Annotated in this window: 54 protein-coding genes and 1 pseudogene (2 of these 55 cut by a window edge); 31 read left to right on the top strand and 24 right to left on the bottom strand. The window is 67.5% G+C overall.

Going from position 1 to position 55,488, the window contains the following annotated elements; genetic code table 11:
- From GO488_RS16585 to GO488_RS16575, 3 genes are all read left to right on the top strand, one after another.
- Positions 1–568 carry the 3' portion of a UxaA family hydrolase gene (locus GO488_RS16585; RefSeq protein WP_162318957.1) on the top strand. The gene continues 599 nt to the left of window position 1, outside the view, so the window shows 568 of its 1,167 coding nt (coding positions 600–1,167); the start codon falls outside the window, past its left edge; the stop codon is at positions 566–568.
- 1 nt (position 569) lies between these two features.
- A complete protein-coding gene (locus GO488_RS16580) occupies positions 570–1,574 on the top strand; it encodes an Ldh family oxidoreductase (RefSeq protein ID WP_162318956.1) in 1,005 nt (334 codons plus the stop codon).
- 77 nt (positions 1,575–1,651) lie between these two features.
- Positions 1,652–3,016 carry an ABC transporter substrate-binding protein gene (locus GO488_RS16575; RefSeq protein ID WP_162318955.1) on the top strand — a complete coding sequence of 455 codons (1,365 nt, stop codon included), beginning with the start codon at positions 1,652–1,654 and terminating at the stop codon, positions 3,014–3,016.
- 220 nt (positions 3,017–3,236) lie between these two features.
- Here GO488_RS16575 and GO488_RS16570 read toward each other — a convergent pair whose 3' ends face one another.
- Positions 3,237–4,142 (bottom strand): dihydrodipicolinate synthase family protein, encoded by a 906-nt coding sequence (locus GO488_RS16570; protein ID WP_277814718.1) that lies wholly within the window; start codon positions 4,140–4,142, stop codon positions 3,237–3,239.
- A gap of 149 nt (positions 4,143–4,291) precedes the next feature.
- Here GO488_RS16570 and GO488_RS16565 point away from each other — a divergent pair, with 149 nt between their 5' ends.
- Positions 4,292–5,776 carry an aldehyde dehydrogenase family protein gene (locus GO488_RS16565; protein WP_162318953.1) on the top strand — a complete coding sequence of 495 codons (1,485 nt, stop codon included), beginning with the start codon at positions 4,292–4,294 and terminating at the stop codon, positions 5,774–5,776.
- 48 nt (positions 5,777–5,824) lie between these two features.
- Here the strand turns inward: GO488_RS16565 and gfo6 are convergent, their stop codons facing one another.
- On the bottom strand, positions 5,825–6,910 hold the full coding sequence (gene gfo6, locus GO488_RS16560; protein WP_162318952.1) for a D-xylose 1-dehydrogenase Gfo6: 1,086 nt from the start codon (positions 6,908–6,910) through the stop codon (positions 5,825–5,827).
- Positions 6,911–6,990: 80 nt separating this feature from the next.
- On the opposite strand from gfo6, the gene GO488_RS16555 reads away from it, so the two are divergent.
- The 4 genes from GO488_RS16555 to GO488_RS16540 all read left to right on the top strand — a co-directional run bounded on the left by GO488_RS16555 (position 6,991) and on the right by GO488_RS16540 (position 11,777).
- Complete coding sequence (locus tag GO488_RS16555) at positions 6,991–7,161, top strand: hypothetical protein (RefSeq protein WP_162318951.1); 171 nt, start codon at positions 6,991–6,993, stop codon at positions 7,159–7,161.
- A 163-nt stretch (positions 7,162–7,324) separates the two neighbouring features.
- Entirely contained in the window at positions 7,325–8,854 is a 1,530-nt protein-coding gene (gene glpK, locus GO488_RS16550) for a glycerol kinase GlpK (RefSeq protein ID WP_162318950.1), read from the top strand.
- A 3-nt stretch (positions 8,855–8,857) separates the two neighbouring features.
- Positions 8,858–10,024, top strand: a complete 1,167-nt coding sequence (locus tag GO488_RS16545) for a Cdc6/Cdc18 family protein (protein ID WP_162318949.1) — start codon at positions 8,858–8,860, stop codon at positions 10,022–10,024.
- A gap of 829 nt (positions 10,025–10,853) precedes the next feature.
- Positions 10,854–11,777, top strand: a complete 924-nt coding sequence (locus GO488_RS16540; protein ID WP_241692958.1) for a mechanosensitive ion channel family protein — start codon at positions 10,854–10,856, stop codon at positions 11,775–11,777.
- 42 nt (positions 11,778–11,819) lie between these two features.
- On the opposite strand, the gene GO488_RS16535 is transcribed toward GO488_RS16540, so the two are convergent.
- Together GO488_RS16535 and GO488_RS16530 are read right to left on the bottom strand one after the other, a co-directional pair.
- The gene (locus tag GO488_RS16535) at positions 11,820–12,122 is read right to left on the bottom strand and encodes an amphi-Trp domain-containing protein (RefSeq protein WP_162318948.1); all 303 of its coding nucleotides are present in this window, start codon (positions 12,120–12,122) and stop codon (positions 11,820–11,822) included.
- A 92-nt stretch (positions 12,123–12,214) separates the two neighbouring features.
- Positions 12,215–13,273 (bottom strand): zinc-dependent alcohol dehydrogenase family protein, encoded by a 1,059-nt coding sequence (locus tag GO488_RS16530; RefSeq protein ID WP_162318947.1) that lies wholly within the window; start codon positions 13,271–13,273, stop codon positions 12,215–12,217.
- 133 nt (positions 13,274–13,406) lie between these two features.
- Here GO488_RS16530 and GO488_RS16525 point away from each other — a divergent pair, with 133 nt between their 5' ends.
- The gene (locus GO488_RS16525; RefSeq protein WP_162318946.1) at positions 13,407–13,796 is read left to right on the top strand and encodes a DoxX family protein; all 390 of its coding nucleotides are present in this window, start codon (positions 13,407–13,409) and stop codon (positions 13,794–13,796) included.
- Positions 13,797–13,892: 96 nt separating this feature from the next.
- Here GO488_RS16525 and GO488_RS16520 read toward each other — a convergent pair whose 3' ends face one another.
- Complete coding sequence (locus tag GO488_RS16520; protein ID WP_162318945.1) at positions 13,893–15,851, bottom strand: molybdopterin oxidoreductase family protein; 1,959 nt, start codon at positions 15,849–15,851, stop codon at positions 13,893–13,895.
- A 364-nt stretch (positions 15,852–16,215) separates the two neighbouring features.
- On the opposite strand from GO488_RS16520, the gene GO488_RS16515 reads away from it, so the two are divergent.
- Positions 16,216–17,562 carry a metallophosphoesterase gene (locus tag GO488_RS16515; protein ID WP_162318944.1) on the top strand — a complete coding sequence of 449 codons (1,347 nt, stop codon included), beginning with the start codon at positions 16,216–16,218 and terminating at the stop codon, positions 17,560–17,562.
- A gap of 199 nt (positions 17,563–17,761) precedes the next feature.
- Positions 17,762–22,072 carry a glucodextranase DOMON-like domain-containing protein gene (locus GO488_RS16510; RefSeq protein ID WP_162318943.1) on the top strand — a complete coding sequence of 1,437 codons (4,311 nt, stop codon included), beginning with the start codon at positions 17,762–17,764 and terminating at the stop codon, positions 22,070–22,072.
- Between the two features lie 256 nt (positions 22,073–22,328).
- On the opposite strand, the gene GO488_RS16505 is transcribed toward GO488_RS16510, so the two are convergent.
- From GO488_RS16505 to GO488_RS16485, 5 genes are read right to left on the bottom strand one after another with little or no spacing between them, the layout of a single operon-like run.
- Complete coding sequence (locus GO488_RS16505) at positions 22,329–22,772, bottom strand: PTS fructose transporter subunit IIB (protein WP_162318942.1); 444 nt, start codon at positions 22,770–22,772, stop codon at positions 22,329–22,331.
- Entirely contained in the window at positions 22,769–24,451 is a 1,683-nt protein-coding gene (gene ptsP, locus GO488_RS16500; protein WP_162318941.1) for a phosphoenolpyruvate--protein phosphotransferase, read from the bottom strand. Before ptsP ends, GO488_RS16505 begins: the two co-directional genes overlap by 4 nt.
- A 2-nt stretch (positions 24,452–24,453) precedes the next feature.
- Positions 24,454–24,732 carry an HPr family phosphocarrier protein gene (locus GO488_RS16495; protein ID WP_162318940.1) on the bottom strand — a complete coding sequence of 93 codons (279 nt, stop codon included), beginning with the start codon at positions 24,730–24,732 and terminating at the stop codon, positions 24,454–24,456.
- Complete coding sequence (locus tag GO488_RS16490; protein ID WP_162318939.1) at positions 24,729–25,205, bottom strand: PTS sugar transporter subunit IIA; 477 nt, start codon at positions 25,203–25,205, stop codon at positions 24,729–24,731. Before GO488_RS16490 ends, GO488_RS16495 begins: the two co-directional genes overlap by 4 nt.
- Before the next feature lie 38 nt (positions 25,206–25,243).
- Positions 25,244–26,380: a PTS fructose transporter subunit IIC gene (locus GO488_RS16485; RefSeq protein WP_162318938.1), complete on the bottom strand. Its 1,137-nt coding sequence runs from the start codon at positions 26,378–26,380 to the stop codon at positions 25,244–25,246.
- Between the two features lie 244 nt (positions 26,381–26,624).
- Here GO488_RS16485 and GO488_RS16480 point away from each other — a divergent pair, with 244 nt between their 5' ends.
- The gene (locus GO488_RS16480) at positions 26,625–28,589 is read left to right on the top strand and encodes an archaea-specific SMC-related protein (protein WP_162318937.1); all 1,965 of its coding nucleotides are present in this window, start codon (positions 26,625–26,627) and stop codon (positions 28,587–28,589) included.
- Positions 28,590–28,616: 27 nt separating this feature from the next.
- Here GO488_RS16480 and rdfA read toward each other — a convergent pair whose 3' ends face one another.
- Together rdfA and GO488_RS16470 are read right to left on the bottom strand one after the other, a co-directional pair.
- Positions 28,617–29,222: a rod-determining factor RdfA gene (gene rdfA / locus GO488_RS16475; RefSeq protein ID WP_162318936.1), complete on the bottom strand. Its 606-nt coding sequence runs from the start codon at positions 29,220–29,222 to the stop codon at positions 28,617–28,619.
- Between the two features lie 307 nt (positions 29,223–29,529).
- Positions 29,530–29,946: a gamma-glutamylcyclotransferase family protein gene (locus tag GO488_RS16470; RefSeq protein WP_162318935.1), complete on the bottom strand. Its 417-nt coding sequence runs from the start codon at positions 29,944–29,946 to the stop codon at positions 29,530–29,532.
- 121 nt (positions 29,947–30,067) lie between these two features.
- On the opposite strand from GO488_RS16470, the gene GO488_RS16465 reads away from it, so the two are divergent.
- The 3 genes from GO488_RS16465 to GO488_RS16455 all read left to right on the top strand — a co-directional run bounded on the left by GO488_RS16465 (position 30,068) and on the right by GO488_RS16455 (position 34,018).
- Positions 30,068–30,688, top strand: coding sequence for a DedA family protein (locus GO488_RS16465; protein ID WP_162318934.1), 621 nt, complete (start codon positions 30,068–30,070; stop codon positions 30,686–30,688).
- Between the two features lie 270 nt (positions 30,689–30,958).
- Positions 30,959–32,431: a sulfatase gene (locus GO488_RS16460; protein ID WP_162318933.1), complete on the top strand. Its 1,473-nt coding sequence runs from the start codon at positions 30,959–30,961 to the stop codon at positions 32,429–32,431.
- Between the two features lie 126 nt (positions 32,432–32,557).
- Complete coding sequence (locus GO488_RS16455) at positions 32,558–34,018, top strand: sulfatase family protein (protein WP_162318932.1); 1,461 nt, start codon at positions 32,558–32,560, stop codon at positions 34,016–34,018.
- A 26-nt stretch (positions 34,019–34,044) separates the two neighbouring features.
- Here GO488_RS16455 and otsB read toward each other — a convergent pair whose 3' ends face one another.
- Together otsB and GO488_RS16445 are read right to left on the bottom strand one after the other, a co-directional pair.
- Positions 34,045–34,929, bottom strand: a complete 885-nt coding sequence (gene otsB, locus GO488_RS16450; RefSeq protein ID WP_241692966.1) for a trehalose-phosphatase — start codon at positions 34,927–34,929, stop codon at positions 34,045–34,047.
- A 14-nt stretch (positions 34,930–34,943) separates the two neighbouring features.
- Positions 34,944–36,452 (bottom strand): alpha,alpha-trehalose-phosphate synthase (UDP-forming), encoded by a 1,509-nt coding sequence (locus tag GO488_RS16445; RefSeq protein WP_241692957.1) that lies wholly within the window; start codon positions 36,450–36,452, stop codon positions 34,944–34,946.
- 237 nt (positions 36,453–36,689) lie between these two features.
- On the opposite strand from GO488_RS16445, the gene GO488_RS16440 reads away from it, so the two are divergent.
- The gene (locus GO488_RS16440) at positions 36,690–37,949 is read left to right on the top strand and encodes a sulfite oxidase (RefSeq protein WP_162318930.1); all 1,260 of its coding nucleotides are present in this window, start codon (positions 36,690–36,692) and stop codon (positions 37,947–37,949) included.
- Between the two features lie 6 nt (positions 37,950–37,955).
- Here GO488_RS16440 and GO488_RS16435 read toward each other — a convergent pair whose 3' ends face one another.
- From GO488_RS16435 to GO488_RS16425, 3 genes are all read right to left on the bottom strand, one after another.
- Positions 37,956–38,147 (bottom strand): hypothetical protein, encoded by a 192-nt coding sequence (locus GO488_RS16435; protein WP_162318664.1) that lies wholly within the window; start codon positions 38,145–38,147, stop codon positions 37,956–37,958.
- Positions 38,148–38,170: 23 nt separating this feature from the next.
- A complete protein-coding gene (locus tag GO488_RS16430; protein ID WP_162318929.1) occupies positions 38,171–38,698 on the bottom strand; it encodes a DUF2243 domain-containing protein in 528 nt (175 codons plus the stop codon).
- 96 nt (positions 38,699–38,794) lie between these two features.
- Positions 38,795–40,291 (bottom strand): short-chain fatty acid transporter, encoded by a 1,497-nt coding sequence (locus GO488_RS16425; RefSeq protein ID WP_162318928.1) that lies wholly within the window; start codon positions 40,289–40,291, stop codon positions 38,795–38,797.
- Between the two features lie 398 nt (positions 40,292–40,689).
- Between GO488_RS16425 and GO488_RS16420 the strand changes: the two genes are divergently transcribed.
- Positions 40,690–41,556, top strand: coding sequence for a glycerophosphodiester phosphodiesterase (locus GO488_RS16420; RefSeq protein ID WP_162318927.1), 867 nt, complete (start codon positions 40,690–40,692; stop codon positions 41,554–41,556).
- Positions 41,557–41,794: 238 nt separating this feature from the next.
- Here GO488_RS16420 and GO488_RS19715 read toward each other — a convergent pair whose 3' ends face one another.
- Positions 41,795–41,965 carry a hypothetical protein gene (locus GO488_RS19715; protein WP_164509652.1) on the bottom strand — a complete coding sequence of 57 codons (171 nt, stop codon included), beginning with the start codon at positions 41,963–41,965 and terminating at the stop codon, positions 41,795–41,797.
- Between the two features lie 65 nt (positions 41,966–42,030).
- Positions 42,031–42,249 (bottom strand): DUF2249 domain-containing protein, encoded by a 219-nt coding sequence (locus GO488_RS16415; protein ID WP_162318926.1) that lies wholly within the window; start codon positions 42,247–42,249, stop codon positions 42,031–42,033.
- Positions 42,250–42,397: 148 nt separating this feature from the next.
- On the opposite strand from GO488_RS16415, the gene cysK reads away from it, so the two are divergent.
- Positions 42,398–43,303, top strand: a complete 906-nt coding sequence (gene cysK / locus GO488_RS16410; RefSeq protein ID WP_162318925.1) for a cysteine synthase A — start codon at positions 42,398–42,400, stop codon at positions 43,301–43,303.
- Positions 43,304–43,376: 73 nt separating this feature from the next.
- The gene (locus tag GO488_RS16405; protein WP_162318924.1) at positions 43,377–44,042 is read left to right on the top strand and encodes a helix-turn-helix domain-containing protein; all 666 of its coding nucleotides are present in this window, start codon (positions 43,377–43,379) and stop codon (positions 44,040–44,042) included.
- On the opposite strand, the gene GO488_RS16400 is transcribed toward GO488_RS16405, so the two are convergent.
- Entirely contained in the window at positions 44,017–44,667 is a 651-nt protein-coding gene (locus GO488_RS16400; RefSeq protein WP_162318923.1) for a helix-turn-helix domain-containing protein, read from the bottom strand. The two genes, GO488_RS16405 and GO488_RS16400, sit on opposite strands and share 26 nt — an antisense overlap.
- Positions 44,668–44,776: 109 nt before the next feature.
- Between GO488_RS16400 and GO488_RS16395 the strand changes: the two genes are divergently transcribed.
- From GO488_RS16395 to GO488_RS16385, 3 genes are all read left to right on the top strand, one after another.
- Entirely contained in the window at positions 44,777–45,190 is a 414-nt protein-coding gene (locus GO488_RS16395; RefSeq protein ID WP_162318922.1) for an SRPBCC family protein, read from the top strand.
- 50 nt (positions 45,191–45,240) lie between these two features.
- Entirely contained in the window at positions 45,241–45,546 is a 306-nt protein-coding gene (locus GO488_RS16390; protein ID WP_162318921.1) for a CGCGG family putative rSAM-modified RiPP protein, read from the top strand.
- Positions 45,547–45,659: 113 nt separating this feature from the next.
- A complete protein-coding gene (locus GO488_RS16385) occupies positions 45,660–47,036 on the top strand; it encodes a hypothetical protein (protein ID WP_162318920.1) in 1,377 nt (458 codons plus the stop codon).
- A 2-nt stretch (positions 47,037–47,038) separates the two neighbouring features.
- Here the strand turns inward: GO488_RS16385 and GO488_RS16380 are convergent, their stop codons facing one another.
- Positions 47,039–47,578, bottom strand: a complete 540-nt coding sequence (locus tag GO488_RS16380) for a DUF7998 family protein (protein ID WP_162318919.1) — start codon at positions 47,576–47,578, stop codon at positions 47,039–47,041.
- A gap of 87 nt (positions 47,579–47,665) precedes the next feature.
- On the opposite strand from GO488_RS16380, the gene GO488_RS16375 reads away from it, so the two are divergent.
- The 3 genes from GO488_RS16375 to GO488_RS16365 all read left to right on the top strand — a co-directional run bounded on the left by GO488_RS16375 (position 47,666) and on the right by GO488_RS16365 (position 48,641).
- Positions 47,666–48,037 (top strand): cupin domain-containing protein, encoded by a 372-nt coding sequence (locus GO488_RS16375; RefSeq protein ID WP_162318918.1) that lies wholly within the window; start codon positions 47,666–47,668, stop codon positions 48,035–48,037.
- A 68-nt stretch (positions 48,038–48,105) separates the two neighbouring features.
- The gene (locus tag GO488_RS16370; RefSeq protein WP_162318917.1) at positions 48,106–48,339 is read left to right on the top strand and encodes a DUF2249 domain-containing protein; all 234 of its coding nucleotides are present in this window, start codon (positions 48,106–48,108) and stop codon (positions 48,337–48,339) included.
- A 5-nt stretch (positions 48,340–48,344) separates the two neighbouring features.
- Positions 48,345–48,641, top strand: a complete 297-nt coding sequence (locus GO488_RS16365; RefSeq protein WP_162318916.1) for a cupin domain-containing protein — start codon at positions 48,345–48,347, stop codon at positions 48,639–48,641.
- A gap of 59 nt (positions 48,642–48,700) precedes the next feature.
- On the opposite strand, the gene GO488_RS16360 is transcribed toward GO488_RS16365, so the two are convergent.
- From GO488_RS16360 to GO488_RS16350, 3 genes are all read right to left on the bottom strand, one after another.
- Positions 48,701–48,907, bottom strand: a complete 207-nt coding sequence (locus tag GO488_RS16360; RefSeq protein WP_162318915.1) for a glutamyl-tRNA reductase — start codon at positions 48,905–48,907, stop codon at positions 48,701–48,703.
- Positions 48,904–49,170, bottom strand: coding sequence for a DUF2249 domain-containing protein (locus GO488_RS16355; RefSeq protein WP_162318914.1), 267 nt, complete (start codon positions 49,168–49,170; stop codon positions 48,904–48,906). The genes GO488_RS16360 and GO488_RS16355 overlap by 4 nt, the downstream gene beginning before the upstream one ends.
- A 63-nt stretch (positions 49,171–49,233) precedes the next feature.
- A complete protein-coding gene (locus tag GO488_RS16350) occupies positions 49,234–49,827 on the bottom strand; it encodes a halocyanin domain-containing protein (RefSeq protein ID WP_162318913.1) in 594 nt (197 codons plus the stop codon).
- 182 nt (positions 49,828–50,009) lie between these two features.
- On the opposite strand from GO488_RS16350, the pseudogene GO488_RS16345 reads away from it, so the two are divergent.
- The 6 genes and pseudogenes from GO488_RS16345 to GO488_RS16320 all read left to right on the top strand — a co-directional run.
- A pseudogene (locus GO488_RS16345) lies at positions 50,010–50,330 on the top strand (SPASM domain-containing protein); the annotation flags it as partial.
- A 117-nt stretch (positions 50,331–50,447) separates the two neighbouring features.
- Positions 50,448–50,960, top strand: a complete 513-nt coding sequence (locus GO488_RS16340; RefSeq protein WP_422111225.1) for a plastocyanin/azurin family copper-binding protein — start codon at positions 50,448–50,450, stop codon at positions 50,958–50,960.
- Entirely contained in the window at positions 50,961–52,946 is a 1,986-nt protein-coding gene (gene nosZ / locus GO488_RS16335) for a TAT-dependent nitrous-oxide reductase (protein ID WP_162318911.1), read from the top strand.
- Between the two features lie 73 nt (positions 52,947–53,019).
- Positions 53,020–53,766 carry a hypothetical protein gene (locus GO488_RS16330; RefSeq protein WP_162318910.1) on the top strand — a complete coding sequence of 249 codons (747 nt, stop codon included), beginning with the start codon at positions 53,020–53,022 and terminating at the stop codon, positions 53,764–53,766.
- Complete coding sequence (gene nosD / locus GO488_RS16325; RefSeq protein WP_162318909.1) at positions 53,763–55,151, top strand: nitrous oxide reductase family maturation protein NosD; 1,389 nt, start codon at positions 53,763–53,765, stop codon at positions 55,149–55,151. Before GO488_RS16330 ends, nosD begins: the two co-directional genes overlap by 4 nt.
- Positions 55,138–55,488, top strand: the 5' portion of a protein-coding gene (locus GO488_RS16320; protein WP_162318908.1) for an ABC transporter ATP-binding protein. It continues 582 nt past the right edge of the window; only the first 351 of its 933 coding nucleotides appear in the window; it begins with the start codon at positions 55,138–55,140; its stop codon lies off the right edge, out of view. The genes nosD and GO488_RS16320 overlap by 14 nt, the downstream gene beginning before the upstream one ends.

The raw sequence follows: 55,488 nt of genomic DNA, 5'->3' as shown, positions 1-55,488 counted from the left end.
CGCGGTCAACGACGAGGTCAAAGAAGAGATTCTCGAACGCGTCGGGCACTGGGACGAACGGCTTCAGGCTACGGGTTACGACGTGCGTGGCGCACAGCCCACGCCGGACAACATGGACGGCGGGCTGACCACCATCGAGGAGAAATCGCTGGGTGCGCTCGTCAAGTCCGGCGACGGCCCCATCCAAGATATCATCGACTACGGCGCGAAGATTCCCCGCGATTCGGGGATGTACATCATGGATACGCCCGGCCACGGTGCCGAATCCGTAACAGGGATCGGCGCGGGCGGCGCGCACTTCATGGTCATCTCGACGGGACAGGGCCACACGCTCTCGAACGCGGTGATGCCCACGATCAAGATTACCGGGAACCCGGGCAGCGCCGAGCGCGTCCCCGAGGAGACCGACGTCGACGTCAGCGAGGCGCTGGTCGGCGACGAGTCCTTCGAGTGGGCGACCGACCAGCTCTGGGACGAGATCGAGGAGGTCGTCAACGGCAAGGTCACGCTGAGCGAGGCCCTGGGCGAGAGCCAGTTCGCCATCCACCGCATCGGCCCCTCGACGTAAGATGGAACTCGATCGGTCACGTGCGGTGTCGGTCGCCGCCGAGGCGTTCCACGCACACGGTATCAGCGACGCCGACGCCGAGCAAACGGCCGAGGTGCTGGTGAGCGCGGACGCTCGCGGGAAACATTCCCACGGCCTCCTGCGACTGCCGCGGTTCGTCCACGGCATCGAACACGGCAACGTCGATCCCGCGGGCGAGATCGAAGTCGTCGCCGAGCGCGGCGGCGCGGCGACGCTCAGCGGCGGGTCCCGTCTGGGCCCGGTCGTGGCGTCGGCGGCAACGGGTGAGGTGATGGACCGCGCCGACGAGTTCGGCGTCGGTGCGGTGGGCGTCAACGACTCGAACCACCTCGGGATGCTGGGGTACTACACGGACCAACTCCAGCGCGAGGGCTACGTCGGCATCGCGATGACGAACACGGAGCCGGCGATGCCGCCCTACGGCGGCGTTGAACCCGTATTGGGAACGAACCCGATCGCCATCGGGCTGCCGACCGACCCCGTGTTCAACCTCGACATGTCGACCTCGGCCATCGCCCGCGGGACCGTCCTCGAGAAGCGTGAGGCGGGCGAATCGATTCCCGAGGGGGTCGCGTTGGACGCCGAAGGCGAACCGACGACGGACCCCGAAGCGGCCCTTGAGGGCACCATCTTGCCGTTCGGCGGGTCGAAAGGCTCGGGGTTGGCGATCGCCGTCGAAGTGCTGGCCGGCGGGCTGGTCGGCGCGGCGATGGGCGAGGACGTGACCGGCACGTACCACACGGAAAATCCCTGTACGAAGGGCGACCTCTTCCTCGCTATCGACCCCGAGGCGCTCGGGGCGTCCGACTTCGCAGAGCGCGCGAGCGCGTTCCTGCGAGAGCTAACTTCGGGGCCGGCGGCGGCCCACGTCGAGGAGATTCGACTACCGGGACAGCGTTCAGTTGAGCGAGATCGCAGCGCGACGACGGTCGAAATCGAAGACGGCCTCTGGGACGAGGTGCGGGCGCTCGCCGCCGACGACTGAGCGAAACGCCGCTTTCGTCAAACAGTCATTTGATATACAATAACAATTAATAGGAGGGGTACTGAACGTGTGTGTGTATGTCAGACGAGGTTTCGAGCGAACGCAGACGTAGATTTATCAAAACGATGGCCGGCGGGAGCGTCGCGCTCCTCGCCGGGTGTGGCGGCGACGGTGGCGACGGCGGTGACGGCGGCGATGGCGGAACGAGCGGTGGCGACGGCGGCGGAACGAGCAGCGGTGACGGTGGCGACGGCGGCAGCGGCGGCGGGTCCCTGACGTACGTCTACCCCGGTTACTTCAGTAACGACGCGAAGAGCCTGGTACCGATGTTCGAGGAGTCGGCGGGCAACATCACCGTCGAGTCCCAGCAGACGCCGTCGAACGCCTCGTCGACGCGGGAGTACTACGTCAACCAGTTCGTCTCCGGATCGTCGTCGTTCGACGTGGGGAACATGGACGTCATCTGGCCCGCCGAGTTCGCCCAGAACGGGTGGGCCGCCGAGATGAGCGACCCGCAGGGCCACACCGAGAACATGCTCCGGACGCCGCTCGACTCGGTGACGGTCGACGGGACGATGTACGGTATGCCGGTCCACACGGACGCGAACGCCCTGTACTACCGGTCGGACCTGCTGGAGGAGTACGGTTACAGCGAACCGCCGAAGACGTACATGGAGCTCGTCAACATGGCTCAGGACATCAAGAGCCAGTCCGACAAACAGCTCAACGGCTACATCTGGCAGGGCGGGGCGAACGAGGGACTCACCATCATGTGGCTCAACTGGCTCTGGGGCATGGGCGGAAGCGTCCGACAGGACGGCAACCTCGTCGTCAACACCGACAAGGGCGTCTCGGCGCTCCAGCACGCCGTCGACCTCATCCACGAGTACAACGTCACGCCCGAGTCGATCCCGGCCTCGTCGACGGACCAGAACCGGCAGACCTTCCAGCAGGGCAACACCATCTTCATGCGCAACTGGCCCTACGCCGTCTCGCTGATGAACGAGGACGGCTCGGCGGTCAAGGACAAGTTCGACGTGGCTCCGATGCCCAAACAGGAGGGCAACCCCAACGCGGAGAACTCCTGTCTCGGCGGATGGAACCTCTTCATCAACGCCAACGCCGAGAACCCCGACGCGGCCCAGAAGTTCGCGAGCTTCATGGCGTCGAAGGAAGCACAGGAGACGATGGCGCTCGAACACAGCCGGCTGCCGGTTCGCAAGGAACTGTACAGCGACGAGTACTACGAGCAGGCTCCCCAGTTGGAGACGTTCGCGACGATCGTCGACCAGACGAGCGCTCGGCCCGCGACGGCGAACTACTCGACGTTCTCCGAGATCGTCTACACGAACTGCAACGCGGCGCTCGTCAAGGAGAAATCGCCCCAGCAGGCCCTCGACGACGCCCAACAGGAGATAGACAGCGAAGTCAACAACGCCTGAGCTCGACGCCGGCGCCGCGACGACGATTTTCGGTCGGGTCGCACCACTCCCGTGCCGTTTTCTCCGCTCCCGATAGCGGCCGGCACATCTCCCTCAACCGGCGATCGCGATTCGACTACTGGGAAGCGCGTCAGTAAAACGAGGGTTCGTCAGTCACGTGAGAGGACCGGTACCGCCGATGAAGCGTCGCTACCGAGAAGCCGCTATCGTCGCGTAAGCGCTACTGCTCGACGGTCCGCTCTTCGCGCTCTGCGACCCGTCGATAACTCGCCGAGAGCGCCGTCCGCTCGTCGTCAGTCAGTTGCGGGAGCGGGGGAAGCGGTTCGCCGATATCTAACCCGTCCAGTCGGACGAGGTATTTCAGGGCCGCGGCCGTCGGGAGGTCGCTGGTCGCGTTCACGATCGGCATGACGACCTCCCGCATGAGGCGGCGAGCGGTCGTGAGGTCGCCCCGGTCGTGGGCGTCGTAGAGTTCGGCCGTCGGCTCGGGGAAGACGTTCGCGGGACCGGCGATGAGGCCGTCCGCGCCCACGTCCAGCGAGGCCGTCGCCAGTTCCGTCGCGCCCTGAAAGACCGCGAAGTCGTCGGGCGTGGCTTCGATGGCTCGGTGGTGATACGTGAGATTGCCGGAGGTGTCTTTCAAGCCGACGATGGTCTCGTGGTCCGCGAGCGACGCGACGAGGTCCACGCTCAGTTCGTTACCCGTCAGCTGGGGGATGTTGTACAGCAGGAGCGGAAGCGGGGAGTCGTCGGCGATAGAGCGGAAGAACCGTTCCAGTCCGGTCTGGGTCGTCCCGAGGTAGTACGGCGAGACGACGACGCCCGCGTCGGCGCCGGCCGCGTCCGCGGCCTCGATATTGTCCAGAATCTCGTCGACGCTCGTGTCGCAACAACCGGCGAGGACCGTCGCGTCACCGTCGGCCGCTTCGACGACCGTCTCGACGATCCGTCGGTTCTGTGCCGTCGTGAAGCTGGGAAACTCGCCGATGGAACTGCCCGGAAAGAGACCGTGCGCGCCGGCGTCGACCAATCTCCGCGTAAACTGGCCGAGAGCTTCGAAGTTCACTGCTCGCTGGTTTCCATGGGTAGGCGTAGCCATGGGAACGACTGTTCCCGAGAGGTGCATGGCTATGCGATGGAGGAGCACTCAGTTATAATTTGGGATGGCTCCACACACCCTCCGTCCCGGAACTCGTCTCGAAACCGAGCGGCGGGGTCCCGCGCACGCCCGTATCTGCGCAACACTTATGACTCCGATAACCGAGAGTCACCCATATGAGTCAGCAAGTAGCGACACGACTCGACAAGCAGATGCTCATCGGCGGCGAGTGGGTCGACGCCGACGAACGCACGGACGTCATTCACCCCTACGACGGCGAAGTCGTGGGTTCGATTCCCAAAGCCAGTGAACGGCAAGTCATCGAGGCTATCGACGCCGCCGAGGCGGCGTTCGAAGCCGCCGAGCTATCGGCCTACCAGCGCTACGAACTCCTCTCGGAGACCGCGCGCCAGCTCGAGGACCGCGCCGACGAGGTCGCTCGTATCCTCACCAGCGAGCAGGGTAAGCCGCTTTCCGAAGCGAAAGGCGAGGTCGATCGGGGAATTCAGACGCTTGACCTCTCCGCCGAGCAGGCAAAGCGCATGTTCGGCGAGTACGTCCCGATGGACGCCCAGAAGGGATTCGCCAAGGACCACTGTTTCACTCAGCGCGAACCGCTCGGGGTCGTCGCGGCCATCACGCCGTTCAACTTCCCGCTGAACCTGATGGCGCACAAGGTCGGACCCGCCATCGCCGCGGGCAACGCCGTCGTCGGCAAGCCGGCCTCGAACACGCCGCTGACCTCTATCGCGCTGTTCGAGTGTCTGAACGACGCCGCCGAGGAGATCGACGCGGACGTCCCCGACGGCCTGTTCAACCTCGTCACCGGGAGCGGCTCGACAGTCGGCGATACGATCCTCGAACACGACGCCGTCGAAGCCATCTCCTTCACCGGTTCGACCGGCGTCGGAAAGCACCTCGCGGACAACAGCGGCATGAAGGAGATGACGCTGGAACTGGGGGGGAACGACCCGACCATCGTTTGGGAGGACACGGACATCGAGCAGGCCGCAGAGCAGGTGGTCGGCGGCGCGTGTTCGAACGCCGGGCAGGTCTGTAACAGCGTCGAGCGCGTGCTGGTCCACGAGAACGTCGAGGACGAACTCGTCGACGCGCTGGTCGACGCCGCCGAGGATCTGACCGTGGGCGACCCCTTCGAGGACGACACGGATGTCGCGTCGATGGTCGACGACGACCAGTTCGAGACGGTCGTCGACATCTTCGAGGACACGGTCGACGCCGGCGCGACCGTCGAGTCCGGCGGGAATTACGGCGGCGACCTCGGTGACCGGGTCTTCGAACCGACCGTGCTCTCGGGCGTCACGCCGGAGATGCGCGCCGCGAAGGAGGAGACGTTCGGCCCCCTCGTCCCGGTCATCACCGTCTCGGACTTCGACGACGCCATCGAGGAGGCGAACAACACTGAATACGGGCTGGAGGCGGGCCTGTTCACGCAGGACATCGACCGGGCGAAGCGCGCGGCCGACGAGATCGAGGCCGGCGGGGTCAACATCAACACGGTCAGCGGCTTCCGGGCGGATCACATGCCCTACGGCGGGTTCAAGGACTCGGGCGTCGGCAAAGAGGGAATCAAGTACGCCGTCGAGCACTTCTCGCGCGCGAAACTCGTCGGCTTCCACGACGGCTTCACCGACGCCTGAACGGCGGCTGTCGGCCGGTGTCTGTCGTCTCTCCGCCTCTCCCGCTCTCTATTCGACGGTCACCCAGCGGTCCGACTCGGCGGCTTCGTAGATCGCCTCCATCGCGTGCATGTCGACGAGGCCGTGGTCGCCGTCGGGATAGAGGGGCGCGTCGCCGCGCAGTCGGTCGGCGAAGTAGTCGAACTCCTCTAACATCTGGTCGACTTTCTCCAGTTCGACGGTGGCCCGGCCGTCGCCGCGGGAGACGTGGAGCTTCCGGGGCTGGTCCTGGAAGAAGGCCGGTTCGACGCGGACCTGTCCCTCGGTGCCGGTGACGGTGATCCCGGAGGACTGGCGGGCGTTGTGACTGGCGTAACACTGGGCGTACACCTCGTGGGGGAACTCGGCGGAGAAGGCGACGGTCTCGTCCACGTCGTCGAAGGCGTCGTGCGTGCTGGAGACGTTGCCGGTCACGGCCACCGGATCGGCGTCGAGCAGGAAGCGGGCGGTGTTCAACGGGTAGAGGCCGATGTCGAACAGCGCGCCGCCGCCGGCGAGCCACTCGTCGAGCCGCCACTGGTCGGGGTCGGGATCGATACGCTCCAGCAAGCGCTGGGACATGTCGCCGGTGACGGACATCGGCTCGCCGACGTAGCCCGACGCGACGAGGTCGCGGGCGCGACGGACCGCCGGCTCGGTGTGCATCCGGTAGGCGACCATTAACTCGACGCCGCCCTCGGCGGCCACGTCGCGCAGTTCGGCCGCGCGGTCGCTGTCGCGCTCCATCGGCTTCTCACAGAGGACGTCCTTCCCGAGTTCGGCGGCCGTCTCCACGTACTCCAGGTGGAGGGCGTTCGGCGTCACGATATAGGCGGCGTCGTAGGCGTCGCTTTCGTCCCCGTCGTGGAACTCCTCGTAGGTGATACCGCGCTCCGCGCCCGCCGTCTCCGCGGCGAGGTCGCTTGCTTTCTCGCGGTCGCTGCTGACGAGCACGGACGGCCTACACCGCTCGCTCGCTTCGAGCGCCGGGAGGGCGCGCCCCTTCGTGAACCAGCCCAATCCGATGACGGCGAAGCGCACCGGCTCGACCGCCGACGGCTCGACGGTCTCCCAATCGCGTGCACAGCTCTCCTCGACGATCGCACTCAGGTCCATACGCGTGGTCACTGCCCCCGCCGACATAAATGGCACTCCTTACCGAAACTGGTATCCGGGAATCCGTTCTCGTGGCTAGCGTGTCAGACAACGAGCCAGACGTGTGTCCGTATCCGGGACACGACAGCGTCCGCTGTCCCGAGTGTCGGACCGACATCCCCGGCGTCGTTCCGGCGGGAACACCGGAGAACCCGGCGGCCCGCTGTCCGGCGTGTGACGAACGCATAACGACGGTCATCATCGGCGAGTGACCGGGGACGGGACGGCGCTCGCGAGCGGGTAGCCGCGGCTCCCGGGACCGCTCGGTCGTGCCATTCTCACGAAGGAATTTATATCGGTGAGGTTGGCTTACCGCGTCGGAGGCAATCTTTATTGCCTCTCCGAGTGCCAGTATTTCGCACGGAGGATTCCAGTATGTCAGACACGTACGTCGCTTCGATCGACCAGGGCACGACGGGCACGCGATTCATGGTATTCGACCACAGCGGACAGGTCGTCGCCAACGCCTACGAGAAACACGAGCAGATCTACCCCGAACCCGGCTGGGTCGAACACGACCCCCTCGAAATCTGGGAGAACACCCAAGAGGTCGTCCAGCAGGGCCTCGAAGACGGTGGTATCGAGGCGAGCCAACTCGAAGCGCTCGGCATCACCAACCAGCGCGAGACTACCGTCGTCTGGGATAAGGAGACCGGCAAGCCCGTCCACAACGCTCTCGTCTGGCAGGACCGCCGGACCACCGACCGCGTCGAGGAGCTACAGGACGAGGATAAAGTCGAATGGATTCGCGAGAAGACGGGCCTGGAAGCGGACGCGTACTTCTCGGCGACCAAAACAGAGTGGATTCTCGACAACGCCGAACCGCTGAAGATACAGAGCGCCCGCGGCGAGGACCTCCGCGACCGCGCCGAAGCGGGCGAACTTCTGATGGGCACGATAGACGCCTGGCTTATCTACAATCTCACCGGCAACCATATTACCGACGTCACCAACGCCTCCCGGACGATGCTCTACAACATTCGGGACTTAGAGTGGGACGAGGACCTTCTCGAGGAGTTCGGCGTCGACGATTCCATGCTCCCCGAAGTACGACCCTCCTCGGATGAGGAGTACTACGGCCACACCGACCCCGACGGCTTCCTCGGCGAGGAGATTCCCGTCGCCGGCGCGCTCGGCGACCAGCAGGCCGCGCTGTTCGGCCAGACCTGTTTCGACGAGGGCGACGCGAAGAACACCTACGGCACCGGCTCGTTCTTCTTGATGAACACCGGCAACGAGGCGGTCGAATCGGAACACGGGCTGTTGACGACCATCGGGTTCCAGATGTCCGGTGAGCCGGTCCAATATGCCCTCGAAGGTTCCATCTTCATCACGGGCGCGGCCATCGAGTGGCTCGAAGACGTCGATCTGATCAACAACGCCGCACAGACGGCCGAGCTCGCCCGGTCGGTCGACTCGACGGACGGCGTCTACATGGTTCCGGCGTTTACTGGTCTTGGGGCTCCACATTGGGACGGGCGCGCACGCGGGACGATCGTGGGGATGACTCGCGGGACCCGCAAGGAACACATCGTTCGCGCGACGCTGGAATCCATCGCCTATCAGACCCGCGACGTCGCCGAAGCGATGCAGGCTGACTCCGGTGTCGAGATGGGGCAACTCCGCGTGGACGGCGGGGCGGTCAAGAACAACTTCCTCTGTCAGCTCCAGTCCGATATCATCCAGACGGACATCGCCCGGCCCGAGGTCGACGAGACGACCGCGCTCGGATCGGCCTACGCCGCCGGGTTAGCCGTCGGCTACTGGGAGACGGTCGATGGCCTCCGCGATAACTGGCAGATCGACCGCGAGTTCAGCGCCGAAATGGACGCCGAGCAGGCGGACAAGCTGTACAGTCGATGGGACGACGCCGTCGAGCGCTCGCTCAACTGGGCCACCGAGTAAGGGATGAACCTCGAAGACCGGATTCGTCGCCGCCAGCGCCGAGACGACGGACCAGCCCTCCTTCGAGAGTACGAAACGCTCTCGCCGGCCGCGCACGTCGAGAACCCCGTCGGTCGGGGACCGACCGTAGAGCGCGTGCTGAACCACTTCGACCCGATATTCGACGGGCGAACGCCGTCGAACCTCTACCTTCACGGCCCGCCCGGATCGGGTAAATCGGCCGTCGCGACCGCGCTCTGGCGGAACCTCGATCGACTACCGACGGAGACGCGACCAGTCATTCACACGTCGACGCGCGTCCAGCGCCGGTCGTCGCCGACCTTCGTCTACCTCGACGGCCGGCGCATCGACAGCGAGTTCGCGTTCTATCGCGCGCTCCTCTCGGCCGTCGAATCGGACCCCGTTCCGTCGAGCGGCGTCCGGACGTCGACGCTACGAGACCGCCTGCGAGATCGGTGGCAGAGCGCCCACGCCAGCGTCGTCGTCGCCGTCGATCATCTCGACGACGGGGGCCCTCAGACGACCGTCCTCGATTGCTTCGAGTCGCTTCCCGAATGCGTCTGCTGGCTCGGCATCGGGCGAGCGACGCCCGAAGCGGCCGCCGTCCGCGACCGCGTCGGCGACGCGATTCGCCTCGACGCCTATCACCACCAGCAGCTGGTCGACGTTCTATCCGCGCGGGCGTCGGCCGCGATGTCCGAGCGAGCACTGGCCCACCAGCAGGCCCGGGCGATCGCCGAGTGGGCCGACGGCGACGCACACCACGCGCTCGCCGCGCTGTTCGTCGCCGCGGACCGCGCCGACAGCCGGGAGCGGACGCGGCTCGCCGACGAAGACGTCCGCTCCGCTACCGAGCGGTTGTCGACGGACGCCGTCTCGCTCGCTCGGGTGCTCGAACTACCCGACAATCGGCAGGTCGTCCTCCGGGAACTCATCGATGCGGACGCCACCGCTCGGTCGTCGGTCGCCGCGGCCGCCGAAGCAGTCGCCGCGTCGCATCCGGCCGCGCTCTCCGAGGGCTCGATCAAACGGTTCATCTACGAGATGGCCGAAACCGGGATCCTCGAACGCGTGGAGACGGTAGCCGGGACCGGTCACGGCCGCCGGCCGAGCAGCGTCGAGGCCCGGTTTCACGTGCCGGTCTTTCGGCGTCTGTTCGACCTGCGTTGAACGGGACACGGCGTCGTCCTCGAATTTCAGTTAGTTCCTCCCCTCGGCTACTCTCGCTATAGCGGGTATCTCGATAACAGAGGTAGATACTCCGGCGAAGCCATGTCACTATGGATATTAGCTATTTCACATAGCTGGTCAGCATAGTGAAATAACATAGTGAATGAGTATAGGTGGGCAGTATAGCTATCTTGAATAGCTGGGCTTCACGACTCGATAGTGTGGCTGATGCGTCTCGTCGACGCTGTCCGATACTCGGTCCAGCCACTCGATCGGGATCGCCCGCTCCCCCAGTCCGATTGGCTATCTGGACTGCTCGCGGTAGGGACAGGGGTCCGTCGCGTTATCCGTTCGACTACATTCCCCGCTAAGTCCCCTCCGAGCATCTCTACTCGATATAGTTATGCGGAATAGCTATCTGATATAGCTGTACGAATGGATGCTCGACTCCGAAGGGCTCCTATCACCGGCTTTCGCGGTCTGTTTGTCTCACTGGTCGCCCTGACGATTCTGGAAGACGATCTCACGTCGTCGACCGTTCCCTCGGCACGACGGGGTACTCTCTCCACGAACGGCGTTTGATTCGCAACGGGGGAGGGACACTCCTCTCTAATAGCATTGGAGAGTCACGGGTATCGTTCGGCGATGACGTGACCGAGTCGACGACGGCCAAGCCGCTTCGAATATATCGTATACCGCTATATCATACTCGATCGCGATCGCTCTAACTCGCTGCGAATCGGGCGAAGAGCTGAAACGCGAGCGCCCGTTGCTCCGCTACACCACTGATTAGCCATGTCGTTGAAGTGACGTCGCCCCGATATTCGGGATGCTCATGACGCTAAACCTCGCGGTATTGGCCACTGCGCTTCTCCAGTTACAACTCGATCAACTGCTTCCGGAGACACAGCAACTCGTCACGGAGTACGTCGTCCCAGCGGTGCTGTTCGTCGTCGCTTTCCTCGCCGTCTGGATACTCGGGAAGATCGCGCTCGTCCCGCTCATCAGGCGAGTCCTCGACGAACAGGGTCACGACCCGAGCGTGAAGAGCCTCGCCGAGAGCATGACCGGCGTCGTCAACGTGGTCCTCGCGTTCGCGGTGGCCTTCACCGTCGCCGGGTTCGGCAGCGTGATCGCCGCGTTCGGCGTCTTCGCCGGCGCGATCGCCCTCGCGGTCGGCTTCGCCGCACAGGACATCCTCGGCAACTTCGTCGCGGGCATCTTCATCCTAAAGGACAAACCGTTCGAAGTCGGCGACTGGATCGAGGTCAACGATATCACCGGTCGCGTCGAGGACATCGACCTGCGCGTCTCGCGCATCCGCACGTTCGACAACGAGCGCATCACGCTCCCGAACGGCGAACTCGCCGACAACGCGGTGAAGAACCCGGTCGCCTACGACAAGCTGCGCCAGAAGTTCGTCTTCGGTATCGGCTACGACGACGACATCGAGCACGCGAAGGAGGTCATCCTCGACGAGGCCGACCGGAATCCCGGTATCCTCGACGACCCCGCCACGTCCATCCGTGTCACCGAACTCGCGGACTCCTACGTCGGCCTCCAGACGCGGTTCTGGATCGACGACCCCAAGCGCTCCGACTTCGTGAAGACCCGCTCCGATTTCGTCCAGTCCGTCAAGGAACGCTGTGACGCTGAGGGCATCGACATGCCGTACCCGCACACCCAACTGCTCGGCGGCATCGAAGTCGAGGAGACGCACGCTGAGAACGGGGCCGCGCCCGCCGACGACTGACCCGGCGAGACCCCTCTATCGAAGTGTTCTATCGCCGCGCCGTCACTCGACGTCCGGCGCTTGCTCGTCGGTGCGGCCCGGCAGCGCCAACTCGATCTCGAGCTCGGGGTCGCCGACCCCCTCGAAGTCGAGTTCGAGTTCCACCGGTTCGCCGAAGGCGAAGGGCAGTTCCCACTCGTCGGTCGTAACGGTGAGCTCGTCCCCGTCGCGTAGCTGCTCGCCGAGGGCTATCAGGAACTCGCCCGCCTCGCTCGCGTCGAGCCGGTACTCCTGTTCGAACTCGCGTCCCGACCGGATGAGCGTTCGTTCGTTCGTTTCGTCGCTCGCGGAGTCTGGTTCGGACATCGTGGCTCTCACCGCTATTTAGGCAAACCTAAAGTATAAGCGATGCGGTGTCGCTCGGCTAAGAGGCATCGGCGTCGGTACCGGAGTTCGTCTCAGAACTCCACGACGGGAATCCCGCTGGTCCCGAAGTCCGTCATGGCGGCCAGTCTCTCGGGGACGGCGTCGAGCGAGACGGTCTCGGAGACCACCGCGGCGGGGTCGAGTTTCCCGTGTGCTATCATCCGGAAGATCTCGTCGTAGCGGGGACGGGGCATCCCGAAGGAGCCGACGAACTGGAGCTCCTTGGCGACCATCCTATCGGTGGGCAGCGAGATCTCCCCGGCGTCTTCGCTCGACGTCAGCCCGATCTGGAGGTGTTGCCCGCGCTTTCGCAGGCTCTCGACCGAGTTGCGGCACGTCTCGGAGATACCGAGGGCGTCCACCGAGACGTCCGCTCCGCCGCCGGTGACTGCTCTCACCGCCGCCGGCACGTCGTCCACCGCCTCGGCGTCGACGGTCTCGACGGCACCCAACTCGCTTGCGGTGTCCAGTTTCTCCGCGAAGAGGTCGACGGCGACGACGTTCGCGCCGAGGGCGTCGGCGATGTGCACCGCGGAGAGACCGACGCCGCCGCAGCCCTGGACCGCGACCCAGTCCCCGCCGGTGAGGTCCGCTCGGTGGGCGAGCGCGTGAAACGAGGTCATGAACCGACAGCCCAGTCCGGCCATCTCGACGGGCGAGATCCCCGACGGGAGGGGGACGACGTTGTAGTCGGCCCACGGGACGTGGAACCGCTCGGCGAACGCGCCGGGCGATTCCGGGGTCAGGCCGAACGGGATCCGCTCGTCACAGAGGTTCGAGTGACCGTCTCGGCAGGCCGGACACGTCCCGTCGCCGAGGTTGAACGGCACGGTGACGTGGTCGCCCTCCCGGACCTCCTCCACTTCGTCGCCGACCTCGACGACGACGCCGGCGGGTTCGTGCCCGAAGACGTGTCCGTCCTCGAATCCCCGGCCCTCCCAGGCCGGGTCGCCCTGCCAGGCGTGCCAGTCGCTCCGGCAGATGCCACACGCCTGCGTCTCGACCACGACGCCCGTCGGGTCGGCGGTCGGTTCGTCGACTTCGCGTATCTCGAGTGGATCGCCGTGCCCCGTGAACACTGCTGCGCGCATTACTTGTGATAACTGTTGACGCTAAACATAATACTGTGGGACCGCTCTCGTCCGACGAGCGCCGCCGACTGAGATATCGGCCATGGAAGGGGACGGCCACAGCGGTTTTCCGACTCCACCGCTTGGAGGCGATATGCTGAAACACGCAGTGTTCGTACTCGCACGGGCCGCCTTCGGTGCGAAGTTCGCACGCGACGGCTACAGTAACCTCTCGGACTTAGACGACATGGTCGCCTACGCCGACAGCGTCGGGGTGCCGCTCGCCGGGACGCTCGTCCCCCTCGCCAGTTCGCTGCTGTTCGTCGGCGGGATCGCGCTCGCGCTCGGTCTCGCGCCGCTGCTGGGGGCCGTCGCCATCGCGGCGTTCATGCTCGGCGTGACGCCTGGGATGCACGACTTCTGGAACGAGTCGGGCGACGAGCGAGACGCCGAACTCGACAACTTCCTCCGCAACGTCGCCTTCCTGGGCGGGGCCGTCGCCTTCTGGGCGTCGACCCGAGAGCGAGACCAGCACGCCGAGTAAACCGACCGAGACCGCGGCGACGGATCGACGGCCGATCCGCTTCCGACGGCGAAATCGACTTCTCCGAACACGTCTCTGCGAGCGGAGCGTCCGCTCTCACTGCGATGCCGGGCGGACGCGCACGGTCGCGCTCTCGTCCCGGACGAGCGGGTCCGCGACGTCCGCGTGGAGGTACGCCGTCCCCTCGCGGACGCTCCCGCCGACGGCGGCGGTCGCCTCGACCGCGGCGGCGTCGTTGCGGACGACGACGGTCTCGCCGTCCTCGATGCCCCGCGACGCGGCGTCGGCCTCGGCGAGGTGGACCCGCTCGTCGGACGGCCCGGCGGCGACGCCGCCGGCGCGACTGCCGACGAGGAGCGTGAGCTCGTCGGCGGGCGCGTCGGCGATACTCGTCTCCACGTCGGCGAAGGCGGCGCGCCCGCTCTCCGTCTCGAACGCCTCCTCGTAGAGGACCGCGGTCCCGCTCGAACCGTCGCCCGCCGTCGGCCACTGGACGCCGCCGTCGGCGACGGCGCTCCGCGTCATCCCCTCGTGGACCGGGCTGAGCCGCGTCCACTCCTCGAAGGCCGCGGCCGAGTCCTCGTACTCGAAGGCGTCGCCGACGAGACGGGTCCCGAGTTCGCGGAGGATCTCGAAGTCCGGGCGCGCGTCGCCCGGCGGCGCGACCGCCGGCGCGAGCGACTGAACGCGCCGGTCGAGGTTCGTCACGGTGCCGGCCTTCTCCACGCCCGCGGCGGCGGGAAGCACCACGTCGGCGTGGTCGGTCGTCTCGCTCTCGAAGAGGTCGACGACCACGAGCGCCGAGAGGTCGGTCAACCGGTTTCGGAGCCACGACGCGTCGCGCTTCTCGACGGCCGGATTCTCGCCGACGACCAGCGCCCCGTGGACCGACTCGCCGAACCGCTCGACGGCCGCTCGCTCCGTGAGACCGGGCGTCGCGGGCGGATCGATACCCCACTCGTCCGCCACGTGCGCTCTGTCTTCGGGGGAGTCGACGGGCCGGTGTCCCGGCAGTCGATCCGGTCGGCATCCCGCGTCGGTCGCCCCCTGCTCGTTGTTCAGCCCGCGGAGGACGTTCATCCCCGTCCCGGACCGGCCGAAATTCCCGGTCAGTAAGAGGAGGTTGAGCAGCGCGTCGGCGGTGTCGCTCCCGCCTTCGATACCGGTCCCGGCGAGGACGGCCACGCGGTCAGCCGCCGCGATCCGGTCGGCGACCGCTCCGAGGTCCTCGGGGGGGACGTCCGCCGTCGCCGCCGCGCGGTCGGCGTCGAAGTCGGCGAGCGAGTCGGCGTATTCCCCGTAACCGCTCGTCCGCTCGGCGACGAACGACTCGTCGACTCCGCCGCGCTCGGCCGCGAGCGCACAGAGCGCCGTGACGACGAGCGCGTCCGTTCCGGGACGGGGAGCGAGATGTGCCGACGCCGCTCTCGTCGTCTGGTTCTCCCGGGGGTCGACGTGGACGAGCGCCGTCCCGTCGTGGAGGGCGGGGCGGACGTACGAGTCGAACGCCACCGGCTGCTGGCGCGCGGGGTTGGCTCCCACGACCAGTAGCACGTCGGCGTCGGAGAGCCCGGACAGCGAGTTCGTCATCGCCGGGCGACCGAGGCGGGTTTCGAGCGCCGTCATCCCGGCGGCGTGACAGATTCGCGCGCGGTTGTCGACGTTGTTCGTGCCGAGCGTGCGGGCGAGTTTCTGCAGGAGGTAGTTCTCCTCGTTGGTGCAGTGGGGCGCGCCGAAGAAGCACAGCGCGTCGGCGTCGTGCCCGTCGGCGACGGAAGCGAGCGCGTCCGCGGCCCGATCCAGCGCCTCGGGCCACGAGGCCGCTCGCAGTTCGCCGTCGCGGCGGACGAGCGGGGTCGTCAGCCGATCGTCGCTCCCGAGCGCGTCGAACGCGCCGATACCGCGCTGGCAGAGGTGCCCGTCGCGGTTCACCGGGCCGGGGACGCCTCGCGCGCGGCCCTCTTCACCGTCGCTCGGTGCGAGCGTGCAGCCGACCGCACAGAGCGGACAGACCGTCGCGTCGTCGGCCGGCCGCTCGTCGTCGGTATCGCTCATCGTCGCGCCTCCGTCGCCGCCGCGCTCGACGCCTCGCTCGGCGACGCCGACCCGTTTTTCCCTCGAACGCGTCCGAACACGGTCACTCGACTGTCGTATGCCCGCTACGGACCAAAGACTTTCGACGGGACTCCGCGGGACTGTTCGGCTTCAGCCGCCAATTATTTACGTAAAAATGGTGGACGTTACGGCGCAGACGTTCCGTCTGCATCTCCGACTGTCGTTCCAGAGTGAAGGCTGGAGACGACCGTTCGCCGGGGCCGGACGCCCCGGCGATTCTCGCGCCGAACGGGAGATGCACGCCGGCGATGGGCCGGCGACCGGAGAACAACACCTTTGACGCTGCATCCGACAATCATACGTAATGGGCGGCACGGGCGAGGACCGGGTGTACTACGTCATCAGCGACCTCCACATCGGCGGTGACGAACAGCTGGGCGACGTCGAGTTCCTCGACGAACTCCTCGAATTCCTCGGCCGGTTGGCCGAGACCGACGAGGACGCCGAGCTGGTGATCAACGGCGACGCCTTCGGGCTCTGGGAGTTCACCCGCGTCGAGGGAACGGCGAAGTTCGACGTGCTCGAATCGACGTATCCCCAGTTGTTCGAGCAGTTGCGCGAGACCGGCGAGAACGTCGATATCACGCTCCTGCCGGGCAACCACGACCACGAACTCGCGGCCTACGACGAGTACGTCGAGCGCTTCGCCGAGTACAACGTCGACCTGCTGCAGTCCCAGTCGTTCACGCGACCGGTCGGCGGCCGGGTGATACACTTCGAACACGGCCACCAGCACGACCCGAACAACCGGATCGACGACTGGGGCGACCCCAACGTCGCGCCGCTGGGCTACTACTACAATACGCTCGTCACCAGCCGGGCGGGCCAGCTCTCCGACCGCGGTCGGTACAACTGGCTCAAGGACGTGCAGGCGGTCACGCCGACCGAACGGGTCCCGATCTGGCTGCTCTCGAAGTACTTCTACCGCGAGATGAACCCGCTCCTCCGGTACGCCCTGCTGCCGTTCCTGCTCCTGTTCAACGTCAGCGCCATCCTCGCGGTGGTCGCGGGCCTCAACCTCGTCGGCGTCTGGTCGACGCCCGTCGAGTGGACCACGTCGTTCCTCGGGCAGTTCGGCACCGCGGGGACCGCGATCTGGTTCTTGTTGGCGATCAACGTCACCGTGACCGGTCTCCTATTGCTCGTGGGCGTCCCGCTGTACCTCCTCCGCCGGGACATCAACAAGACGATCGACCGCTTCGGCATCCTCGAAACCGGGCTGACCGTCGACGCGGAGACGTCCTACGAGGACGCCGCCCGCGAGGTCCTCGGTCGCCGCGAGGAGACGGCCGTCTTCTGTTACGGCCACACCCACCGGCCGCGGATGCGGGCGCTCGACGAGGGACTGATGGTCAACAGCGGGACGTGGCTCAAACGTCTTCACCGCCGCGACGGCGTCATCGGCCTCCTCCCGCCGGTCTTCTACCCGTCGTATCAGCTCTGTGCGGTCCGCATCGCCGCGGACGACGGGAGCGTGGCCGTCGAGTACGAGCCGATACAGAAGTCGAGCCCGAGCCCGGAGGAACTCACGCTCACCGAGCGGTTCCTCACGCTGGGCCGGAAACCCGACCCCAATCTGCCCGACCGGGCGACGGTCGAGGGTGAGAACGAGAGCGAGGCGACCGTTTCGACGCCCGAACTGTCCGACTGAGCCGCCGCTGACCACCGTTCTGAGCGAGTTATGACCTCCTCGGCGTGGAATTTTCGAGCAACTTGTCGGATACTTTTCTAGTGTAATCTGTGATAGACTTTTTGTCCATAGAATTTGTTGGGGGATACGAACGGTACAGTCGCGGCTCGGGTCGCCGCTGGCGCTCCGAGAACGCATCGACTGGCGTTCGCAGACAGCCATGAAACGACGCGAATATCTCGGCGGTATCGGCGGACTCGGTGCACTGTCGCTCGGTGGAAAACTTGACGAGGGCATCCGGTCTCTCGCCTCCTCGTCGGCCACGGACGGACACCATCCGGGGCCGCCCCGGTTCATTCACGCGGGGGAGAAACTGGTCGACCCGCTCGCGGTGAGTTACCGGGGCGACGGCTCGCCGGACGGCCGGAACACGCTCGCACCGCGAATCCCGGATCCCGAGCGCGATCCGGTGAACTACGGCGACGACGCGTTCGCGTGGCGCGTGGTCGAGACGCCGGCGGACAGCGGCGTCGCGGGATTCTACGAGGACCCCGAGGAGTACGACTACGGCGACGGCGTCGTCGAGTTCGACCCGGACGTGCCGGGCACCTACGGCCTCGAACTCGACGCGCCCGACGGGACGCACCGGCTCACCGTTCGGGTCTTTCCCGAACCGTCCGACGACGCCGCTGGTCCACCTCGACTCCGCGCCGAGGGGCGCTACGACCCGAAGACGAAGTCCTTCGTCGTCGAGACCGATCCCGACGCCGCGCCCGACAGCGAGGCGACGGCCGAGGACGTGGACGTGGAGTTCCTTCCCGACGACCGCGCGTCCCTCACAGCCGACGCCGTCACCGTCGACGGGACCACCGCCCGGATCCCGGCGGACGCCGTCGACGGTACGGCACGGATCCACGCCGTCCCGGTCGCCGACCGCCACGGCGTCTCCGTCACCGTCGAGCTCGACGCCGACGACCGGAGCGCCCGGTCGCTGAACGCCGTCCCCGACTGGCTCCCGAACTCGGTCGGTTACGAGATCTTCACGCGGTCGTTCGGCACCGGTCCCGGCGAGGTGGACTTCGGCTATCTCTCCGACCGGGTCGACTATCTCGACGAGTTGGGCCTCGACTGGGTGTGGCTCACGCCGGTCTTAGAGGCGACGAGCCACCAGAACCCGGACTCGCCGGGCGGTCCGCACGGCTACGACACGACCGACTTCTTCGACACCGCTGACGCCCTCGGCAGCGTCGCGGAGTACGAGGCGTTCGTCGATGCCTGCCACGACCGCGACATCAAGGTCGTCTTCGACCTCGTGTTCAACCACACCGCGGCCGAACACCGCTTCTACCGGCAGGCCAGTTCCGCCGGGACGGACTCGAAGTACTACGAGTGGTACGAGCGGACCGCCGACGGCGAGCCCTACTCCTTCTTCGGCTGGTCGGACCTCATCAACGTCGCCTACGAGACACCCGCGCTGCGCGAGCACATGCTCTCGGTCGTCGACTTCTGGGCCGAGAAGGTCGACGGCTTCCGCTGTGACGTCGCCTACGGCGTCCCCCACGACTTCTGGGCGGAGGTCCGGACCCGCGTCAAGGAGGCCAACCCCGACGCGATGCTGCTGGACGAGGTGATCCCCTACGAGGCGGAGTTCGGCGGCGACGAGTTCGACATGCACTTCGACGACTGGCTGGTAAACACCCTCCGGAGCATCGGGCAGGGCGGCACGCCCGCCGACGCGCTCCGGTCGACGGTCACACACCGGCAAAACGAGGGGTTCCCGGACCGGGACCTGTTCCTCCAGTACGTCGAGAACCACGACATGCGACGGTATCTCGACGTGGCCGACCGGTCCGCACAGCGGGCCGCTGCCGCGGCGACGTTCACGCTCCCGGGCGTCCCGATGGTCTACTACGGGCAGGAGCGGGCGCTGACGAACTACTCGGAGCCCCGCATCGACGAGAAGGGCCACTTCCGCGCGTTCATGAACTGGGACGAGTACGATCAGGAGCATCTCGAGTTCTACCGGTCGCTCGTCGACGCTCGTCACGACCTGCCGGCACTGCGGGAGTCCGCGGAACTCACGGGCGTCTACTACGAGACCGACTCCGAGGACGTGGTCGCGTACGGCCGCGACGCGGGCGAGGAGCGGGCGGTCGTCGTTCTCAACTTCGGGTCGGAACCGGCAGAGGTGACGCTCCGCGGGGCCGTCGACGGAACGGACCTGATCGAGAACCGGCCGCCGCGTGCCAGCGAACGGGGCGAGGAACGCGGGAGGGGCGTCGCGAAGGCCGGAGAGCGGAGCAACGCGGACGTGCAGTGTCGCCCCGACAACTCGGGTGACGACGCCGAACCGACCACGGTCACCGTCGACAGCGTCGGCGTCTTCGCCGCCGACTCGCTCTCCGGGCTCGGAGAAGAGGTCGCCAGTCTCGACGACCCGGCGGGCGACGATCACGGGCCGGGGAGTTACACGTATCCGACCGACGACGTCTTCGCCGACGGCGCGTTCGACCTCACGGGCCTGTCGCTCCACGAGACGCCGGACGCCTACCAGCTCCGCGTCACCGTTGACGCGCCCATCGAGAACGCATGGGACTTAGACCACGGCTTCTCGCTCCAGCACCTCCAGTTCTACCTCCGCGACCCCGACGCGACCGGCGGTGCGACGGCGGCCCGCGAGGGGGTCAACGCGACGCTGAGCCAGCCGTACCACCGCCGAGTCGTCGCCGACGGAGAGCGGGGAGCCAGAGTCGAAGGGCCGGACGGCGAAGCGCTCGCCGACGGCGACGTGTTCGTCAGCCCCTCGACCCGCTCGATTCGCGTGGACGTGCCCAAGTCCGCTATCGACGGCTCGCTCACCTCGTGGCAGGTCGCGCCGCTGCTGCTCGGCTACGACCCCGAAGGGGCGGGCGGCGTCCGCCAGGTGAACGAGTCGAACGCCGCGCGCTACTTCGGCGGCGGTACCGGCGACGCCTCGCGGATGGGAACCGACCCGAACGTGATAGACGCCGTCGTGCCGTCCGGGACGAGTCAGGCCGAGGCGCTCGGCTACACCGGATCAGAGACGGCGACGATTCCGTACGCGACGTTCGCGGAGGGGCTGTACGGGACGCTCCTCGAACGCTGGGACGACCCGACCGGGGACGGTCACGGGCCGGGGAGCTACACCGCGCCGACCGCGGACCCGTTCTACGACGGCGCGTTCGACCTCGCGTCCTTCGGCGTCTACGAGGACGGCGACCGCTACACGTTCACGATGGAGATAGCCGGCGGCGTCGAGAACCCGTGGGGGCTCGCCAACGGCTACTCGCTCCAGTTCCCGCAGGTGTACGTCCGCGACCCGAGCGCCGATTCGGGCGACACGGCGGCCCGGGAGGGGGTCAACGCGACGTTCGACTCGCCGTATCAGTACCGCCTCGTCGCGCCGCCGGAGACGAAGGAGACGGGCGGTCTCCCGATTCGGACCGCCGTGGAAACGTCCGACGGTTCCGTCGTCACCGACGACGTGGTCGTCTACACCGTCGAGGCGCAGGACACCATCGCCGCGAGCGTCCCGAAGAGCGCCTTCGATGGGCGGCTCGGCGAGATGGAACTCGTCCCGCTACTGCTTGGCTACGACGGCTACGGGCTCGGCGGCGTCCGCCGCGTGAACGCCACGCGGGACCAGTACCGCTTCGGCGGCGGGAGCGGCGACGACTCGACGCTCGGCAGCGACCCGCAGGTCATCGACCTCGTCACGCCGCGGGGCACGAGCCAGGGCGACGCGCTGTCGTACTCGGCGTCCTCGCGGGCGTCCATCCCATACCTCTCGATGGACGGCCTCAACGGCACGCTCTTGAAGCGGTGGGAGGACCCGGCGGGCGACGACCACGGGCCGGGGAGCTACACGTATCCGACGAACGCTACCTTCGACGACGGCACCTTCGACCTGACCGGCGTCGAACTGTACGAGGACGACGGCCGCTATCAGTTCGTCTACTACCTCGATACGTCGGTCGTCAACCCGTGGAGCGGTCCCAACGGCTTCTCGTTCCAGACGATGCAGATCTACCTCCGCGACCCGAGTGCGGACGGCACCGTTCCGTCGACGACGACCGCCAGAGAGGGCGTCTGGGCCGAGTTCGAGGCCCCGTACCACTACCGCGTGTGGGCGGAGGGCTGGCGCGCCCGGATCGAGGACGCGAACGGCGAGTCGGTCGCCAGCGAGGCGGTCAGCGCCGCGGCCTACGCCGACCGCGACGCCATCGCCGTCTCGTTCCCGAAGGAGACTATCGGCGACGTGACCGAGATGGAGACGATGCCGCTGCTCCTGGGACAGTCGGGGTCGGACCCGGGCCGTATTCGGCCGGTCGCGGCCTCGGCGTCGAAGTGGCGCTTCGGCGGCGGCCGCGACGACCGGATGGACCCGAATATCATCGACATGGTCGCTCCCGAGGGGACGACGCAGGCGAATGCGCTGTCGTACAGCGCAAACGAGCGGGCCGTGCTTCCGTTCCTCTCGGCACCGGCGGGAGGCGAGGACTCGGAGTAGACGAGGCGGTAACGGCGTCGTCGCCTCGCTCGTTCGTCACGCGCGACGGCGGGGCGACGCAAAACAGCGGTCCAGCGGTCGCTTAAGCACCGCTTAAACGCCCGAAAATACCGCGAAAACAGCTCTGTGCATCTGATTTCGCTCCCGTTCGTCGTCGCGATCCTCCGCACCGATCGCGACGGTGCGGCGGCTCGAATTACCGTCTGCGTCTCGATTTCTCCGCTTCTCCGCGCTGTGTAACTCGCCGATGACGACGCTAGCTGAAGAGGCGCTTCAGTCGCGCGCCGAGGCTCTTCGAGCGGTCGCCGCCGCGGCGCTCTCGCTCCTCGCCGCTCCCGCCGTCGCCGGAGTCGTCGGTCGACTCGGTCGTGTCGGTCGCTACCGTCTCGGCGTCGCCGTCGGCGGCCTCGATCGCCTGGTTCAGCAGGCTCTCCACGTCGTTGACCGCGTCCTTGACGGTGCCTTTAACGAGAGGCATCCCCTCAAAGCGGGCCGTGTCGACGGCGGTGTCGGCGGCGACGATGGCGGCGTCGGCGGCCTCGATGTCCTCGGCGGAGAGTTCGTTCTCCGCGCCCATCGCGCCCTGGACCTCGACGCTGATGTCGTGGCCCATCTCGGTCGCGGTCTGCTCTAGGTTCTCCGCGGCCATCTGGCTGTGTGCGATACCGGTCGGACAGGACGTGACTGCGACGAATTTCATTGTTGTGAGTTGGTGACTGCGCTGCGCGTTGCGGCGTTGCGAGCGTCTTCGGCGCGCTCGCTCGCGGTGCTGTACGACGTCTCGCTGACGGCGGCCTTCACGTCGGGGACGGTGACGGCGCTCATGCTGAGTTCGTCCAGCCCGAGGCCGACCAGGAGTTCGGTCAGGTCGGGGTCGCCGGCCATCTCGCCACACATCCCGACCCACGCGTCCCGCGCGTGGGCCGCTTCGACGGTCCGGTGGATGGCTCGCACCACGCCCGGATACGTCGGGTCGTGGAGGTCGCCGACGCGCTCGTTCTCGCGGTCGGCGGCCATCACGTACTGCGTGAGGTCGTTGGTCCCGATGGAGAGGAAGTCCACGCGGGCGGCCAGTTCCTCGGCGACGAAGACGGCGCTGGGCGTCTCGACCATCACGCCGACCTCGGGTCGCTCGTACTCGACGCCGGCGTCGTCTAGGTCGGCCGCCGCGTCGTCGAGCGCGTCGAGCGCGCCCTCCAGCTCCTCGATGGAGGCCACGAGCGGGAACATGACCGCGAGGTCGCCCTCGCCGTCGGCCGCGGCCCGCAAGAGCGCGCGGAGCTGGGTGACGAATAGGTCCGCGTCCGGACCGAGCGAGCGGCGGACGCCGCGCTCGCCGAGGAACGGGTTCTCCTCCTCGGGCAAGTCGAGGTAGGGGATGCGCTTGTCGCCGCCGATGTCGAGCGTGCGGACGACGACGCGCCCCTCGGGGAACGTATCGAGCGCCTCGCGGACGGCCTCGTACTGCTCGTCCTCCGAAGGGGGCGACTCCCGGTCGAGGAAGAGGAACTCGGTCCGGTAGAGGCCGACGCCGTCCGCGCCGCGGTCGGCGGCCGGCCCCAGCTCCGCCGGTCGCCCGACGTTCGCCGCGACCTCGATCTCGCGGCCGTCGGTCGTCTCGACACGCTCTTCGACGACGTCGGCACCGGAATCGGTCGCGGCGGCCGACCGCTCGTCCTCGTCGGGGTCGATCAAGAGCGTTCCGGCGTCGCCGTTGACGACGACGTCGGCTCCGGTCTCGATAGCGTCGAGTTCATCGCCGACGCCGACGACGGCCGGCAGCGCCAGCGACCGGGCGAAGATGGCCGCGTGGGACGTTCGGCCCCCGGTCACGGTGGCGAACCCGGCGACGGTATCGGGGTCCAACTGCGCCGTGTCGCTGGGCGTCAGTCGCTCGGCGAGGACGACGCTGCCCTCGGGCAGGTCCGCGAGATCGACGCGGTCGCCGTCGGTCAGCAGGCGGAGCAGGCGGTCCCGGACGTCTCGGAGGTCGTCCGCCCGCTCGGCCATCCGGCCGTTCATCCCCTCGAACTGCTCGATGTGCGAGCCGAAGGCCGCGTCGACGGCGTTCGGCGCGGGTGCGCCCGCCGCGATCTCCGTGTCGACGGCGTCCTCGATGGCGGGGTCTTCGAGGAACTGGACGTGCGCGTCGAAGACGGCGGCCTCCTCCTCGCCGACTCGCTCCGCGGTCGCCTCGCGTTCGGTCTCCAGTTCGGCGCGGGCCGTCTCGACTGCGTCGGCGAAGCGGTCGCGCTCGACCGCCTCGTCTACCGTCACGTCGTCGGCGTCGGGGAGTTCGATGTCTTGCCCGTACCAGACGACCGTGCCGACGCCGGAGCGGGGCGTCGCGCCGGTCCCCTGCAGTTCGCGTTCCGCCATCGTCAGGTCGCCGCTTCCTCCTCGGGCGTGGTCAGTATCCGTTCGAGTTCGTCCAGCGCGGCCTCGGCGTCCTCGCCGTCGGCGACGAGGTGGACCTCGTCACCGTGTTCGATACCGAGGCTCGTGACGGCGATCATGCTGTTGGCCTGAACGGGGTCCTCGCCCGGGCGGCCGATGGATATCTCGGCCTCGTGGTCGTTGACGGCCTCGACGAACTCCGACGCGGGACGGGCGTGCAGTCCCGCCTCCGGGACGAGCGTGACGGTGCGTTCGAGGCTCATGCGATGGCCTCCCGGAGCGTCTCCTGTACGGCTCGCTCGTCGTCGGCCTCGTGGAGCCGCTCGCGGACCTCGTCGTGCATCAGGGCGCGCGAGAGCGAACTGAGGATGTTCAGGTGCTCCTCGCCGCCCGATTCGGGGACGAGGATCATGAATATCAGCGTCGCGGGCTCGTCGTCCATCGACCCGAAGTCGATGCCCTCCTCGGAGCGGACGAACGCCAGCGACGGGCGGGAGACGGCGTCGGTCTTCGCGTGCGGGATGCCGATGCCCATGCCCACTCCGGTGGTCGTCTCCGCTTCGCGGGCCAACAGCGCGTCGAGGGCCGCCTCTCGGTCGTCGACGCGGCCGGCGTCGACCAGCAGGTCGAGTAAGTGTTCGATGCAGGCGTCCTTCTCGGCGGGCGGTTCGGACAGCGAGATGTGGCTCGCCGGGATCAACTCGTCGATGTCGGTCTGACTGATAGCGTCTGACATTGGTGTGTAGCGGTGTCGATGTGGGGTCGTTCAGCGGTTCAGTTGTTGGTCGGCTGCGTGCTCTGCGAGCTCGTCTCGGCGTTGATGCGCTCCTCGAAGTCGGGCTTGATGAGCGTGGCGACGGCCGCCGTGACCAGCGTCCCGACCAGGAGCGAGGCGAGGAACAGCAGCGGCTTGTTCGACAGCAGGACGACGAAGACGCCGCCGTGGGGGGCGGGCATCGTCACGCCCAGCGCCATCGACATCGCGCCGGCGATGGCGCTCCCGGAGACGACCGAGGGGATGACCCGGAGCGGGTCGGCCGCGCCGTAGGGGATCGCGCCCTCGGTGATGAAGGCGAGCCCGAGCGGGATGCCGCTCTTGGCGTTCTCGTACATCTCCGCCTCGTACTTGTGGGGCGCGATGAAGTTCGAGAGCGCCATTCCGATCGGCGGGACCATCCCACCGATCATGACGGCGGCCATCGGCGCATAGATGCCCTCGGTGATGAGGCCGGTCGCGAAGACGTAGGCGACCTTGTTGATGGGGCCGCCCATGTCCGCGGCCATCATCCCCCCGAGGATCAGGCCGACGACGATGGCCTGCCCGCCCTGCATCGTCTCGAGGAACGTCGTCAGGCTCTGGTTGGCGATGGCGACCGGGACGCCCAGCACGAACAGCAGGAGCGGCGCGGCGACGGCCATCGTCGCCACCGGGATGATGAGCACCGGCATCATCGGTTGGATGACGCCCGGCACGTCGCGGCTCTTGAACCAGCGGGCGACGTAGCCGGCCACGAGACCGGCGACGATCGCGCCGAGGTAGCCGGCTCCCGAGCTCCCGCCCGAGAGGCCGACGACGAGGGCCGCCTGCTCGATGACGGCCCCCTGCTGGAGCAGGTACGCCAGCAGGAAGCCCGGTGCCAGCCCGGGGCGGTCTGCTATCGCGTAGGCGATATACCCGCCGAGGATGGGCACCATGATGGTCAGTCCGGCCGTGCCGATCTGGGCCAGGAACCAGCCGGCGGAGCCGGTGTTCTCGAATACTGTCTGCGTATCTCCCACCGCGTACGCGAGAGCGAGGAAGATCCCCCCGATGGTGACGAAGGGTATCATGAACGATACGCCGGTCATCAGATCCTCCTTGACGGAGGTCAGATACGCGCGGAGCGTGTCCGCGGTGTCGTTACTTGACATTGTGAGCTACACTCCCAGCTTCGTGGACTGTCTCAGATAAAGGTACACGTTTGTGTGTGTATGATTTCGAATTTGCTCGGAACTCTGGACACCGATGATTGTTTTCGACTGAACTGAGGCGCGGTCCCGAAAAGACAAACAGACATATGGCTGTTATTCTGTTTTCTACGAGACGACGAATTTCTCTCCGGCCGGCCCGATGCGCGTCCCAGCACTTATGCGAGTCACCGACGGACGGACTGCTATGGATCCGGCCACGGCCGCCGGCGACCGGGCCACGTTCACCGTCGAGGACGTCGGCGGCATCGACTCGACGACGGTCGAGCTGGCTCCGGGCGTGACGGTGCTCGCCGGTCGCAACGCGACCAACCGAACGTCGTTCCTGCAGGCGATCATGGCCGCCCACGGGAGCGACTGGACGAGCGTGAAGGGCGACGCCGACCGCGGTCGCGTCGAACTCGAACTGGGCGAGGAGACGTACGCGAGAACCCTCTCCAGAACCGAGGACGGTATCGTCGGGTCGGGATCGGGAATCCTCGCCGACCCGACGCTGGCGAACCTATTCGCGTTCCTGCTCGAAGACAACGAGGCCCGTCGCGCCGTCGTACGCGGCGACGACCTCCGGGACATCATCATGCGCCCGGTCGACGTGGCGACGCTCCGCCGGGAGATACGCGACGCCGAACAGCGCAAGGAGGCCATCGACGACGACCTCGACCGCATCGAGTCGCTCAAGCGCGAGCTGCCGGAACTCGAAGGGCGACGGAGCGAACTGCAGACCGAGATCGAGGACGTCCGAAGCGACCTCCGGTCCGTCGAAGAGCGGATCGAGGAACGGGACTTAGACGTCGACGTCACGCGGCAGAGCCGAGACGAACTCGAAGCGACGCTGGACGAGTTGCAGGCGACGCGGGCCGAACGCCGGCGCGTCCGGGAGGACGTCCAGTCCGAACAGGAGAGCATCGCGGCCCTGCGGGAGGAGCGCGGACGGCTCGCGGCCGAACGCGCCGGCCTCGCCGACGCCCCCGAGGATCGGCTGACCGACCTCGAATCGGAGATCACTCGCCGCCGCGAACGCAAGCGCGAACTCTCGCAGTACACGACGCGGCTGCAGAACGTCATCGGGTTCAACGAGGAGCTGCTCGCGGGCGAACACACACAGATCACCGACGCCATCAAGCGGAAGCCCGAGAGCGTCGGCGACATCACCGACCAGCTGTACCAGGGGTCGAAGACCACCTGCTGGACCTGCGGGTCGCAGGTGAAACGCGAGCGCATCGAGTCGACGCTCTCGAGCATGCGAGAGCACCGACAGGAGACGCTCTCGGACGTGGACGCTATCGAGGACGAACTGGACGACCTCACCGACAGGCGCGACGACATCCAGGAGACGCTCGAACGGCAGCGGGAACTCGACGAGACCATCGACGACGTGGACGAGGAGATCGAGCGCCGCCAGTCCGCGGTGGCGGACCTCCGCGAACGCCGCGACAACCTCTCCTCGCGCATCGCCGAGCTCGAAGACGAGGTCGCCGAACTGCGCTCCGACGAGTTCGACGAGGTACTGGAACTCCACGCCGAGGCGAACGAACTGGAGTTCGAACTGGACGCCCTCGAATCGGAGTACGACGACGTGAACGAGGAGATCGAGGAGATGGAAGCGGAGATCAGACGCGACGACGCGCTGCTCGCCCGCCGCGAGGACGTCGTCGAGGAGCTCATCGACCTGCGGACCCGCGTCGACACGCTGGAGGCCGAGGCGACCGAGCAGTTCAACGAGCGGATGGCGGATCTGCTGGCGCTGCTCGATTACGACAACGTCGAGCGCATCTGGCTCGAACGGGTGGACACGCCGGGCGGCACCGTCGAGACCGTCGAAGCCGACGACGTCGTCGAGGGCTCGACCTTCGAGCTACACGTCGTCCGGAGCTCGGAGGGCGGGACGGTGTACGAGGACAGGGTCGCCCACCTCAGCGAGAGCGAACGTGAGGTGACGGGGCTGGTGTTCGCGCTGGCCGGCTACCTCGTCCACGACGTCCACGAGACGGTGCCGTTCATGCTGTTGGACTCGCTCGAAGCCATCGACGCCGAACGCATCGCGTCGCTCGTCGAGTACTTCGCGGCGTACCCGACGTATCTCGTGGTCGCGCTGCTGCCGGAGGACGCGCGGGCGCTCTCCGAGGAGTATCCCCGGGTCACGGACATCTAAAACCGAGCCGTATCGAGATCGCGTTCGCTACTCGCAGTCACAGCCGCCCTCGGCGAGCAACTCGCCGATCCCGAACTGGCCGCCGCAGTCCCGACAGAGGACGTCGACGCCGACGAACACGCGATAGTCGCCGATCGAGAGCGTTCCCGCGTTTCGCAGGCGGTCTATCGTGTCTCGAACGACGGTCTCGACCCGGGCCTGGAGCCGGTCGATACTGTCGCGCTCGCGTTCGACCCGCTCGCCCTCGTTCGGCTGTTCGTACGTCACACCCCGGACTTCCGTGAGGTAGTGACGGACGGCCTGATATGTGACGAAGTCCTCCGCTAACCCGTCGACGTCGATGCCGTTGCGCTCGAGCCGGTTCCGCGCCTCGACTCGCTGGCCCGCGCTCACGTCGTCGTCGGTCAGGAGCCGGTAGAAGTTCTCCGGCTCGCCGTCGACGACGCTCATCTCGCTCTCTCTCAGCGCCCCCATCAACAGCGCCTGGTTGAATCGGTCGGCCAACTCGCGGAGGCTCCGGCGCTCACGGCCCTCGCCGAGCCACGCGGCTTCGAGGTCGGCCCCGATACTGCCGAGGTCGTAGGCCTCGACGAGCCGTTCGACTTTCGACTGTCTGCGTCCGTCGCCGCCCATTGCCTGCTCGTCGGTGTCGCGGAGTAAATCAATTGTGCCAGCCGGCGGGTCACGATTCCAATTCATCGGCCGGTGCGACCGACCGCGAATCGGGCTGAACTCTCCTCTCGATGGCTCTCCTCTGCAGGCGCACGCGCTTATTATAGCTGATACTATTCCAAAGAATTTTGTACGTTTAAAAACGAGGTTCTATCGCGGACACCTTGAATTCTCATGCGTGTCCGCCCATCGTTTCGGGGCAGCCCACCCCGACCGCGCTGGGTTTCTCGCCCGGCGCGTCTTGCCGTCCGTGAGAGACCGGTCGTGATCACTCTCGCCTGACGACGACGCGCTCGTCTCGGCAGTAGCGCCGGACTCGTTCCTCGAAGGTGCCGTCGCCCGGCCACTCGACGGGCGCGTCGAGCGGGGCGGGGTCTCCCAGATAACACTCGACGGTGTCGCTCGCCCCGTCCGCTTCGTCCGTCTCATCCGTCTCGCCCGTCTCGACCGGGAGCGTACAGCGGACGTACAGGTTCGAGTCGACGCCCTCGTACCGGTCGAGCGCGTCTCGCTCGGCGGTGCGTAACAGTCGACCGCTAACCGACCCGCCCGGAGCGAGCGTCGGATACCGACCTTCGACGCGGTGCAGACCGGTAACGGTGGCCGGGCCGAGATACTCGAACTCGTCGAGCACCGCAGCGGCCGTCTGCGCCTGCACGAGCGTCCCGTAGACGAACACGTCCATGCTCTCACTAACGGGGCGGGAGTTTGAATACGCCGCGGCTCCCCCCGCTTCTGCGTACTCCCCCGGCGGTCTCGCGACTCGCGGGCAGAAGCGTGTTACGGCACCGTCGCCAACCGCTCGTATGGTCGACGCGACTGCCGTAGCATTAGATCTCCTCCGGCTCTACGGCCCGCTGGCGCTGTGTCTGTTCACCTTCTTAGAGACGTCGATGCTCTTCCCGTTTCTCCCGAGCGAAGTCGTCGTTCCGGCGGCCGCCGCGCTGCTGGTGACCGGCCCGACGTCGCTACTCGTCTTCGTGCTTGCGGCCACCGTCGGCGGGACGGTCGGCGCGTTCCTCCCGTTCTACGTCTGTTACAGCCCCCGAGTCGGCGCGCGCGACTGGCTGCGCGGGCCGATCAGCGTCTCGGACGAGCGGATCGACCGGGGAAAGGCGTGGTTCCGAAGGTGGGGGGAGTCGTCGGTGCTCTGGGGTCGGTTTCTCCCCGTCCTCCGGTCCGTCATCTCCATCCCGGCGGGGTTCGCCGAGATGAGCCCGGCGCGCTTCGGCGTCTTCACGACGATCGGCACGGCCGGGTTCTACGCCGCCACGGGGGCGCTCGTCTACTACGGCCGCCGGGAATCGGTCTTCGAAGCGGCGTTCGCCGCGGCCGCCGATCGACCGGCGCTGACGGCGCTCGTAGCGCTCGCGCTTTTCGGATTCGGCGTCGCCGCCGGTCGACGCTCCGCGCGCTCGAACGGATAATCTCTGTGCGGGTGCGGCGGAATAATTCGCGCATTTACCCACAAAAACTGCGGCTTGCGAGGCGAATACTTGGGAGCGTTCCGGGAGCGGGACTTCGGCCTCTCGAACGGGGATTCGGCGCCGTTCCGTGGCTATTCCCTTTATTACACCGAATACTGGGACGGACAGACCGCGCATAGGCAGGCAGTAGCACGATAGAACTATCGGTCGTTTGTCCGACGTGTTCACCGAAGCAATCTCCGGCTTGGGACGCCGTCGGGAGGGATCTCGATGAGTGCCCACTCGAACGACGGGCGGGTAGAGTCCCGTCCGAACGTGGTCGTGTTCGTCATGGACACGACGCGAGCGCTAGATACGGTCCCGGCGGACGCCGACGTGTCGCCGACCAGAGCGGCACTCGCCGACGAGGGGACCGAATACGGACAGGCGTTCTCCGCGGCACCCTGGACGCTCCCGTCTCACGGGTCGCTGTTCACGGGAACCTATCCGTCGAAACACCGCGCGAACGGGGACCGGACGCGACTCGACCGGGAGCTGCCGACCGTCGCGGAGCTGTTCGGCGACGCGGGCTACGAGACGGTCGGCGTCTCGAACAACGTCTGGATCACCGAGGAGTTCGGCTTCTCCCGGGGCTTCGAGACGTTCCACGCCCGCGAGGGGTCGTGGCGGGACCGCGAGACGCTCGGCGACCTGCTCCGAAACCCATCCGGGTCCGACGGTCCCGGATTCTCCTTCACGGAGGCGCTCTCGGGCTGCCTCTCCCGCGACTCGGAGGCGGAGCGCGACAAGGGCGCGGAGCGGTCGATCGAGTGGGTGCGAGAGTGGCTGCAGACGCGTAACCGGACTCGGCCGTTCTTCCTGTTCGTCAACTGTATCGAACCGCACCTTGAGTACCGACCGCCGGAGGCGTACGCCGAGCGGTTCCTCCCCGAGGGCTGGTCCTACGAGGAGGCGATGGCGATCCCACAGGGCCCCCGGGAGTTCGACGTCGGCGAGTTCGACCTCTCGACGGAGGAACTGGCCGTCCTGCGGCGACTGTACCGCGCGGAGATCGCGTACATGGACGACCAGCTCGGAACGGTCGTCGACGCGCTCGAAGCGACGGGCGAGCGGGACGAGACGGTGATGGCGGTCACGAGCGACCACGGCGAGAACATCGGGGAACACGGGTTCCTCGGCCACCAGTACTCGCTGTACGATACGGTGCTTCACGTCCCGCTCGTCCTCAGCGGCGGCCGGTTCGACGACGACGCCGTCACGGGCGAGCGGATGGTGCAGACGCTGGACCTCGCGCCGACGCTGCTTGACGCGGCCGGTATCGAGGCGCCGGACGCGCGCGAGGAGTTCCAGGGCCGGTCGTTCCACCCGTCGGCCGACACCGACCCGCGGTCGAAGGCGTTCGCCGAGTACGCGGCACCTCGACCGCCGATAGAGAAGCTCGAAGAGCGATTCGACGAGATCCCCGAGCGCATCTACGACCTCCAGCGGTCGATCAAGGCGGTCCGGACGGAGACCCACAAGTACGTCCGCTGTTCGGACGGCGACGAGGAGCTCTACGAGGTCGCCGCCGACCCCGGCGAGACGACCGATATCTCGGGCGAGGCGACCGAGCGCGCGAGCGACCTCGAAGCGTCACTGGACTCGTGGCTCGCGTCCTTCGAACAGACGGAGCGAACTGAGACGGAGACCGTCTCCGTCGAGCAGTCGACCGAGCAGCGACTCGCCGACCTCGGATATCTGTAACCGCGGTCGACGCTTTCGGCGCAACATCTCCGGTGAGGTCTCTCGGCACGATACGTCACCCCAGTGACCTGTACGGGCAACTCAACAAGCTTGATGAAGCGCCCGCGGAGTTCATTTATCCGAGCGATGCCACGACACGACACTCCGGACGACGTCCTCCTCCTCCTGACAGATCAGGAGCGGTACGACGTCGCGACACCGACCGGCCCCCCGGTCGATACCGCGGCGCTCGACCGACTCTCCGCCGACGGCGTGCGCTTCACCCACGCGTACACGCCCATCAGCATCTGCAGCAGCGCGCGGGCGTCGCTGCTGACGGGGCGCTATCCGCACAACCACGGGCTACTCAACAACGTCCACGAACAGGACGCCATTCAGACGGACCTCTCGACATCGATCCCGACGTTCGGGACGCTGCTCCGGGACGCGGGCTACAATAATTCCTACTTGGGAAAGTGGCACGTCGGGAGAGACGCCACGCCCGCGGACTTCGGATTCGACTACATGGGAGCGAGCGACGCTCACGACGGGCACCTGGAGAAGGGTCTTCGCTCGCACCGGGAAGAACTCGGCGTCGATCCGGACGATATCGAACTCGAAGACGCCCTCTACAACCGACACGGCGACGGCGAAGAGGCCCTCATTTCCGCCCGAACCTCGATTCCGGTCGAGGCGACCCGTTCGTACTACATCGCCGAGCGAACCATCGACCGACTGGAGGGGGCCGCCGAGGAGGACGACCCCTTCTTCCACCGGTCGGACTTCGTCGGACCGCACCACCCCTACGTCGTCCCGGAACCGTACGCGTCGAAGTACGACCCCGACGACATCGAGCGCTGGCCGTCCTATCAGGAGACGTTCGCGGGCAAGCCACAGGTACAGGAGAACTACCTCGAATACCGCGGCGTCGACCACCTGACGTGGGACGAGTGGGCCGAGGCCGTCTCCATGTACTTCGGGTTCGTCGACCTCATCGACGACCAGATCGGCCGGATCCTCGACGCGGTCGACGAATACGGACTCCGCGACGACCTCCTCGTCGTCCACGCCTCTGACCACGGCGACTTCACGGGAAACCACCGCCAGTTCAACAAGGGGCCGCTCATGTACGAGGACACGTATCGGATTCCGCTCGTGATGCGCGGGCCGGGCGTCGAGGCGGGCCGGGAGTGCGACGCCCTCGTCTCGCTGATGGACCTCATGCCGACGTTCCTGGACTCGGCCGGCGTGGCAGAACCCGACGGCGTCGACGCCCGGAGCCTGTGGCCGCTCCTCGACGACCCCGAGAACGGCCGGCGGGAAGCCATCTTCGCCGAGTACCACGGCGACGAGATGGGACTTTACTCCCAGCGGATGGTGCGGACCCGGCGCTACAAGTACGTGTTCAACGCCCCCGATGTCGACGAGCTGTACGACCTCGAGCGGGACCCGCACGAACTGCAGAACCTCGTCGACCACCCCGAGTACGAGTCCGAGCGGGACCGACTGCGAGGGCTACTGGACGAGTGGATGACCGAGACCGACGACCCGATTCAGAAGTGGACGAGCAGACACCTCGAAAGCGACGCGGCGGATCGGTCTCCGTAGCTCGCGCAGCTGTCCGACGTTCCGGATTACTCGTTCCGGACGACGAACTCGTCTTCCGTGTCCCGAAGGTCGTCCGCGCGCAACTGCTGCCTCGACGGGCTGTCATGCCGCTCACTCGTCCACCGCTCGTCGGCGTACTCGGACAGCCAGTCGAGCAGCCGCGGCACCGCCGCCTGTTCGCGTAGCTCGAAGTCCGCCGCCGTCCCCGTCTCGGCGACGGTACCGACCTTCGCGGCGACGCCGTCGGGTTGCACCGCCCGGAAGCCGTCCTCGTCGGTCGTGTCGTCGCCGATATACAGCGGTCGGTACCCGTCGGATGCGGCCTCGGCCAGCAGCTCCATCGCCGCGCCCTTGTCCCACTCGACGGCCGGGCGCAGCTCTCGCACGCACTTTCCGGGGACGACTCGAACGTCGTTCTCCGCCTCGGCCACGAACGTCTCGGTCGCCGAAGCGACCCGCGCCGCGTGGTCGCTCCCCCTGACGTGGACGGTCGCGGTCAGGCTCTTGTTCTCGACGGTACACTCCGGAAAGTCGGTCAGTCGGTCCCGGAGCCGCTCGCTCAGGTGCCGGATCTGCGCCCGCTGGCGCGCCGCCGCCGGGTGGACGAACGTGGTCTCGCCCGCCCTGATCTCCAGCCCGTGGTTCCCGGCGTAGACGAGCCCATCGATGTCGACCCGGTCGACGAGGTCGGAGAGCTCGCGGCCGCTGACCGCGGCGACGGTCACGCGGGGGTGCTTCGCCAGGTCGACGAGCGACTCGCGCGCGCTGTCGGTTATCGCCGCGTCGTCGGGGTCGGGGACGATCGGGGCGAGCGTGCCGTCGAAGTCCACGCCCAGCAGGAGGCCGTCGCTCCCGTCGAGCGCTCGGGCGATCTGCTCTCGGTTCGAGAGCGCCGACGGCGGCGTGGTCATCTCGGGCACGGGAGTTATCGCCCGTGCCGCGACGCGTCGACGACGGCGATCTCGTCGAGCATCGTCTCGGTCCACGATTCGAGGTCGTTGCGCTGGATCTCGCGGCGAAGTGAGGTCATCCGGCGTTCTCGCTCCTTATCTGACATCGCGAGCGCCTCGCGGATAGCGCTTGCGAACTCGTCGGTGTTCTGAGGCGTCACCGAGAGCACGTCGTCGCCGACCCGGTCGTGGATACCGGCCTGCTCGCTCAGGACGAGCGCGCCCGGATCCTCGGCCTGCGCGGCGACGTACTCCTGGGCGACGAGGTTCATCCCGTCGCGGATCGGACTGACGAGCGCGGCGTCGGCCGCCCGGTAGAGCGCGTACAGCGTCTCGTTGGAGACGTAGCCCGTCTCGTAGACTACCGGTCGCCAGTCGTCGGTCCCGAACCGGTCGTTGATGCGCTCGACCGCCTCGGCGACCTCCGCCTGCACCGCTTCGTAGGCGGGGATCTCCGAGCGGCTCTCCGAGCCGATCTGCACGTAGGTGAACGACTCCCGAAGGTCCGGCTGCTCTTCGAAGAGCCGTTCGAGCGCTTGCAGGCGCTCGGGAATCCCCTTCGTGTAGTCCAGTCTGTCGACGCCGAGCGCCAGCATCCCGTCGGCGTCGATGCCGTGCTCGTCGGCGAACTCCCGGAAGCGAGCGTGCGACGCCGCTCCGGTGGACTGCTCCTGAATTCGGTCCGCTTCCACCCCGAGCGGGAACGACCGGACGGTGAGCCGCCCGTCCGGTTGGTGGACGACGCCGGCGTCTAAGTCCACCGTCGCCATGGGGATCAGCTCGTCGACGCAGCGCAGGAAGTTCTCGCAGTACCGGTCGACGTGGAAGCCCAGCAGGTCGTTGCCGAGCAGGCCGCGCAGTATCTCCTCGCCGTGGGGGCACGCGCGGAAGGTGTCCGGACCGGGCCACGGGATGTGCCAGAAGTGGGCGATCGCCGGGTCGTGCTCCGTCCGTTCCCGAATCATGCTCGGGGCGAGTCCGAAGTGGTAGTCCTGCAGCCAGACGACCGACTCCTCGTCCACCCGCTCGGCGACGGTGTCCGCGAAGCGCCGGTTCACCTCGCGGTAGGCCTCCCAGTGCCGGCGCTCGCTCTCCACCTTGGTCAGCGCCGCGTGACAGATGGGCCAGAGGACCCGATTGCTGAACCCGAGGTAGTAGTTCTCCTGCTCTTCCTCGGAGAGCCAGACGCGTTCGAGCGTGTACTGGTCCTCGTCGGCGTCCGGTGGGACCTGCACGCGGTTCTCGTCGTCGACGACCTCGCGGTCGGCGTCGCCGTCGCCCCAGGCGATCCACGTCCCGCCGAGCCGCCGCATCGCGCCGTCTAGCCCGCTCGTTAGACCGCCGTTCGGTCGGTCGACGGTGATGTCGTCTCCCTCCCAGTCGTGGCGGTAGGGCTCCCTGTTCGAGACGACGAGGTACTGGCTGTCCGTCGATTCGGACAGCGCCGTCCCCCGTAACTGTTGGTCGGTAGTTCTCGAATTCACCAGTGTAGGACCTCTCGTTCTCGTCTATACTGTCACCTCCCAACGGGTTACTACCTCTCCTTGTACCTGCGAGGGATATTTATAGGACTTGAGAGGTCGAGTCGAAACCCAGACACAGCTCGGTGGTTACAGCGAGCGGCAGGGTTCAGTACGCCGTATTCGGGCGCCGAGGATGGCGCGGTTTCACACGCAAGCACAGACTAGGTAGTTCCAGTTACGGAATCTGGAATCCCCAATATGCCCTCGAAAAACAGCGACGAGAACGGCGCGTCTCGGAACTCGACGGGTTCGTTCGTGGACCGCTATCCCGGCCTCGAACGCCTCTCCGCCGATCCCGACAACGCACAGACCGCGTCGCGTGCCCACCTCGAAGACTACCTGACGCCGCGCGAGCAACACTACATCAGGAACCACCATCGCACGCCGGACATCGACGAGAGCGAGTGGACCGTCTCGCTGACCGGTCTCGTCGAATCGACCGCCGACCTCTCGATGGACGAACTGAAGCACGGCTATCCGACCGACTCCGTGATGCACATGATGGAGTGCTCGGGCAACGGTCGCGCGTATTTCTCGCCCGACGCCGAAGGCGATCAGTGGACGGTCGGTGCCGTCGGCAACGCCATCTGGACGGGGACGCCGGTTCGGGCGATTCTGGAGGACCGCGGAGCCGACACCGACGACGGACTCTGGCTCACCGCCGTCGGCGGCGAAGCCAAGGAGGACGAGGACGTGTTCGCGCGCTCGGTCCCCATGGAGAAAGCTCTGGAGGACTGCCTGCTGGCCTACGAGATGAACGGAAAGCCGATGAGCGCGGAGCACGGCTTCCCGGTCAGGTTGCTCGTTCCCGGCTGGTTCGGCAACAACAGCGTGAAGTGGGTCGAACGGCTGCACGTGATGGACGAGATGGTCAACGGCGAGGCGTGGGAGTCGAGAGACGGGCGAGACTACACAAAGTACCAGCAGTCCTCCTATCGGCTCCTCCCGGCACAGGACGACGAACCGAAGCGCCACGCCGATGTCGAGACCTTCGATACGCAGGACCAGATGCGAGGCGAGGAGGGGATTCGGAACGCCTACTTCTTCGACCAGCTCGTCAAATCGCTGCTCACCTCGCCGGAGGACGGCGCGGAACTCGCTCCCGCGTCCGACGGCCGCGTCGAACTCACCGGCGTCGCGTGGTCCGGCGACGATTCGGTCGCGGGCGTGGAAGTCTCGACCGACGGCGGCGAGACGTGGGACGAGGCGTCGTTCGTCGGCCCGGAACTCGGGCGGTACACCGTCCGGAAGTTCCGGTACGTCTGGGAGTGCGAGGCGGGCGAGCACACGCTGCTCTCCAGGGCGACCGACGAACGGGGGCGGACGCAGCCGGCGACGGTCTCCGACCCCGACGCGGGCCGTCGCGGCATCGAGGACGGAGAGTACCCCTGGAACCAGAAGGGGTACGGTAATAACGCCTACGAGCCGCTGGGCGTCACTGTTACTGTCCGGGACTGACTGCTATCACTTCGGCTCCCCGAGGCGGACGAGGAGCTTGTCGCCGAGGACGACGCCGACCGCGATGACGGCCCAGAGGCCGAGGACGGCGGCGAACAGCACCAGCCAGCCGGGGGCCGGTGCCGCCGCCGGCCCGGCGTGAAGCGGGCCCAGAGAGAGCACCGAAAGGGGACCCGCGGCGAGTGTCGGCGCGTTCATGCGCCACTGGCCTCCGAAACCGCTCACGCGGCCCCCGTCGAACCACCGTCTCGACCGCCCGTCCCGGTCCTGTAGACGTAGTACCCGGCGGCGATGAGGAGGAGGCTGACCGCCGCCCAGTGGGGGTTGTATCGGCCGGCTTGCGAGAGCGGCTGATGCAGGCCCAGCAGGACGTGGTCGACGACCACGTCGAAGAGGTCGAAGACGCCCAGTCCGACGACGGCCGCGCCCGCTATCGGTCGCAGGGCCAGCGGCTGTGCGGTCCGTCGTTCGGACTGCCAGAGCAACCCGCCGCCGACGCACATGATCGAGAGCATCGTCAGCGAGAACAGCCCGTCCGCGAGGATGTTCGTCCGGAGCCCGGAGAGCGTGTCCTGCGGGTAGACGGCCGAGACGAGGTGATGCCACTGGAGGACGTGGTGTAGGACGAGCACGTCGATCAGCCCGCTGAAGCCGACGCCGAACACGCCAGCCGCGAGGAGCGCCCGCCGCGTCACCCCGTCGCCCAGCGTCGGGGAACCGCCGGCGGACTCGGTCGTTTCGTCGCTCATTGTCGGACCGACGACGGCCTCGGATAAATTCGCTGGACCGGGAAATACAAGCGAACCGCGGCTATCGACGCGCCGCCGGAAGACGGCGTGCCGCGGTTAGAACGGCACGATACTCGTCCAGAAGCCGCCGGCGTACGGGATGACGATGACGGCGATGAGGACGAACGGGAGCATCAGCAACAGCATCATGATCGCGTAGCCGAAGATGTCCCGGGCGCGCATGTCGGTGATCGCCAGCAGCGGGAGCGCCCAGAACGGCTGGACGAGGTCCGCGAGCGACGCGCCGAACGTGTAGGCGACCAGCGTCTGCCCCAGCGGAACGCCGAGGTCCTGTGCCGCGGGGACGACGATGGGTCCGATGACGGTCCACTCGCCGCCGCCCGACGGGACGAACGTGTTGACGAGCGCCGAGATGATGACCACTGCGGCCGGGTACGTCTCCGGCCCCGCGAAGCTCACGATCGATTCCGCGATAGTCTCCGCGAGACCGGAGTTTTGCGTCATCCCGATGATCCCCGCGTAGAAGGGGAACTGGAGGATGATGTCGCCGGTCGAGTCGATGGCCTCGGCGAACCGCTCCTCGTAGGCCTGCGGGCTCGTGAACAGGGCGAACCCGATGAACAGGAACGCGAAGTTCACCGTGTTGAGGTTCAGCGCGTTCAGCCCTCTCGTCGCGAACGTGTATATGGCGAAGACGACGCCGGTCACCGCGATGACGCCGCCGATAAGGCGGCTGTTGTTCATCTTGTCGGACGGCGTCGGGGAGTCCGGTGCGTCGTCGCCGACGCGGTCCTTCTCGGGACCCTCCTCTCCCGACCCGTCGGTCGCGGTCGTCTCGCCGGCCCGGACGTTCGCCTCGGTCAGCTCGCTCTCCGGCAGGAACTCGGTGATTCCCTCCGACTGGGAGTCGGGCGGCGAGAGGAAGTAGAGCACGACCATCGAGTAGGCGATGCTGATGACCAGCAGCGACACCATGTACGGGTGGAATATCGTCTCGGTGACGGGGACGAGCTGGTCGATGATCCCCTGCTCGATGAAGATGTTACCCGGGGTGTTCATCAGGAGGACGGACGCCCCCGAGAGACCCATGTTCCAGGTCAGCGCGAGTCCCATATACCCGGCCACGCAGAGCAGCGGGTAGTGGATGTTCAGTCCCCGTTCGTTCGCCTGACGGCCCATCTCGCGCGCCAGCAGCGCGCCGACGATGAGGCCGAGACCCCAGTGGAACCACGCCGTCACCATCGCTATCAGCGACACCAGCAGAAGCCCCTGTCTCGCGGTCGAGGGAATCGAGAGCAGTCGCTTGATCTGGTTCTGGATGAACGGGTGATAGGCCAGCACGAAGCCGGTCACCAGGATCAATACTGCTTGCATAGTAAACGACAGCAACACCCAGAAGCCGTCGAACCAGTACTGAACCATCTGCACCGGACCGGCTCCCTCGACCAGGATACCGATGATGAAGACGATGTACGTGAGGAGGATGGCGAAGATGAACGGGCTCGGCATCCACCGTTCGACGCGTTCGGAGAGACGGGCACCCGTGCGTTGTAACAGCGTCCCTTCGATCTGCGATTGTTCGTCCGAACTCATGGATTTTCTAGCGGGCTATCGCGACTGCCGGACGAGCGCCGAAGCGCTCGCTGAATCGGATATACGATGGGTCGATGTGGCTTCTCCTTTCACTTGGGGAACTTGCTTGCATGCTTTGCTATTGCATGCATATCGTTCTGTATTCAGATGCCTGAAGTGCTCGATCCGTGAGTGATCCGTCGTGACGGAAAAGAGATATATCGGCCGCTACTGCCGGACGAAGTCGCGACGAACCGCCCTGTAGAACCGCCGAGGCGGGTGAGATACGACCGGCCGATTCGTTCCGTTCGATCGGTTCGGTATCGGTACGGGCCGACGCATATCCGCTCGGAGACGTACCGAACGGGATAGAGACCTCATATCAAATCTCATACGGGTCGTCCGTGCCGAGATAGGTGATGACGCGAGGCACAACCTATCTGGCGACGGGCGTCTCACGACGAAACATGGTCAAGACCACGGGGGCGATGCTCGGGCTGACGGCGGCGAGCGGCACTGTCGCGGGGAGGGCGGCTCGGAGTCGAGAGCGCCGGTCACGCGACGGCTTGCACGTGACGGCACACCGCGGATTCAGGGACGTGTTCCCGCAGAACACGGTCGCCGCCGTCGAGGGCGCGTCGCGGCTGGGTGCCGACCGGATCGAGATCGACGTCGTCGCGACGAGTGACGGCGAGATCGTCGTCTTCCACGACGAGCGACTCGACGACCTCACGGACGGATCGGGACCCGTCGCCGAGACGCCCGCGGAGACGGTCCTCGACGCCGAGGTCCTCGGCTCCGGCGAGACGGTTCCGACGCTCGCGGGGGCGCTCGAAGCGGCCGACCCGAACGTCACCATGAACATCGAGTTTAAGGCGTCCGGCCCGCTCTCCTGGACGGAGTTCGCGGAGCGCGTCCTGCGTATCGCGTCGTGCGAGTCGGAGCGGTTCTACGTCTCCTCGTTCGACCCGGACGCGCTCCGGGCGGTGAAAGACGTCTCGCCGCGCGTCGACGTGGCTCCGATCTTCGGGCGAAACACTACCGAGAACCTGGAGGTCGCCCGCGAACTCGACGCCCAGGCGGTCAACTGCTCGCTCGGAGTGCTCGACGGCGACCTCGTCGAGACGGCCCACGACGAGGGTCGGGAGGTGAACGTCTGGACAGTCGACACGTGGCGGGAAGCGCGCGCCCCGATCGAGTTGGGCGCGGACGGACTGATCGCCGACTACCCGAACATGACGACCTTCGCCACGGGCGGGCCGCGCGGGTCCGGGCCGAATCAGTAGTTCACCTTCTCGGGTCCGAATACCCACTTGCTCCCGACGGGTCCCCTCCGGTGAACTCGAACCGGATCGGCCGTCGTCATCGGTTACAGAGCAAACTCTACAGGTGGGCTATACGGTATAGCTACTTAGATAGACTCTACGGTGTAGGTCCTCAGATACACTCTACGATATAGCCAACTCGCGAGGGGCCGAGCCGAGACTCCGTTGGAGTGAAGCGCCCTTCGTCCGCCTGCAGCGCTCAGTTGGCGATGATCCGGGCGATCCAGACGATCGGGATCACCGGAATAGCCAGTCCCGTAACGAGCAGTATGATCGCGATCACTATCTTCTCGGCGCGGCTCGACTCGTGCCAGATCGACTGCCACATGTCGTCGATCGCTCGCGCCGTTCGCTGGATGAGCCCGGCCATACCTACGTCGACGGCATCGGGACGGAAAACCCCACCGTCCGCAGCAGTCGTCGACCGCCGCCGAGTCATTCGCGGGTGATGCGGACGCGCCACAGGTCGTCGGTGACCCGTTCGGTCTCGTACTCGAAGCCGCGGCTGCGCAAGACGTCGTAGAGCGGCTCCGGCTCGAAACTGTTGACGAGTTCGAGCGTCTCGTCGCTCTCGAGGTCGGACAGGGCCGCTGTGATGCGAGTGAACGGTTCTTCGTCGCCGTCGCGGACGTCGAGCGTCGTGTCCGAAGACATGGCGAGTAGTCGACGCCGCGGCCGCGTAGCCGTTCGCTCGAACACGTTCGGACGCTGGCGATCGGTCCCTATCCGGCCGCGATCCGCTTTGAACACCCGTAATTCGGGGGGTTGGAAGTGACGGGGCGGCGCCGCGAACTACGACGCGATGGACGTAGCCAGCGACGTCACGGAGCTAGTCGGCGAAACGCCCCTCCTGCGGCTCGACGCGTTCGCGCCGAACCTGCTCGGCAAGGTCGAAGCGGCCAACCCGGGCGGGTCGGTGAAGGACCGGGTCGCCGTCGCCATGCTCGAACGGGCCCGCGAGACGGGACACCTCGAACCGGGCGGGACGGTCGTCGAACCGACCAGCGGCAACACCGGGATCGGGCTCGCCGTCGCAGCGGCGGCCGAGGGATACGACCTCGTGTTGACGATGCCGGAGTCGATGAGCGAGGAGCGGCGCGACCTCCTCCGCGCGCTGGGGGCCGACCTCGTCCTCACGCCGGCCGACGGCGGGATGGCCGAGGCCGTCGAGGCGGCGGAGGCCATCGCCGACGAACGCGAGAACAGTTTCGTCCCACAGCAGTTCGCCAACCTCGCGAACCCCCGCGTCCACCGGGAGACCACCGGCCCGGAGATCTGGCGGGCGACCGACGGCGAGGTCGACGCCGTCGTCGCGGGCGTCGGGACCGGCGGGACCATCACGGGCGTCTCGGCGGCGCTGAAAGCCGACCGCGACGCCGACGTCCAGTCGGTCGCCGTCGAACCCGCCGACTCGGCGGTGCTCTCGGGCGGCGAGCCGGGGGGTCACTCGATACAGGGCATCGGTGCCGGGTTCGTCCCGGAAGTGCTCCGGACCGAGCTGCTGGACGGGGTCCGCGCCGTCGAATCGGACCAGGCGACCGCGGCCGCTCGTCGACTCGCCAGCGAACAGGGTCTGCTCGTCGGGATATCGTCGGGAGCCGCGCTCGCAGTCGCGGAGCGGATCGCCACCGACGCGCCGGAGGAAACTGTCGTCGTCGTCCTTCCGGACACCGGCGAACGATATCTCTCGACCGGGCTCTTCGCGTAGCGCCCGGACCGCGTTACCGGGACCGAACATGTTCGCCGACGGCCACTCCGTCGGTAGCGGCGTAGCTCGGCGTATGGGACTCGTAGTCGAGTTCGCGGTCGGCTCCCCCGGCCGCTGTCCGGTCGCTGAAGCCTCGGAACGGGCCGGCGAGCGAGTCACGGACGTCGCTCGCACGTCGCTCCGCGGTGACGGCGCTATCACCGAGGAGTTCAGGCTCCCCGCGCACGCGTCGGTCGAGGAGACCATTCCGGACCTCGACGCGGTCGCGACCACCGAGTCGGAGACGATATACCGCTTCGAGCGCGACGCGGCGAGCGACTGCGTCTGCGAGGTCGTCGAACGGATCGCCGGCCCCGCGACCGACGTCCGGGCCGAGGACGGGACGCTCTTCGTGACCGTCGTCGTCGAGGAACTGGCGACGGTCCGAACGGTCGTCGAGCGCCTCCGGGCGGCGTTCGACGGCGTCCGCGTCCGACGGCTGACGGCCGCGGGGGACACAGACGACGCGGTGGCGTCGCTCTCCGGAGAAGGGCTCACCGGCCGCCAGCGCGAGGTGGTTCGGACGGCCTACGAGATGGGGTACTTCGAGTATCCGAAGGGGGCCAACGCCGGCGACGTCGCCGACGCGCTGGGCATCTGTCGCTCGACGTTCGCGGAACACGTGGCGGCGGCCATCGGTAAACTGTTCGAGGCTCGGTTCGACGCCGACGCCGTCACGCCGACGGCCGCTCGTCGGTGACCCGTCCCTCGACGAACGACTTGACTATCGCCTCCTCGGCCCGGTGGAGCGTATCGCTACACGAGGACTTGGCGATGCCGACCGTCTCGGCCAGTTCGGTCAGCGAACAGCCGCGCGGCGTGTCGTAGTAGCCCTCCTCGACGGCGGTCGCGACGATCTCCCGCTGGCGGTCGGTCAGCAACTGCTCGCTCGCCGCGTGCTGGTGGACGTAGTCGACGGTGAACTGGATGCCGAACTCCTCTAACTGCTCGCCCAGCGCCGAGAGCCGGTCGTTCGGCGCGGTCACCTCCCAGTTGGCCACGCCGTCCCGGATGTCGAACGGCATCTGGAGCGGGGTCCCCGACCCGCGTGCGGGGAACAGGAGCAGCGGGTTCGTCGTCTCGAACTGGACGAGCGCCTCCCCGTCCCGGCGTTGGAGCGTCTCGAAGTCGGTCAGTTCCTCCTCGTCGGCCATCTCGGCCACCACCGCGGCGGCGTCCGGCCCGGCCACCTCCGCCAGCCCGACGCCGGTCAGGCCGTCTGGAATCGCCGCGAGCACTCGCACCCGCGTCTCGGGGTGGTCCCGGGTGATGTCGCCGATCCAGATGTCCGATGGAACCGTCAGTCGGAGTTTCGCCTCTGGCATCGTACGCGAACATCTTCGCCCCGGCTCCCCATCAGTGTTGCCGAACATGTTCGCCTCTCGTTCGCCCGCTTTCGGAACATTCGACTGCGAGGGACGCGAAGTCGCAGTCGTGCGAACTGTCACGGTGACGCGCGAACTCGACGCCGACCCCGACTGCGTCCGAGCGGCGATACTGGACGTCAGCGAGTTCATGCGCGCGGGCGGGTTCGACGACGTGACCGTCGACGGCGACGTCGTCACCCTCGCCAACAGCGTCGGTCTCGTGACGATCGAGCTGGTCCTCGATGTCGTCGACGACCCGGACGCGGTGCTGGCCTACGAACAGCGCGACGGCGTCTTCGAGGAGATGGTCACGCGGTACGACCTCGCGGAGACGGCCGACGGCGTCGAGGTGCGCGCTACGACCGAGTTCGCGTTGCAGGCCCGCCTCGTCGGCCCGCTGCTCGACGCCACCGTCATCGACCGCCAGCGCCGCGTCGAACTGAACGCCCAGTTCGACTCCCTCGCGGCGCGCTGTGAGTGACGAATGCGTTCGGGTAAGCGTTCACCCCGGCGGAGCGCCGGTATCCGACTATGAGTGACCGCTCCCGCGGCGACGCAGAACCGGTGACAGACCGCGTCCACGAGAACTCGTGGTCGGCGAACTTAGAGGAACCCCGCCACGCGGCGGACCGCTCTCTCGTCCTCGCTCACGCCGTCGACGCCGTCGAACACACGGCACCGGGTTACCACGTCAACCTCGTCACGCACGGCGCGCACGGTCACCCCGAGGGATACCTCTATCCTCACCTCGAAGCGACGTACGGGGACGCCGTCGACTACGAGTACGTCGAGCGGTGCGGTTGCGGCGGCCACGTCACGAGAGTGCACGTCGAGTAACGGGCGACGGTGCGCCCGAGTCGTCGTCGCCGCCCCCGCCGGCGCATACGCCGACGCGGATCGCGAACATGTTCGGAGACACCGGAAGGGAGGACCGGTTCGTACCGAGAGTCATGGCCGCTATCCCCGGACGCGTCGACACCGACTTACAGCCGCCGATGACCGTCCCGCTCCGTCACTTCTGGGTGGGACTGACCGCGCTGCTCGCCGGGTCGGTCGTCGGGGTCGGACTGGTCGCCGGCGTCGTGCCCGGGCTGGGACGGCTCGCCCTCGTGCACCTGTTTCTGATCGGCTGGGTCTGTATCACGATCATGGGCGCGATGACGCAGTTCGTCCCGGTCTGGTCGGGCGTCCCGCTCCACTCGCGCCGGCTGGCCACCGTCCAGCTCGCCCTCGTCACCGCCGGACTCACCGGGTTCGTCGCCTCGCTGCTCCTCAGCACGCTCGCCCTCCTCCCGGTGTTCGGGGCCGCGATGCTCGCCGGGTTCTGGGTGTTCGCCTACAACGTCGGTCGGACGCTGGCTCGCGCGGGCCGGCTCGACGTCACCGAGCGTCACTTCGCCCTGTCGCTCGGGTTCTTCGTCGCTCTCACCGCGCTCGGGCTCGCGCTCGCGGTCGACTTCACCCGACCGGTCCTCGCGCAGTTCCCGGTGACCCGGTCGAACGTCGTGCTGGCACACGCGACGCTGGCCGTCTTCGGAGCGGTGCTCACGACGGTCTACGGCGCGCTGTACCAGCTCGCGACGATGTTCACGCAGACGGAACTCCACGGTATCGACGACCACCTCAAACGGACCGAGGAGGTCGGCCACCCGGTCGGCGTCGCGCTCCTGGCCGTCGGCCGGCTCGTCGGCTCGGAGCCGGCCGCCGCGCTCGGCGGCCTACTCGTCTGTCTCGCCGCGCTCTCGGTCGGGGCGATACTCGCCCGTAGACTGTTCGAGATGCGAGTCGAGCGGACGCCGATGCACACGCGCTACGCCGTGGTCGCGCTCTCGCTCTCGGCGTGGGCGCTCCTGACCGTCCCGGCGTGGGCGACCGACCCGCTCGCGCGGACGCATCTGCTGGGCGGTCCGGGGACGACGCACCTCCTCGTCCTCGGGACCGTCGGGTTCGTCGTCCTCGGGACGCTCTACCACGTCGTCCCGTTCGTCGTCTGGGTCCACCGATACAGCGACCTGCTCGGGTTCGAGGACGTCCCCATGATCGACGACCTCTACCACGGCAGGCTCGCCGCCACCGACGCGGCGCTGCTGGTCAGCGGCACGGCGCTCCTCGCCGCGGCTGACCTCGTCCCCGCGGCGGTGGCGCTCCGTAGCGTCGGTGGCGTCCTCGTCGGTCTAGGCGTTTTCGCATTTGCCGTGAACATGTGGTCCGTCCTCCGCAACCACAGTCGGCACTCGGTCGGTGGCCTCCTCCTCGGTAGGTTCTCCCCGACCCGAGCGGGGGCGTCGCCGGATGGGGCAGCGAGTGCCGACGGACGCCGCGAATGACTTCAGAAGGGGATATCGCCGGACGACTCGCCGACGGTCCCGTCGCCGGTCGAGAGGTCGCCCGTCTCTCGGAACTGCGCTTCCCGGTGGCGTAACCGCTCGTTGATGGCGACCGCCTGCTGGTGCATCGGGGCCGTTCGGACGCGCACGAGGTCGTACTCGTGACGTTCGAGCGTCCCGTTCCACGCGCGGAACGCGCCGAGCGTGAGCGTATCGCTCTGCGGGCAGAACTCCGTCGTCGGCGTGAACTCCGCGCGGAGGACCGACGGGTCGTCGGCCTCGCGCGCGTAGCGGAAGCCGCTGTCGGAGTGCCGGCGATCGAGATTGAGCCGAGCCAGGTTGTAGCCGAACGTGACGTCGTAGACGCCGCGCTCCTCGAAGCACTCCCGCGAGAGCCGGTGGAACGCGGCGTGTTCCCGACCGGTCAGCACGTCGTGGTCGGCGAGGAACGGGCCGGGTTCGGGGAGGGAGTCGGCGGCGAATCCGCCGTAGCTGTCGAACGTCTCGTCGCCGTCGGTGTCGAACAGCCGCGGGAGGTTCATGGGCGGCGGTTCGCCGGCGACGCGTCTATCTCTGCTCCCGAACGTGTTCGGGGCAAGGGGGAGGGAGCGGGGCGACCACCGCTCGATATGGTCGCGACAGATTTCGACAGCGAACGCGAGTTCGACGACGACCGGTTCCGCGCGCACGTCCTCGCGGAGTCGGCGGCGCAGAAGGTGGTCCTGGGGTACTTCCGGCCGGGCCAGTTCATCCCCGTCCACGCGCCCGACAGCGACGTGGCCATCACGGTCCACGAGGGCGAGGGGACCGTGCGCGAGGGCGAGACCGACCATCGCGTCGAACCCGGTTCCGTGGTGGTCGTCCCGGCCGGCGAGGCCCGCGGGGTCCGCGCCGAGTCCGAGCTGACGGCGACGCTCGTGACCGCGCCGCCGCCAGGCGACGCCGCCCACGACCCGGTCAGACGCGGCCTCTCGCAGGGGGAGTTCGAGCCGGAGGCGTGAGGAACCCCGATAGACCCGAACATGTCCGCGGCAATCGTCTCCGGTGACCGGGCGGTAGCTCCGGTCGTATGCCCGAAACCACGCTCGACCTGCGCGACGTCCCGCCGCCGGAACGCCACCCGATGATCCACGCGGCGTTCGAGGCGCTCGACAGCGGCACCGTCCTGGAGATCGTCAACGACCACGAACCGAAGCCGCTGTTCTACGAGTTCCAGGCCGAAGTCGAGGCCTTCGACGCCGAGAACTACACCTGTGAGCGACGCGACGCCGGCGAGTTCGTCGCGACGCTCCCCAAGGAGTGAGTCGGATGGGCGTCGAACGAGCGAACGTCGACGCGGCCGAGAGCGAGGGCCGGACCGCGCTGTTCGAGGGCGAACCCCGCACGGTCCACCTGTCGCTCTCGGCCGAGCAGCGCGTCCCGCCCCACGACCACCCCGAGCGCCGGATACTCTTTCACGTCCTCGAGGGCGAGATCGCGCTCGACCTCGACGGGGAGACGCACGACCTCTCGGCGGGCGACGTGCTCCGCTTCGACGGCGAGCGTCAGATATCGCCCGAAGCGGTCACGGACGCACGCGCGCTCGTCGTCCTCTCGAAGGGGTAGTCGCCGGTCGGCGACCCGCCCTCGACGCCGCCGGAACGCCGTACTTTCGCGAGGCGGCGCTACTGCTGGAGAGCGAGTGAGACGGGTAACAGCCGTTCGAGGAGGCGGTCAGCCAGCTCTTCGACGGCGGCCCGCTGTTCCGCGGAGAGGCCGCCCTGCGCCCGCAGCCGCGAGCAGGCGCGCTCGACGGCCTCGTCGCGGACGGTCTCCGCTCGGTCGCGTCGCCGGGGCGGCTCGTCCTCCGCCGTTGGCGACCGGCGCGTCACGGTTCCCGCCAGACGACGGTGACGACCGAATCGCCGCGTTCGACCGTCTCGTAGGCGTAGCCGCGGTCGTCGAGCTTCGGGTAGAGGTGTTGCGGTGCCCGGTCGTTGTACTGGACGAGCACGACGTCGTCGTCGAGGGTCGGCAGCAGTTCGAGCGTCCGCCGGAGCGGCGCGGGCGGGCCGGCGGCGGCGACGTCCAGCGTCTCGACGGGACCGTCGGTCGGCGCGCCGGTCTCTCGCAGAATCGGGTCGGGAGGCTGCATACGCGGGGGTTCTCGCCTCCCGATAGCGAGGGTTTCCCCGAACACGTTCGGGGGCGGTCGCCGCTACCGATCGTCGTCCCGCTTGAGGACGGGGGCGAACGCCAGCGGCGACAGGAGGCCGGCGACCAGCGACAGCGCGAGCGCCGCCGTGCCCAGGTCAGCGTTGCTGAGGCCGCCGTCCGCGCTCCCCGATCCGCCGCTTCCGCCGACCTCGGCGTCGCCGACGACGACGACGCCTTTCATCCCCATCGACTTGTGCGGGAGGCAGAAGTACTTCACCACGCCGGTCTCCTCGAACGTCTGCTCGAACGTGAAGCCGGCCTCGCCCGACATCTCGCTCTCGAAGTTACCGGCGTCGTCGACGACGTTGTGGCTGCCGTTGACCCACTCCCAGGTCACGGTCGTGCCGGGGTCGACGCGGACGGCCGCCGGCCCGAAGCCGAAGTTGCCGCCGTTGGCCTCCGCGCCGACCTCGATAGTGACCGAGTCGCTCCCGGTCTCGTCGACCACGCCGTCGTAGTTCTCCACCCCGTCCAGCCACCCGTCGAAGGCGGTCTGTGCGCGTGCGGGGCGCGCGTTTCCGAGCGCAGCGCCGCCCACGGCGACGCCTGCACCCGCTCGAAGGACGCTCCGTCGCGAGTAGGTTTCGGCTGTCATCAACAGAGTGTACGGTGACGGTATATAAACTACGCTCGCGGATTCTCACGCGCTGGGAAGGGTGGGGCCGCTGTGCGGGACGCGGGACACGATGGTGCGGTCAGCGTGTCCCGTCGAGGAACACGTCGCTACGTCGTGCCGTCCGCGCGCTCCTCTCCGGGAAGCGGCCCGTCGTAGCCCTCGGGGACGTACGCACAGAGCGCGTGGCCAACGTCGACTATGAGGGAAACGTCCACCCGACGCAGTTCTGGCAGGGCTACTCGCTGGGCAACGTTCGCGACCGGCCGTTCGGCGCGATCTGGGCCGACGAGTCGGACCCGCTCCTGAACGCACTCCGGAACAGGGACGAGCAGCTGACCGGGCGATGCGCCGACCGTCGGTACCGCAGCGTCTGTCGCGGCGGGTCGCGTCTCCGGGCGCTCACCGTCCACGACGACCTGTTCGCGCCCGACCCGCAGTGTTACCTCACCGACGCGGAGGTCGGCGTCCGCTCGGGGGAGTGAGCGGGCTTTCCGCCGCCGCTCGGGGGTATCTATAAAAGCGGGCGAACCAGTTCGCCCCCGTTCCCGCGCGCTCGAAATCCGCTCGACGGTATATGGTCGCAGGGAAGCGAGCACCGGATGTCGATGAACCGCAACACGCAATCACGGCGGCAGTTCCTCCGAGCGACGGCGGTAACGACCGGCGGCATCGCGCTCGCCGGCTGTTCGAACAGCGGTGGGTCGTCCACGGACGGGGATGACGGCTCCGGCGGCGACGGCGGCAGCGAACCGACGACCGAAGCGAGCGGCGGCGCGGCGCAGACGAGCACGGTCGAGATGACCGACGAGCTCACGTTCGAACCGAAGTCTATCGAGGTCACGGCCGGCACCGAAGTCACGTGGAAGAACACCGGTAGTATCGGCCACACCGTTACCGCCTACGAGGGCAAGATACCCGACGGCGCGGCGTACTTCGCCTCAGGCGGCTTCGACAGTCAGCAGGCGGCCAAGGACGGTTACGGGAGCGGGCAGAAGGGCAACGTCCCGAAGGGCGAGAGCTACTCTCACACCTTCGAGACGAAGGGCACCTACGAGTACTACTGCGTCCCGCACGAGATGAACGGGATGGTCGGCACGGTGGAGGTGGTATAGATGGGCTCCGACGCCGACGAGAGCGAGCGGCGCAGTCCCGGGGAAGTCGTCGACGAGTACGAACGGCGACTGGAGAGCGTCCTGGCCGAGGTCGACGAACCGGTCCCCGACGACGAGGGGCCGACGCTCGAACTGGCCGGGCTGGAGATCGACCGGCGTGACTTCATGAAGACCGGCATCGCGGCCGGCGCGATGGGCGCGGTCGCCGGCTGCTCCCGGTTCTCCCCCGGCGGCGGGAGCGGCGGCCAGTCCGGCTCGTCCGACTCCGGCGTCGACCACAGGGTCGCACCGGGCGAGCACGACGAGTACTACGGCTTCTGGTCGGGCGGCCACTCCGGCGAGCTCCGCGTCGTCGGCATCCCGTCGATGCGTGAACTGACCCGCATCCCGGTGTTCAACACCGACTGCGCGTCCGGCTACGGCTACGACGACGAGACGAGCGCGCTGTTAGAGGAGGGCGGCGGCTACACGTGGGGGGACAACCACCACCCGAACCTCTCGGAGACCGACGGCGACTACGACGGCGAGTACCTGTTCGTCAACGACAAGGCCAACGGCCGCATCGCCCGGGTGAACCTGAAGTACTTCGAGACGGACGCGATTCTGGACGTCCCGAACATGCAGGCCATCCACGGCTGTTCCGTCCTCTCGCCCGATACGAAGTACGTCCTCGGCAACGGCGAGTTCCGAGCCCCGGTGCCCAACGACGGGACCGCCGTGAATGACCCCGACGCCTACGAGTCGCTGTTCGTCGCCGTCGACCCGGAGACGATGGAGACGAAGTGGCAGGTATCGGTCGACGGCAACCTCGACATCGTCGATACGGGCAAGGAGGGCCGCTGGGCCATCGCGTCCTGTTACAACAGCGAGGAGGCGACGGACATCCAGGGGATGACCCGCGACGACCGGGACTACCTCAAGGCGTTCGACATCCCCGCCATCGAGAAAGCCGTCGAGAACGGGCGGTACGACCGGACGGTCAACGGCGTGCCCATCGTCGACGGGACGAGATCCAGTGCACTGAACGAGGGGGATCGCCCCGTCGTCCAGTACATTCCGACGCCGAAGAGCCCCCACTGCGTCGAGGTCGGCCCCGACGGGAAGTACGCCTTCATCGCGGGGAAGCTATCGCCGACGGTGACGATGCTGGACCTCGAGAAGCTCGGCTCGGTCTCCGACCCGGCGGACGCCGTCGTCGGCCGACCGAAGGTCGGTCTCGGGCCGCTGCACACCACCTTCGACGGCAACGGCCACGCCTACACGTCCCTCTTCATCGACTCGCAGGTCGCGAAGTGGGACATCGAGGCGGCCGTCGACGCCGAGAACGGGTCCGAGGATCCGATAATCGAGAAGTTGGACGTCCACTACAACCCCGGCCACATCCAGGCGCTGGAGGCGATGACGACCGACCCCGACGGCGAGTGGCTCGTCGTCCTGAACAAGCTCTCGAAGGACCGGTTCCTCCCGGTCGGCCCCATCATGCCCGACAACGACCAGCTGATCCACATCGGACAGGGCGAGAAGGAGATGGAACTGGTCGCCGACCACCCGGCCTACCCCGAACCGCACGACTGCGTCTTCGCGCACAGGGACAAGATCTCGCCGAAGAAGGTCTACGACAGGACCGACTACGAAGGCGAGAAACCCTACGTCGAGGAGAAAGACTCCGGCGTCGAACGCACCGGCGAGTCCTCGGTCCACGTCAAGGCCTCGACCAAGCGCTCCGAGTACGGTCTGCCGGAGTTCACCGTCAAGCAGGGCGACGAGGTGCGACTGACGATGACCAACATCGAGGGCGTGCAGGACATCATCCACGGCGTCGCCATCCCGGAACACGACGTGAACCTCGCCGTCGCGCCGCAGGACACCCGCGAGGTCACCTTCACCGCCGACGACCCCGGCGTCTACTGGATCTACTGCACGTACTTCTGCTCGGCGCTGCACCTGGAGATGCGCAGTCGCATGATCGTCGAGCCGAGCGAGTGATCGCCGCGAGGACTCCGGAGACCCGACGTACCGCGCCGCCGACCGATTTCGCTTCGCCCACACCGAACTGCCCATGAACCTGCCATCACGCTCCGACTTCCGCGAGGTCCGCCGCGGCCTGCCGGCGCTCGCCGCGCTACTGTTCGCGGGGGCGCTGCTGTTCCCGATGTGGCACATCCACATCGAGGCGGTCCAGTATCCCGAGACGGTACTGCACCTCGAGCTGTACGCCTACCCGCACATCGCCGGCGACTACACCGAGGTCGCGCGGCTCAACCACTACATCGGGTTCTACTACCCGGATCCGGTGTACTGGCAGCCGAACTACGCCCCGCACCCGCGGGCCATCGACGTCCCCGAGTGGTCGGCCGGACCGTTCGCGTTCGTCGCCGCGTCGCTGCTCGCCGTCTTCGTCGCCGTCGCGCCGACGGTAGAGAAGCTGAAGCGGGGCCTGACGTGGCAGCTCGTCGGCTCCGCGACGGTGTTCGGCGTCATGCTCGCCGACATCCAGTACCGCCTCTACCAGTCGGGGCACGCGCTCGACCCCGACGCGCCGGTCATGGGCGTCGACGGGTTCACGCCGCCGCTGTGGGGCAGATACGAGGTGGCGAACATCACGAGCACCTCCCACTTCGGGACGGGCGGGTTCATGGCGGGCGCGGCCATCGCGCTGCTCGTGATCGCGTACTACTACCGCGACACGGCGGTGACGGTCGGCGAGCTCCCCGGCCGGGTGGCCGGTCGCGGGCGCGCCGTCCGAGAGCGCGTCCTCGGCGGCGACGACTCGCCGGAGACGCCGCCGGCACGGAGCGAGCGATGAGCCCGACGTTCGGCCGCGAGCGGGCGTTCGCGCTGCTGTCGGTCGGGCTCCTGTTGGGCACTCTCGTCGCGGCGGGGACGGCGACCGGGAGCGCGCCGGCCGCCGGTACCGATCGCCGCGTCGGCATCGAGCTACCCGACGTCGAGGAGAACCCCGAACTGCCGACGGACGACGGCGTGGCCCGCGTCGACGGGGAGCGATACGACAGCGTCGCCGCCGCGCTGGACGCGGCGCGGCCGGGCGACACCGTCCGCCTCGACGGGCGGTTCGAGGAGCGCGTCGTCGTCGAGACGCCGAACGTGACGCTCGTCGGCGACGGCCCCGACGCCGCTGTAATCGACGGCGACGGGTCGGGCGACGTCCTCACCGTCGCCGCCGATGGCGTCACCGTGCGGGACCTCTGGGTCCGCAACTCCGGGTACCGCACCGAGACCAACGACGCCGCCGTCCTCGTCGAGGGCGACGGCGTCACGCTGCGCGACAGCCGAATCACCGAGGCGACGTTCGGCGTCTGGCTCGACGGCGTCAGCGACGCCCGCGTGGCGAACAACACCGTCCGCGGTCGCGAGCGAATCACGCCGCTGACCGACCGCGGCAACGGGATTCAGATCTGGAAGACCGAGGATTCGGTGATCGAGGGCAACCGGATAACCGACGTCCGCGACGGGCTCTACTACTCGTGGGCCAGCGAGGTCGTCGCGCGGGGGAACGTCGTCTGGGACGTGCGCTACGGCGTCCACTACATGTACTCGGACGACAACCGGCTGGCGAACAACACCGCCGCGAACAACGACGTCGGCTACGCGCTGATGGTCTCGAAGCGCCTGACCGTCGTCGGCAACGTCGCCGTCAACAACACCGGGTCGAGCGGTCACGGCATCCTGCTCAAGAGCATCGACGAGACGACCGTCCGGGGGAACGACCTCGTGGGTAACGAGAACGGGCTGTTCCTCTACAACTCGCTGCACAACGACGTGCGGCGGAACCTGGTGCTGGAGAACGACGTGGGCGTCCACCTCACCGCCGGGAGCGTCGAGGAGCGCGTCTCGAACAACACGTTCCTGCGCAACGGCGAGGCTGTGTGGGCCGTCGTCGGCGAGCGGGTGACGTGGAACGAGAGCGTCGGTAACTACTGGGGCGACGCGACGGTGACCGACGTCGACGACGACCGCGTCGGCGACGGCCGCTACGAGCCCGCCGGTGCCGTCCAGCGCCTCCTCGTCGAGCACCCGAGCGCACGGATTTTCGCGTCCAGTCCGGCGTTCGACGCCGTCCGTCGCGCCGAGCGTACCGTTCCGCTCCTCGACGTCCCGGGCGTCGTCGACGAGCGACCGCTGACCGAGCCACCCCACGACGACTGGAGACGATACTATGTACGCAATTGAGGTCGAGAACGCACGGAAGGAGTACGGCGCGGTGACGGCCCTCGACGGGCTCAGCCTGCGGATCGAACGGGGCGAGACGGTCGGGCTACTCGGGACGAACGGGGCCGGGAAGACGACGCTGTTCGAACTGCTGGTCGGCCTCCGGAGCCCCGACGCGGGGTCCGTCGCGGTGCTCGACCGCGACCCGACGGAGGGGGTCGGCACTCGGCGACGGGTGGGATACCTCCCCGAGCACGCCGGGTTCCCCGACGAACTGACCGGTCGAGAGGTGCTGCGGTTCCACGCCCGGATGCGCGGTGTCGACGCCGAGCGCCGCGACCGCCGCGTCGCCCGCGTC

Origin of the sequence: Haloarcula limicola, assembly GCF_010119205.1 — an archaeon.
Lineage (GTDB): Archaea > Halobacteriota > Halobacteria > Halobacteriales > Haloarculaceae > Haloarcula > Haloarcula limicola.
The sequence above is the reverse complement of the archived record's forward strand: the minus strand, read 5'-3'. Positions and strand labels throughout refer to the sequence as shown.

Excerpts from the sequence above, each read along its gene's own strand:
- GO488_RS16530 (WP_162318947.1), bottom strand. The coding sequence starts at position 13,273 with ATGCGCGCAGCAGTGTTCACGGGGCACGGCGATCCACTCGAGATACGC.
- GO488_RS16580 (WP_162318956.1), top strand. The coding sequence starts at position 570 with ATGGAACTCGATCGGTCACGTGCGGTGTCGGTCGCCGCCGAGGCGTTC.
- glpK (WP_162318950.1), top strand. The coding sequence starts at position 7,325 with ATGTCAGACACGTACGTCGCTTCGATCGACCAGGGCACGACGGGCACG.
- GO488_RS16480 (WP_162318937.1), top strand. The coding sequence starts at position 26,625 with ATGGATCCGGCCACGGCCGCCGGCGACCGGGCCACGTTCACCGTCGAG.
- gfo6 (WP_162318952.1), bottom strand. The coding sequence starts at position 6,910 with ATGGACCTGAGTGCGATCGTCGAGGAGAGCTGTGCACGCGATTGGGAG.
- nosZ (WP_162318911.1), top strand. The coding sequence starts at position 50,961 with ATGGGCTCCGACGCCGACGAGAGCGAGCGGCGCAGTCCCGGGGAAGTC.
- GO488_RS16400 (WP_162318923.1), bottom strand. The coding sequence starts at position 44,667 with ATGCCAGAGGCGAAACTCCGACTGACGGTTCCATCGGACATCTGGATC.
- GO488_RS16405 (WP_162318924.1), top strand. The coding sequence starts at position 43,377 with ATGGGACTCGTAGTCGAGTTCGCGGTCGGCTCCCCCGGCCGCTGTCCG.
- GO488_RS16365 (WP_162318916.1), top strand. The coding sequence starts at position 48,345 with ATGGGCGTCGAACGAGCGAACGTCGACGCGGCCGAGAGCGAGGGCCGG.
- cysK (WP_162318925.1), top strand. The coding sequence starts at position 42,398 with ATGGACGTAGCCAGCGACGTCACGGAGCTAGTCGGCGAAACGCCCCTC.
- GO488_RS16425 (WP_162318928.1), bottom strand. The coding sequence starts at position 40,291 with ATGAGTTCGGACGAACAATCGCAGATCGAAGGGACGCTGTTACAACGC.
- GO488_RS16375 (WP_162318918.1), top strand. The coding sequence starts at position 47,666 with ATGGTCGCGACAGATTTCGACAGCGAACGCGAGTTCGACGACGACCGG.
- GO488_RS16490 (WP_162318939.1), bottom strand. The coding sequence starts at position 25,205 with ATGTCAGACGCTATCAGTCAGACCGACATCGACGAGTTGATCCCGGCG.
- GO488_RS16455 (WP_162318932.1), top strand. The coding sequence starts at position 32,558 with ATGCCACGACACGACACTCCGGACGACGTCCTCCTCCTCCTGACAGAT.
- GO488_RS16435 (WP_162318664.1), bottom strand. The coding sequence starts at position 38,147 with ATGAACGCGCCGACACTCGCCGCGGGTCCCCTTTCGGTGCTCTCTCTG.
- GO488_RS19715 (WP_164509652.1), bottom strand. The coding sequence starts at position 41,965 with ATGGCCGGGCTCATCCAGCGAACGGCGCGAGCGATCGACGACATGTGG.
- GO488_RS16350 (WP_162318913.1), bottom strand. The coding sequence starts at position 49,827 with ATGACAGCCGAAACCTACTCGCGACGGAGCGTCCTTCGAGCGGGTGCA.
- GO488_RS16505 (WP_162318942.1), bottom strand. The coding sequence starts at position 22,772 with ATGAAATTCGTCGCAGTCACGTCCTGTCCGACCGGTATCGCACACAGC.
- GO488_RS16570 (WP_277814718.1), bottom strand. The coding sequence starts at position 4,142 with ATGCACCTCTCGGGAACAGTCGTTCCCATGGCTACGCCTACCCATGGA.
- GO488_RS16415 (WP_162318926.1), bottom strand. The coding sequence starts at position 42,249 with ATGTCTTCGGACACGACGCTCGACGTCCGCGACGGCGACGAAGAACCG.
- otsB (WP_241692966.1), bottom strand. The coding sequence starts at position 34,929 with ATGACCACGCCGCCGTCGGCGCTCTCGAACCGAGAGCAGATCGCCCGA.
- GO488_RS16380 (WP_162318919.1), bottom strand. The coding sequence starts at position 47,578 with ATGAACCTCCCGCGGCTGTTCGACACCGACGGCGACGAGACGTTCGAC.
- GO488_RS16495 (WP_162318940.1), bottom strand. The coding sequence starts at position 24,732 with ATGAGCCTCGAACGCACCGTCACGCTCGTCCCGGAGGCGGGACTGCAC.
- GO488_RS16385 (WP_162318920.1), top strand. The coding sequence starts at position 45,660 with ATGGCCGCTATCCCCGGACGCGTCGACACCGACTTACAGCCGCCGATG.
- GO488_RS16485 (WP_162318938.1), bottom strand. The coding sequence starts at position 26,380 with ATGTCAAGTAACGACACCGCGGACACGCTCCGCGCGTATCTGACCTCC.
- GO488_RS16545 (WP_162318949.1), top strand. The coding sequence starts at position 8,858 with ATGAACCTCGAAGACCGGATTCGTCGCCGCCAGCGCCGAGACGACGGA.
- GO488_RS16540 (WP_241692958.1), top strand. The coding sequence starts at position 10,854 with ATGCTCATGACGCTAAACCTCGCGGTATTGGCCACTGCGCTTCTCCAG.
- GO488_RS16525 (WP_162318946.1), top strand. The coding sequence starts at position 13,407 with ATGCTGAAACACGCAGTGTTCGTACTCGCACGGGCCGCCTTCGGTGCG.
- GO488_RS16515 (WP_162318944.1), top strand. The coding sequence starts at position 16,216 with ATGGGCGGCACGGGCGAGGACCGGGTGTACTACGTCATCAGCGACCTC.
- nosD (WP_162318909.1), top strand. The coding sequence starts at position 53,763 with ATGAGCCCGACGTTCGGCCGCGAGCGGGCGTTCGCGCTGCTGTCGGTC.
- GO488_RS16465 (WP_162318934.1), top strand. The coding sequence starts at position 30,068 with ATGGTCGACGCGACTGCCGTAGCATTAGATCTCCTCCGGCTCTACGGC.
- GO488_RS16370 (WP_162318917.1), top strand. The coding sequence starts at position 48,106 with ATGCCCGAAACCACGCTCGACCTGCGCGACGTCCCGCCGCCGGAACGC.
- GO488_RS16520 (WP_162318945.1), bottom strand. The coding sequence starts at position 15,851 with ATGAGCGATACCGACGACGAGCGGCCGGCCGACGACGCGACGGTCTGT.
- GO488_RS16330 (WP_162318910.1), top strand. The coding sequence starts at position 53,020 with ATGAACCTGCCATCACGCTCCGACTTCCGCGAGGTCCGCCGCGGCCTG.
- GO488_RS16340 (WP_422111225.1), top strand. The coding sequence starts at position 50,448 with ATGTCGATGAACCGCAACACGCAATCACGGCGGCAGTTCCTCCGAGCG.
- GO488_RS16470 (WP_162318935.1), bottom strand. The coding sequence starts at position 29,946 with ATGGACGTGTTCGTCTACGGGACGCTCGTGCAGGCGCAGACGGCCGCT.
- GO488_RS16510 (WP_162318943.1), top strand. The coding sequence starts at position 17,762 with ATGAAACGACGCGAATATCTCGGCGGTATCGGCGGACTCGGTGCACTG.
- GO488_RS16460 (WP_162318933.1), top strand. The coding sequence starts at position 30,959 with ATGAGTGCCCACTCGAACGACGGGCGGGTAGAGTCCCGTCCGAACGTG.
- rdfA (WP_162318936.1), bottom strand. The coding sequence starts at position 29,222 with ATGGGCGGCGACGGACGCAGACAGTCGAAAGTCGAACGGCTCGTCGAG.
- GO488_RS16440 (WP_162318930.1), top strand. The coding sequence starts at position 36,690 with ATGCCCTCGAAAAACAGCGACGAGAACGGCGCGTCTCGGAACTCGACG.
- GO488_RS16575 (WP_162318955.1), top strand. The coding sequence starts at position 1,652 with ATGTCAGACGAGGTTTCGAGCGAACGCAGACGTAGATTTATCAAAACG.
- GO488_RS16420 (WP_162318927.1), top strand. The coding sequence starts at position 40,690 with ATGACGCGAGGCACAACCTATCTGGCGACGGGCGTCTCACGACGAAAC.
- GO488_RS16535 (WP_162318948.1), bottom strand. The coding sequence starts at position 12,122 with ATGTCCGAACCAGACTCCGCGAGCGACGAAACGAACGAACGAACGCTC.
- GO488_RS16430 (WP_162318929.1), bottom strand. The coding sequence starts at position 38,698 with ATGAGCGACGAAACGACCGAGTCCGCCGGCGGTTCCCCGACGCTGGGC.
- ptsP (WP_162318941.1), bottom strand. The coding sequence starts at position 24,451 with ATGGCGGAACGCGAACTGCAGGGGACCGGCGCGACGCCCCGCTCCGGC.
- GO488_RS16565 (WP_162318953.1), top strand. The coding sequence starts at position 4,292 with ATGAGTCAGCAAGTAGCGACACGACTCGACAAGCAGATGCTCATCGGC.
- GO488_RS16390 (WP_162318921.1), top strand. The coding sequence starts at position 45,241 with ATGAGTGACCGCTCCCGCGGCGACGCAGAACCGGTGACAGACCGCGTC.
- GO488_RS16355 (WP_162318914.1), bottom strand. The coding sequence starts at position 49,170 with ATGCAGCCTCCCGACCCGATTCTGCGAGAGACCGGCGCGCCGACCGAC.